The organism is Pseudarthrobacter raffinosi, from assembly GCF_023913735.1.
Classification (GTDB): Bacteria; Actinomycetota; Actinomycetes; order Actinomycetales; family Micrococcaceae; genus Arthrobacter; species Arthrobacter raffinosi.
Genome location: NZ_JAMXBH010000016.1, coordinates 57,672 through 106,526 on the forward strand (window position 1 = coordinate 57,672; position 48,855 = coordinate 106,526).

The window sequence follows — 48,855 nt, forward strand, 5'->3', positions numbered from 1 at the left end:
CGAGGCCGCGCTGGAACGGTTCGCGGCCACCGGAATCCGGCCGGGTTTCGACCACGATCTCTGGCCCCTGCTGCACCGAGACACCCTCTGGGCCTACTACTCCACCCTGGTGCGCTCGCAGCCGGCCGCCGTCCCCGACGCGTCCGAGTTCCTGGCCGCGCTGGAGGATGCGCTGCGGCCGCATGCCCACAGCGCCGCCAACTGGGAGGCCGCTGTGGAGAGCGTCCTTGCAGTGCACGTCGGGCCGCGGCACCGGCTGGACCTGCCGGGCCTCGCGTCTCCCCTGGTGGGCAGGTCCTTCGGATCGCGCGCTGAACTGGATGCCGCCGTCGTCGAGTACTTGCTGGATGACGCCCGCCGCTCAGCACTGGGCGAGCAGGATCCGGTAAAGATGGCCATCGGCGCGCTGCACCATGGGCGCGCGGTGCTGAAAACGGCAGTGGCCGACGGCGGCATCACCGATGAGTCCTGGGTGGCTGGCCTGCGTGGCTGGTTTGAGTCGTTTGTGGAGGGCCTGGCCAGCGGGCCGCCCGCGCTGCGCGCTGAACAGCTGGCTGCCCTGGCGCGCGCCGGCGTGGTCAGTTTTGTAGGGCCCGATCCCCGGTTCAGCGTGGACCGCCGGACAGGCCGCTTTACCGCCGTCTCTCCGTGGGTGAAAGGCCCGCCGGTGGCGGCGAAGACCATGGTGGAGGCCCTCGCGCCGGCGAACCGGGTGTCGGCGAACGCTTCACCGCTGCTGGAACAGCTCCTCGCGGACGGGATGGTGCGGCCCCGGCTGATGATGACGGCGGAAGGTGCGCCGGTGCAGGCCACCGGGCTCGACGTGGCGCCCCACCCGTACCGGCCGGTGGCGGCCAACGGCTCGGTGACTGAGGGTCTCTATGTGCTGGGCCTCCAACTTTCGGCCACCCAGTGGGGCACGGCCATCGCCGCGGAAGCGCTCCAGCCGGGCGGCCCCACGTACGCCAGCGGGCAAAGGACACTCCGCGACGCCGACGAAATCGCGCAGGCGATCCTGGGACACTGAGGCGAAATATTCGTCCTCACGTCCCCTGAGTTTTTGTCCACATAACGGCCCCTTCGCCCCCGGAAAAACGGATCATCTGGGCAAAAACTCGAGAGGAAGAAAGTGTCCCTCCCCAACTGCTTCAGCCGGGGAGGGGCGCCTCTCTGTTTAAAGCTGGCCCGCCGTCAGGCGCTCCAGATTAGTGCTAGCCGCGCAGGCACTGCTGGTACTGGATCCAGGCAACGCCGTAACGGATCCACCCCAGGACGTCGTACCACTTGGTGGGCGGTACCGGTGCCGTGCAGACCGGCGGAACCGGTCCGCTGGCAGCCACCTGGACTGCCGCCTTCACCACAGTGCCGGACTCGGCAGCCGTGAGCGCCAGGGTTCCGGATCCTGAAGCAGCGCCGGCAGGAACGGCGAGATTCACGGCGGCGGCGCCGGCAGAAACCGGCACCGTGCCAAGGTCCGTCACAGTCCCGGCGCTGTCGGTGAACACCGCAGCCAGCGACGTATTCACCGGGCTGCCCAGCGAGGTGAGGTCCAGTTTGGAAACCGCCAGGGTGATGGCGTCCCCGGCCTTGACCTCGGCTGCCGTGGTGTTCACCGCGGCCACCGTCCGCCGGGCGAAGTCCGGCGACACGGGGTTGTGACCCTGCAAGTACGTGATCCAGGCGTCCCGGTCCACCAGACCCGAATCCTTGGTGCCGGTTCCGTCCTTGAAGACTCGGAAGTCGTCGCCACCGGTGGCCAGGAAGCTGAACGTCCCGATCCGGTAGGACTTCGCCGGATCGATCAGCGCATCGGCCACCCGGATGGAGGTGATCCGGTCACCGGCGGCGCGGGTGGCGTCGTACGTGTAGTTGACGTTCCTGGACAGGCCCAGCTGCTGGTAGGCGCGGCTGGGGACCGTGCCGTCAGCGTTGGTCTGCCACTGCTGCTCCAGGAGTGCCTTGAACTGCGTACCGGTCACGGACGTGGTCCACAGGTTGTTCACAAACGGCAGGACCGAGTTGGCCTCCGAGTAGGTGATGGTGCCGTCCGGGGCGTAGTACAGCTCGTTGCGGAGGCCGCCGGGATTGACGACGCCGATTTCCGCGGCGCCCAGCTCAGCCGGCTGGAGCGACTCCAACAGTGAGTCGGCCACCAAGTTGCCCAGCGTGGATTCGCTCGCACGGTCATCGCGCTTGGCGGGGCCGCCGGCGGGGTCCGGGGTGAACGCTGTCGTGATATCTGCGGTCAGTGCACCCACCGGCTGGTTGCCGATCGCGGCGGCGTCGGCCAGGGCTTTCTTCACAATGGCATCTACCGCTGCCACCCGCGGGTAAGCGGCTACGAGGCCGGCGGCGGCATCTGTGGTCCGCCTGACGTTCCCGGCCTTCGAGGCGGTGACTTCCTTGGTGGCCGTATCCACCGTGAGCTGGATCTGGCCGATGTTCTCGCCGTAATTGCCGGTCTGGACAATCGGACGGGTCTTTCCGTAAGCCCCGGGGACCGGTGCGTTCCAGGCGTATTCCTTGTGCGTGTGGCCGGTGAAGATGGCGTCCACCTCGGGGGAGGTTTCGGTGACCAGCTTCGCGAACGGGCCGCCCGCTGCCACTTCCTGCTCGAGGGTGGCGCCGTCCGGCGTTCCTGAACCGGCGCCGTCGTGGTTTTCCGCGATGATCACGTCGGCGAGGTTCTCCGCCGTGATCCTGGCAGCCACGCGGTTGATGGCGTCCACAGGATCGCCGAATTCAAGATCGGCGATGCCGGCAGGCGTCACCAGGGACGGGACTTCCCGGGTGACGGTGCCGATGACGGCGACCTTCACGCCGTCCATGTCCAGCACGGTGAATTCCGGCAGGACCGGTTCCGTGGTTCCCTTCTTGTAAACGTTCGCCCCGAGCAGCGGGAACGTGGCGTTGGTGCCGCCCGCGATGACGCGGTCGCGCAGGTCCGCCCAGCCGCCGTCGAACTCGTGGTTGCCCACGGCGGAAGCGTCCAGCTCCAGCGCGTTCAGCACATCGATGGTGGGCTGGTCCTTGGCAACGGCCGAGGCGAACAGTGATGCCCCGATGTTGTCGCCGGCGGACAGGAAGGCCGTGGCCCCGGGTGCGGCGGCGCGCAGCTTCTCGATGGTGCCGGCGAACAGCACCGTGTTGGTGTCGATGCGGCCGTGGAAATCGTTGATGCCCAGGAAGTTCAGCTCAACGCTGGCCGGCGTGACCGGGCCGGCAGGCAGGTCAAGGCCCACCACCACAGGATCGTGATCGCTGGCGCGGTACTGATCCGGCGCATAGTAGTTGGTCACATTGTTGTTATACCGGCTGTACTCCAGCGCCACGGACTCTACGGAGTTGATGTTCCAGATGTCCGCGCCGGTGACCACCGCATCAGCGCCGGGGGAGGCCAGGATGTGGTCCAGCGAACCCGCCAGGCCGCCGAAAAGGTAGGAGTGCTTCGCGGAGCCGTCGGCGTTCGTCGCTTTGCCGTCCTGGTTGACGTAGCCGGCGTCCGTGAAGACATTCATCGGGTCTTCCTGGGCGTAGGAGTTGAAGTCGCCGATCAGGAAAACCTTGTCCGTGCCCTTGGTTGCCTGCAGCCCGGCGGCGAAGTCCAGGAGCGACTTGGCCTGGGCGGTGCGGGCGAGGTTGGACGCGCCCTGGCCCTTGTCCGTGTCATCCGGCGTTGCTGCCGAACCCTTGGACTTGAAGTGGTTGGCGATGGCGATGAATTTCTTGTCGTCCCCGGCGCCTACGGGCTTGAAGGCCTGCGCCAGCGGCTTGCGGGCGTTGGCGAAGGCGACAGTGTCGTTGTGGATGATGGACTCTTCCACAGGTTCGGCAACGGCCTTCTTGAAAATGAACGCGGTGCGGATCATGTCCTCGTCGGCCAGCGGGGGAGCGTTGGCGGGTGTCCGCACGTAGTCCCAGATGCCGGGGGTCGCGATGTTGAGGGCGTCCACCAGTTTGGCCAGGGCGTCGTCGCGGTCCTTGCCGAACTGGGCGGAGTTTTCAATTTCCATGAGGGACACCACGTCGGCGCCGGTCTTGGTGATCGCGGCGACGATCTTGTCCTGCTGGCGGAGGAAGTTCTCCGCGTTTGCCGCGCCGCGGGCATCGCAGCCGCCCTGGACCGTGATGGGGTTGCCGTTGCGGTCCTTGTAGAAGGAACAGCCCGTGAGGGTGTCGCCGGTGGTGGGGAAGTAGTTCAGCACGTTGAAGGAGGCGATCTTCAGGTTGCCGCCCACGCTGGCGGGAGCCTCGGTCCGGGTGGCGCCGAAGCTGGCCGGCTGGACCGTGCCCTTGTTGGCCTCGGTGAGATGGGTCAGCGGCTGGAACTTCCAGGCGTTGTTGGCGTAGCTGAGCACCACGTTGGTAGCGAACGTCACCGGCGAGCCCACCCGGACCGGGTCCGTGGCCGTCAGGTACGGCAGCACCTGGGCTTTGGTGGTGGCGTCCTTGAGGAAATTGGTGGTGGAGCCGTCGTCGAGCTTGATGCCGCGGGCAGCGTTGTCCGCCACGGCGGCCTGGTATTCGGCCGAGCCGTAACGCGCGACGGCGGTGGGCTGCACCAGCGTGGTGGTCCCGCCCGAGAGGCCGATTTCGCCGTATTGGTTCAGCGAGTAGTTGTCGGTGACGGTGACGGGCCCTTGCGGTGCCAGCAGCATGCCCTCGAGTGCCTCGCGGAAGGACTCGGCCGCCGGGAGCGTGAAGGCGGTGGCCTTCACCTCGGGGGCGGCGTCGGTGAGCTTGGTCAGCCCGGCGGCGTCCGCCACACTGACCTGGGTCATGCCGAAGAACTCGGAAACCGTGCCGGAGACTTCCACGAAGTCGCCGGTCTGCACGGAGCCTGCGGTGGCCGGGGAGTAGACAAAAACAGCGTCCGACGCCGTGTGGCCGGCCGGGGTGAGGTCGCCGCCGGTGCCGGGGGTCTGGACGTAGTAGCCGGCGAAACCGCCGGTGGGGAAGGCCGCGGTGACTTTGCCGCGCGTTGTTACGGCAGTGCCGGCCAGCGGACTGGCGGTGCCGGTGCCCTGGATTTCGGCAATGGTTTTGGTGCCGGGGACCGGGTCCGGTGTTGGGTCGGGGTCCGGCGTTGGGTCCGGGACGGGGTCCACGGTGCCGCCCGCCGCCGTCGGCGTGACGGCGGTGTTCAGCGTGAAGTCTGCCCGGTTGCTGTTGCTGTCCGTCCCGGCGCTGCGGTTCAGGCTCTTGACGTCGGTGTTGCCGGCGGGCGCTACGGCGGCCTGCGTTTCAAAGGTGTTGGAGGAACCGTAGCCGAGGAGGTCTGCCACGCCGGCCGGTTCAATAACGGATCCGGTGGCGAGCGGGGCGGCGGCGGCCTGCTTCGCCAGGATGATGGTGCCGGCGGAGCCGCTGAAATTCAGGGAGGTTGCCACAAGATCCGGAGTCGGCAGGTCCGCACCTTCAACCCCGCCGTTGTTGCTGCCGCCCTGGATGAGGTAGTGGCCCTTGGCAGGGATGGAACCGGTGAGGGCAGCCACGCTGGTGGGCGCCGCAGTTCCCGCGCCTGAACGGTACTGGACTGACCAGCCGTCAAGGGAGACCGCGGCGTCGGAGGTGTTGTAGAGCTCAACGAACTTGCTCTTGTACGCTGCGCCGGAACTGCCGCCGCTCAGGTAGGCCTCGTTGATGACAACGGGTGAAGTGCCGGCTGGTGCTGCGTCGACGGCGAAGGCGGGGACCGCTGCCAACGGAGCTGCGATGAGCCCCGCAGACACCGCTGTTCCCAGAGCTAATTTCCAAGGTGAATGGTGCATCCGCTCTACTTTCATAGGGGCGTCCCGGTAGGGGACCCGATGGAGTGTGTCCGGGTTGTACCGACGGACAGTGTCCGGACTCCACGTTTGATCAGGTGGTGTCCGGCACAGCAAAGCAGCGCAGCATGAACGCAAGGTTGATGGTGCGTGCACTTGGCGAAACGTCCGTGGGGCAAAACAATACCGGCCGGTAGCTTTAATGAAAGCTGCCGGCCGGTATTTCGTCGAAGGAATTTACTTATGCGATGATCTTGAACATTGCACCGGTGGGGTCGGCCAACGAGGCGAGGCGGCCGAACGGAGAGTCCTCCGGTCCGTCAATGACGGTGGCACCGAGCGAAACGGCCTTCTCAATCGAAGCGTCCGCATCTTCGACGTTGAAGTAGACCTGCCAATTGGACGGAACGTCGGCCGGCAGATACCCGGAGGCGTCCATGATGCCGGCCTTGGCGGAGTCCCCGGCGCCCAGGGTGGTGTACCGGAAGTCCGGTGTATCGCTCATAACATCCGTATCCCAGCCGAACACCTCCTCGTAGAACTTCACGGCGGCGTCGTAGTCCTTGGTGTGGAGCTCGTGCCAGGCGGCGGCGCCGGGCTCGGCAACGAGCTCATACCCCTTCATCTCGCGCGGCTGCCACACGCCGATTGCCGCTCCGGCGGAGTCGCCGAAGATGGCCATGTGGCCCTGTTCCGGAACATCCATGGGCGGCATGTAGACCTGGCCGCCGTTGGCCGCGACGGCGGACGCGGTGGCCTCGGCGTCGTCCGAGCGGAGGTATGTGGACCAGACGTCGGGCATGCCTGCCTGGTCCTCGTCCTTCTGCATGAGTCCGGCCACGGTCTTGCCGTTCTTCCGCGCGGTGGTGTAACCGCCGTATTTCTCCTCGTCTCCGGTCTCGTACTCCCAGCCGAAGAGTTCGCCATAGAACTGGCGGGCCTTGTCGATGTCTGACGTCATGAGGTCGATCCAGCAGGGTGCGCCGGCGGTGATCTCGGGTGAAGGCATGATGGGCTCTTGCTGTCGATGGGTGGCAAAAGGAACGACCCTATGTCCGGGCTCGGACAGTTTCAATGGTTTAGCTCCGGCGGACCCTGTGCCGGTTAAACGAATAAGCCCCGGTCCGCCATCATGTGGCGTACCGGGGTTCCATTCGCGGAAGGTAAGAGATTCGAACTCTTGGTACGGGGTTACCGCACACTAGTTTTCAAGACTAGCTCCTTCGGCCGCTCGGACAACCTTCCCTAACGAGTAGTGTTTCATAGGCAGTTGGCTGCAACAAAACAGAGTCTGCCGTGCGTCCGGTGCACACTGGTTCTGGGGCACGAATCAGCTAGAAAACGGGAGTTCTCCATGAAAGCCGTCTACATTGCAGAACCCGGTGGTCCGGAGGTTCTGGAAGTCCGCGAAGTGGACGCGCCGGTGCCCGGGCAGGGCGAGGTGTTGATCGACGTTGTCGCCGCCGGCCTGAACCGGGCGGACGTGCAACAGCGCAGGGGCTTCTACCCGCCCCCGCCCGGCGCGTCCGAGATCCCGGGGCTGGAAGTCTCGGGGCGGATCGCCGGTTTCGGTCCCGGCGTCACCAAGGCATTCTCCGTGGGGGACAAGGTGGTGGCGCTGCTGGCCGGCGGAGGCTACGCGGAGCAGGTAGCGGTGCCGGCGGAGCAGGTGTTGCGGATTCCCGACGGCGTTGATGTGGTCACCGCTGCGTCGCTGCCGGAAGTCGCAGCCACGGTCTACTCCAACCTGATCATGACGGCTCAGCTGCAGGCGGGCGAGACTGTCCTAATCCACGGCGCCACCGGCGGGATCGGCACCATGGCCATCCAGCTGGCCAAGGCCTTCGGCGCCAGGGTCGCCACCACCGCGGGAAGCGCGGAAAAGGTGGGGACCGCGAAGGCTTTCCTGGGCGCGGACATCGCCATCAACTACACCGAAGAGGACTTCCCCGAAAGCCTCCGGCGGCAGAACGGCGGCAAGGGCGCCGACGTGATCCTCGACGTTGTGGGTGCCAAGTACTTGGCGCAGAACGTTGATGCGCTCGCGGACTACGGCCGGCTCGTTGTCATCGGCCTGCAGGGCGGAGCCAAGGGTGAGCTGGATCTTGGCCAGCTCCTGCGGAAGCGCGCGGCAGTGGTTGCCACGGCACTGAGGCCGCGCCCGGTGGCGGAAAAGGGCGCCATCATGAACGCCGTGCGCGAATCCGTGTGGCCCCTCATCACGGACGGCCGGATCCGCCCGCTGGTGGCCAAGACCTTCCCACTGGACCAGGTTGCGGCCGCCCACCGGTACTTCGACAGCGGCGACCATGTGGGCAAGATCCTGCTGGTAATGTAGCCACGGTAGATACTGAGTATTGCTTTGCGCCGTGGACTGGCTTAGCCTCACTCTATACGCGGTATGCACGGGTCTTGGGGGGTCCGTGCATACCGACGCTGACGCCACCGCTAGGAGCACCATGTCCATCCGCCACAGCCTCCTTGCCCTGCTGCAGGACCAGCCGCGTTACGGCTACCAGCTCAGGGTTGAGTTCGAGAACCGCACCGGGTCCACCTGGTCCCTGAACATCGGGCAGGTGTACACCACGCTGGACAGGCTCGAACGCGACGGCCTGGTCAGCAATGACGGCAGTGACGGCGAAGGCCACGTGATCTACAGCATCACCGCCGCCGGCAAGGCGGAAGTGCGGAACTGGTTTGCCGCCCCCGTGGAGCGCAACAACCCGCCCCGGAACGAGCTTGCCATCAAACTGGCGCTCGCGGTCACGCTGCCAGGCGTGGATGTGCAGGCCATCATCCAGGCCCAGCGGGTGGCGTCCATCCGTGCGCTGCAGGACTACACCAAGGCCCGCCGCGACACGGCCGCCAACCAGCGGGCGGCGGATACCGCCTGGCTGCTGGTGCTGGATTCGCTGATCTTCCAGACGGAAGCGGAGGTCCGCTGGCTGGACCTTTGCGAGGCGCGGATGCTGCAGCAGGCGCAGACCGCGGGCCAGGCAACACCACGCAAATCGTCCAACGGGGTCACTGTGGAAGAGGCAGCCCCGCTCATCGCGGATAGCCGCCGGTGAGCGTCCAGGGGCCGCATCAGGTCCTGGAACTCGCCAAGGTCAGCAGGACGTTCGGTGAAGGCGCGACGGCGGTCGCCGCGTTGCGCGAGGTGGACCTCAGTATCAGAGCCGGAGAGTTCGTCGCGGTGATGGGTCCGTCAGGTTCCGGAAAATCCTCCCTCCTGGCACTGGCCGGGGGACTTGACCGGCCGACGTCGGGCGGTGTCTTTGTGGAATCGACACCACTGGGCGGGCTGGGACTGAACGAACTCGCCCGGTTGCGCCGCCGCGCCGTCGGCTATGTCTTCCAGGACTTCAACCTTGTCCCCACGCTGACGGCTGCCGAGAACGTGGCGCTGCCGCTGGAGCTGGACGGGACGGCCGCCAGGAAGGCGCAACGCCAGGCCATCGATGCGCTGCGGCAGGTGGGCATCCCGGAACTCGCGGACCGCTTTATGGACCAGATGTCCGGCGGACAGCAGCAGCGGGTGGCCATCGCACGGGCCATCGTGGGCAACCGCAGGCTGATCCTAACCGACGAACCAACGGGAGCCCTCGATTCCACCACCGGCCATGGCGTCATGGAGGTGCTCCGCGGACGTGCCGATGCCGGTGCGGCCGTGATGCTGGTGACCCATGAGGCCCGGCATGCCGCGTGGGCTGACCGGGTGGTGTTCCTCCGGGACGGCCGGATCGTGGACCAGGCAGCTGCCATGCACGATCCCGCCATGCTCCTGACGCAGGCCGGCCACTGACGTGGCACTCACCCTCGCACCGGCGCCTGGCGGGCGCCGGCAGGCTTTCCGCGTCGCCGTGCGGATGGCGCGGCGCGATATCCGCCGCCACAAGGGGCGTTCCCTTCTGATCATCCTGCTCATCATGCTCCCCGTGGCGGGAATGACCGGGGCGGCCACGTTGGTCCAGAGCATGCAGGAGACCGCGGCCGAACGCGTGCAGTACCAGCTCGGTACCACCCAGGCGCGGTTCCGGCCCATGCCCATGGCCAACGGGATCATGGTCCAGGACCCGGTCGAAGAGCTGCACATCACCACGAACAACTGGGACACTAACCCCGACTTCACGCCTACTGATCCGCAGGATGCGATTCCAGCCGGCTACGACGTGCTCACAGAATCCACGCTGGACCTCACCGCCGAGTCGGGTGCGGCGCACGTGCGTTTGGTGGGCCGGGCAGTGGACGCCATGGCCCCGGCATTTGCCGGAAAATACACGCTACTGGACGGCAGGGCCCCCGGGACCGATGCCGAGATGCTCGTATCGCCGGGGCTGCTGGAGCGGTTCGGGCTGGAACTGGGGGAGGAACTGGCGACGTCGGCCGGGACGTTTGTCGCGGTCGGAACGCTCCGCGATGCGGGCTATTCGGACAGCAACTCCATCGTCTACCTCAGGCCCGGCCAGGGCAGCGTTGGCGCCCCGGCGCCTGCCTCCGCCGGTCCGCCGCCGACCGCGTCGGCCATCAAGGCCACCATGTATTACCTGGTGGGTTCCGAGCCGGTGACCTGGAGCCGGGTCCTGGCGGCCAACGCCGTGGGTGTCACGGTGCTGTCCAGGTCTGTGGTGCTGAATCCGCCGTCCCAAGAGGAACGCGGGCCGGAGGGCGCAGGGACCTCATCGAGCGCGTCGCTGCCCCTCACCACCTACGCGGCCGGGGCGCTCCTGGGCGCCCTCGCATTGCTGGAGGTGGGCCTGCTGGCGGGAGCCGCGTTCGCCGTGGGCGCCAAGGGGCAGGTCCGGGAGTTGGCCCTGCTCGCCGCGACGGGGGCCGAAAGCCCCACTATCCGCTCGGTGGTGATGGCGGCTGGCCTGTGGCTCGGCGGCCTTGGCGTGGCGGCCGGCGCTGCTGTGGGACTCGTAGCCGCCGCCGTGGTGGTGATCGTGGCACGCCTGAACGGATCGGTCCGTTTTCCGGGCTTCCATCCGGACGCTTTGTTGACGGTCCTGGTGATGGTCATGGGCTACGTGGCGTGCCTGCTGGCTGCCTTGGCCCCTGCGCGGCAGGTGGCGCGCCAGGCCGTTCTGGGCGCGCTCAAATCGGGGCGGGCCCCGGCGTCGGCCGGCAAGGCGTCCACCGTGGTGGGTGCTGCCCTGCTGGGCGTTGCCGCCGCGGCCCTCGCCGCCGGCACGTGGCTTGCCGCCAACAGCGAAGACCCCGACGTGTTCATTTCCAGGACTCCGGTCATTGCCTGGTTCCTGCTGGGAGGCGCGGTACTGGGCGTCACATCGCTGGTGCTGCTGACCGGCAAGCTGGTGGCCCTCCTGGCCAAGCGTGCCGGACGGCTCCCCCTGGCTGCGCGAATGGCCGCCCGTGACTCGTCCCGCAACCGCAGCAGGACAGTTCCGGCGGTTGCCGCAGTCCTCGCGGCCGCCACCCTGGCCAGTGCCGGCATGGTGCTGGCCGCCAGCCAGCAGGCGAACGAGCAGCAAAACCACTACTGGTCCGCGTTGAAGAACCAGGCTGTCCTGCCGCTGTCCGTGTGGCAACCCCCACTGGCTGACGGAACAATGCCGGATCCGGCGCGGATTGACCCTGCTGCGGTGGCGTCCGCATTGGATGGGGCGGTGGACATCGTCGAATGGACCGCGGTAGTGCGAACTTCCGCTACCCGGAACTGCGAAATGCGGCCCGAACTGGCCGACGCGTCGCCGGCACAGACGCCGACGTCGAGCTGCCTGCAATATTCGCTGGCCACGCCGGAGGGTAACGCGTGCCCTGTGACCGCCGGCCAGCGCGTCCTTGATCCGGAGGATTGGCGTTGCCGGGGAGCGATGCGTCCCTACGAGACGCAGGGACGTATCAACTCCGTCATCGTCGGAAGTGCCGATGACGTGGAAAGGCTCTTCGGAACGGCTCCCACGGCGGAAGCCCGCGACGTGCTGGCGGCCGGAGGCATGGTGGTGACCAACCCGGTGTTCGTCCGCGACGGGCATGCGTCCCTGGTGGCGGAGGACGTTCGCAAACCGGCGCCCGGCGACCCCGCCACTGGCGCCTTCCTGGGGTACCAGGAGACGGGGCGGACGGATGTGGCTGCGGTAGTGCTGGAGCCGGAAGTCGACGTGCAGTATTACGGCGTTGTGTCCCCGGAGGGTGCCGCGGCCGCAGGGATGCGCCTGGATGACAGCGCGCTGCTGGTCCAGCTCACCGCCTACCCGGATGCCGCCCAGATGGACAAGGTGTCTGCCGCCCTCGCCGGCGTCTATGCGGGCCGCTACGGGTCAATGTACGTGGAGCCCGGAGCCGAGCGGGACGCCTCGCTGATCCTCTGGGCCATCGTGGGCCTGGGCGCGGTGATCACACTCAGCGCGGCAGGCATCACCACGGGCCTGTCCATGGCGGACTCGCGGAAAGACCATGTCACCCTTGCCGGGGTGGGTGCGGCCCCGCGCTTGCGAAAGGCGCTCGCGGGTTCGCAGGCGCTGATGACGGCGGGGCTCGGAACTGTGTTGGGAAGTGTTGCCGGGATAGTGCCGGCCGTGCTGCTGGTGACCGCAACCGGGATGGCGCGGACCGCCGTCGTTCCCTGGCTCCAGCTCGTGGCGCTGCTGATCGCGGTGCCGCTCACCGGTGCGGCCTTGGCTTGGCTGTTTACGCGGGCGGGGCTTCCGGTGTCCCGCCGGGAGGTGGGGACCTGAGCGGTACGGGGGGGAGCTGAGCAGGGGAGCGCCGTAATTAGGTCACACAGTTGGGTCTTTTTGATTGGGCCCAACAGGCCTACCGTGGGGCCTAGGACGCTGTCCGTCCCGGACGGCCGAAATACGGAGGGACCTCTTATGACAACGCATGTTGCCGATTGCAGTGTTACCCGTTGCTCGTTTAATGACCACGAAGGCTGTACGGCCCACGCCATCACGGTGGGCGGAAGCAAAGACCACGCCAGCTGCGCCACGTTCATCGACACGGGCATCCATGGCGGGCTGCCCAAGGTCTTGGCAGATGTCGGAGCATGCCAGCGCTCCGAGTGCATCCACAACGACCACCTGATGTGCAACGCCCCCGAAGTCCATGTTGGCCCGGGCGCTGACAACGCGGACTGCCTTACTTACGCACACGCGTAGCAACGGCTCCCGCTCGGGATTAGTCACGAAGGCCTCCGTCCAGGAAACCTTGAACGGGGGCTTTTGTGCGCTCGGCGACTCCCGCCTGCCGTTCACCGCAATGACACGCGGCGCGGGGACAATGCCGCGTCCTCGTTGGTGAGGCGTTGGTAGGGTGCCTTTGAGCAACTCACTGAAGCACCAATTCTCAAGGAGGAGACATGGCCAGCAGGCCTGACGAACCGGTACGTGCAGCGAAAGGAAGCGGCCCATTGACCGCCGATCCGAAGCTTCCGCCAACGGCAGTGGATGAGGCCGTCCGCGAGGCTGAGGACAAGAAATGGACCCCGGCCAAGATCGCCCTGTGGGCAGCCATCGCACTGCTCGGCGGCGTCGCCTGGTTCATGCTGGCCATCGTCCGGGGCGAAACCGTCAATGCGATCTGGTTCGTTTTTGCCTCGGTCTGTACCTACCTGATCGGTTACCGCTTCTACTCCAAGGTGATCGAACGCCTCATCACCAAGCCGGATGACCGCCGCGCCACGCCGGCGGAATACAAGGCTGACGGCAAGGACTATGTCCGCACGGACCGCAACGTGCTGTTCGGCCACCACTTCGCCGCCATCGCGGGTGCCGGCCCGCTGGTCGGACCCATCATCGCGGCCCAGATGGGCTACCTCCCCGGCACCATCTGGATCATCATCGGCGTTGTGCTCGCAGGTGCTGTCCAGGACTACCTGGTGATGTTCTTCTCCATGCGCCGCGGCGGCCGTTCCCTCGGCCAGATGGCCCGCGAAGAACTGGGCGTCATCGGCGGCACGGCAGCACTGATCGCCACGCTGCTCATCATGGTGATCATCGTGGCGATCCTCGCGCTCGTCGTCGTCAACGCCCTGGGCGAAAGCCCGTGGGGCGTGTTCTCGGTGGGCATGACCATCCCGATTGCGCTGTTTATGGGCGTCTACCTGCGCTACATCCGGCCGGGCAAGATCATGGAAGTCTCCCTGATCGGCTTTGTGCTCCTGATGGCCGCGATCATCGGCGGCGGCCTGGTGGCGGAGACCGAATGGGGCTCCGCGTTCTTCACCCTGGACAAGGTGACCATTGCCTGGGGCCTCATTGTCTATGGCTTCATTGCCGCCATCCTTCCGGTCTGGCTGCTCCTGGCCCCCCGCGATTACCTCTCCACGTTTATGAAGATCGGCGTGATCGTGATGCTGGCACTGGCCATCATCGTGGTCCGCCCGGAGATCACTGTCCCGGCCTTCAGCGAGTTCGCCAGCAGGGACAATGGACCTGTCTTCCCCGGTGCCCTGTTCCCGTTCCTGTTTGTCACCATTGCCTGCGGGGCCCTATCCGGCTTCCACGCCCTGATCTCCTCGGGCACTACCCCGAAACTCATCGAGAAGGAACGCCAGACCCGTTTCATCGGTTACGGCGGCATGCTGATGGAGTCGTTTGTGGCCATCATGGCGCTCGTCGCGGCCATCTCCATTGACCGCGGGCTGTACTTTGCCATGAACTCGCCGGCCGCCCTGACCGGCGGCACGGTGGAAACCGCGGCCGCCTGGGTCAACAGCCTTGGCCTCGCCGGAGTCAACGTCAACCCGGCCATGCTCGCGGAGACGGCAGCCAACGTCGGGGAGCAAAGCATTGTGTCCCGGACCGGCGGCGCGCCCACACTTGCCGTGGGACTCGCCCACATCATGCAGCAGTTCATCGGCGGGACGGCCCTGATGGCGTTCTGGTACCACTTCGCCATTATGTTCGAGGCGCTGTTTATCCTCACCGCGGTCGACGCCGGTACACGCGTTGCGCGCTTTATGCTGCAGGACTCCATCGGCAACTTCATCCCGAAGTTCAAGGAGCACTCGTGGCGGCCGGGAGCCTGGCTGTGCACCGCCGTTATGGTGGCCGCCTGGGGTGCCGTGCTGCTCATGGGCGTGACCGATCCGCTGGGTGGCATCAACACGCTGTTCCCGCTGTTCGGCATCGCCAACCAGCTGCTGGCCGCGATCGCGCTGTCTGTGTGCCTGGCCATCGTCGCCAAGCGGGGGAGTTTCAAGTACCTCTGGATCGTGGCCGTACCGCTGGCGTTCGCCGCCGTGGTGACTATCACCGCGAGCTACCAGAAGATCTTCTCGTCAACGCCTGCCGTCGGCTACTTCGCCAACAACGCAGCCTTCAGCAAGGCACTCGCGGACGGCAAGACCGAGTTCGGCACAGCCAAGAGCGTCGCGGCCATGGAAGCCGTGGTGCGCAACACCGCCATCCAGGGCTGGCTGTCCGTCATCTTTGTGGTGTTGAGCATCATCGTCATCGCCATGGCCTTGGTGGCCACCATCAAGGCCTTCCGCAACCATTCGGCTGGGTTGCCGAACGTTGACAACGAGGACGAGGCCCGGCCGTCGAAGGTCTTCGCACCCGCCGGGCTGATCCCCACACCCGCGGAACGTGAGCTGCAGGCCGAGTGGAACAAGCTGCCGGCCGAGCTGCGGTTCGAAAGGGCAGGTCACCACAAATGAGCCCCGGTCTGGCCGCGGTCGCAACAGGGTTCCGGGGTTTCGCCCGGTTCCTCGGCGGCGTGCTCGGTGCTGATGCGTACGCCAAGTACCTGGAGCACCACCACGCGGCCGGACACGGGGAGCCACCTCTGACGGAACGCGAGTTCTGGCGGGACCGGACGGACCGCCAGGACTCCAACCCGCAGGGCCGGTGCTGCTGACGCTGACGGCCGGCCAGCCTTCACCGGCTGGCCGGCTTCATCAACTGGACTGCCCGTCCTCGGCTCGTGAGAGTATGAACGCATGAGCGATCCGACAGACACTCAGCCTGATGACGTACCCGTTGAGGGCAGGACCCTCGACAACGGCGAACCGGCCATGCCGGCTGTGCCCATCCCGGCTGGAGCCGGCCCAGGCGCTGCAGGTCCGGCAACTACGGGCCCGGCGGCGTCGAGCACGTCACCCGGGAGCAAGGCCAAGGGCAGCAACCTGCAGGACCTCGTGGACGAGCCCGCGAAAGTCATGCGGATCGGCACTATGATCCGGCAGCTCCTGGCAGAGGTTAAGTCGGCACCGCTGGACGACGCCGCGCGCGAACGCCTGGCCGAGATCCACGAACGTTCCATCAAGGAGCTGGAGGACGGGCTGGCACCGGAGCTCGTTGAAGAACTGGAACGGATCAGCCTGCCCTTTCCGGAGAACACCACACCGTCCGACGCCGAGCTTCGGATCGCCCAGGCGCAGCTGGTGGGGTGGCTGGAAGGCCTCTTCCACGGCATCCAGACGGCCATCGCCGCCCAGCACGCCGCACGGGAGCAGGCCGCCGCGCAGCTGCACCTGAAGCAGCTTCCGCCGGGCACCATGATCGCCCCTGGCGTGGTTATCGGGGAGAACGGCGAGCCGCAGAGGGCCGCCGCCAGCCAGCATTCCGGTCCGGTGCAGTCAGGCCGGCCGGAGGACCCGGACCACGGTCCCGGCCAGTACCTCTAGGTTCCTGCGTGGGATTCTTAACTGCCGCCCGCCAAGGGCGCAAAGACGATGCTGAGCTGGGGAAGGGCCTTTGGCGCCGCGCCCACGATCGCTTCCACCGGGGCCTGGACCGCTATCACCAGGTCCTCGAAGGTGTCGAAGACGAGCAGCTTTATGCCGAACTGGTGGAAGTAGCCAACGAGCTGGCGGGGCTCATGGAGCGCGTCCGTGTTGTTTGCGTCGAAGCCCAGCGGCGGTCGCCCAGCGAAGGTCTGGACATTCCCGGGGACTTGGCAGGTGTACACCGGTCGTTGTCGAAGGCAGGCAATTCGCTGGCCACCACCGCCGAGGCTGCCGCCATGCTGCGGCTTGCCGTCGGTCCCATCCCGATGGGGGCGGCTTCGGTGCGCCGCCGCGCGGAATCGGTGTTTGAGCAGGTGGCCGACGCCGAACGACGCCTCGCCGAGGATGCCGCCGCGGGTGGCCAGCCCGAAAGCCTTTCCGGCTGAGCGGTATTTCCGGATGACCTCAGGCGGCGATCCTGGCCTGCTCTATGGCAACAGCGTCGATAACGGCCCACGATTCCTCGGTGCCGCAGTTCCGGCTGGCGAAACGCTCGGCGTCCTTCAGGGAATCGAAGCTTTCACTGCTGATCCGGCCGCAATCGGCGTCGAAGTACGTGACAAGAAATTCCTGTGCAAGTTGGTTCTCCATAAGTCCAGTCTGCAACCGGGGCTTGACATTAACCGTTCATCAGTCCCGCGTGTTGCCCAGGCGTAGCACCCGCTCCTGCGCGAGCATGGCCGAACGTTTGGCCTTATCGGCTGCCCGGGCCGCCTGCTTGGCCTCGGCGGCCGCCGTGCCCAGGTTTTTCCTGGCGCTGTCCAGCTGCTCCTCCGCGGCTTTGAGCCGGTCGCGGAGCTCACGTGTTTCGCGGGTCAGGCCCGCGACTTCGGCCTCCGTGCCCGCCAGCTGACTTTGCCGGTCCGCGGCCAGCCGGGCGGACTCCTCTTCGGCTGCCATGGCCTCGCCCAAGGCAGCGTTGGCTTTCTCCAGCGCCGAGGGGGACGCCGGCCGCGGAGTCTCCCGGACAGCCTTGAGGCGCGGCTGGTCCGCGGGTTTGCGGGTGCCAGGTTCCGCCATCGTCCGTTCTTCCTCTTCTTCTTCCGGCACAGTGGCCGGTGGCTGTTTGGGACGGCCCTGCGTGGTGGCGCGTGGCGCCGGCACTGCCCCAGGCACCGCTACGGCCCCATCGAGATCAACCGTGTCCACGCCGTCGGCGGACAGCGCCTGGACCAGCAGTCCGCTTTGGACGGCGGCAGTGGCACCTTCGTCGGCGGTCATCGCCTGCAGGGTGCGCTCGACGTCGGCGGCGATGGTGGCGCTGATGCTGCGCCCCTGGCGTTCAGCAACAGCGCGGGCGGTCTCGACGGCGGTCGCCAGCAGGGTGCGGCGCTCCCGCGCCAGTTCCCGGAGGGCGGCGGCGTCGAGGGATGTCTGGGCCGACCGCATCCGTTGGCCGAGCTCGGAAAGCTGCGCGAGCGCTCCTGGCTCATGGATGGCCAGCATGTTGACCGCCCAGGCCGCCGCTGACGGTTTTGGCAACGCCTTGACGGCAGCCGGGAGATCCTTCCCGGAACCGGCGGCTGCCTTGGCTGCGGCGGTCCGGGCAGCCACAAACTCCTCGAAAGGCAGGGCATACAGTTCGAACGCGATAGCCGTCAGCGCCTTGTCATCCATGCTCGCCATCATAGGGGGCGGGCTCCAGAGCCGAAGGGTATGTGTGCCGCCTAGACTGGCCGCATGAGAAGAGTGTGGGGGCTCCTTGTCCGGCCGGCCGTTCTGATGTTGGCAGTCTGCATCCCGGTTGCCGGCTGCTCGAACGTCTGTCCGGCCATTGGGTGGGTCAACTCCATCACGGTTGAACTGGCGGGGGACGTCTCGCGTGTGGATACCGTGCAGCTGTGCGCCGATGGCGCTTGTTCGGAGTTACGACCGGAGCCTGGGACGGCAGCACCGCGCATTGTCGTGACAACACCGCTGGATGCCAGGGCTCCGCACACCCCGGAAGCCCAGCCCACCATGGCCCCGTTCTACGCTGAAAGGATCGACGCCGATACCTGGCGGTTCACCGTCAGCATGAGCTCCCCTGAACACGTGACCGCTAAAGCGCTGTCTGCCACGGGCGAGGTCCTCGCCGAGAAGGAAGCCGACCTGGACTGGAAGCGGGTTGGCGGCTCGGCCCAGTGCGGCGGTCCCGGGGAAGCTTCGCCGGTCGAACTCACGGTCGGGCCGCGGCACTAGTCTCCGTTCAGATCGAAGTCCAGGTCCAGGTCCTCCGGAGACACGAGCGTCCGCCACGTCGACTTCACCCGTGCGGTGGGTAGTTCTGCGGCGATGGGCATCCGGTCAACGGCCACGAGCTGGTCCAGATCCAGGCCGGTGACGGCGGCGATATCGCGGACGGGGACCTGAAAGGTCCGGAACGGGCCCAGGGGCGGGGCATCGTCCACGGCGCCCGGGCGGGGCACAGCGGGCAGGTCGGCCAGCTGTGGTGTCTGGTCCACGATGTAGCCGGTGGCCGCAAGCTCTCCGTCCTGGAGGAATGCGGCGACCTTGAAGAACAGCAGCGGAATGTCCACGCCGCGGTACACCGGGTCATTGTCCCCGAAAATGGGTCCGGTGAACACGATCAGCCGCCGGCCGTGGTCGGCGGCATGCTCCAGCAGGTAGGACTCCAACCCGAGCCACAGGTCCAGGCTCTGGTTGAACTTCGCAGCCTGGGGCACGGCGTTCGTGTAGTGGAACGTGTCCTCATTCGCTTGGGCGGCCTCCTGCCGGGTATCACCCCAGACGGCTGAGGCGCGCCGGACCAGGTGTCCCCTATCAAGGTCGTTCCGGGCGTAGAGCTGCTCACCGGTCTGCTGGTCCTCGGCCAACCTTGGATCCAGCTGCCATTGGATCCCGGATCGGTCCAGATCCATCAGCTTCTCCCCGTCGATGCCGAGGGCCGTGACGGCGGCCAGGCGCTTGTCCAGCCGCATGAGCACCGAGAAATGGGTGTAGGGCAGCAGGATCGTTTTCGTGTCGGCCAGAATCGGTACAGGAACCTGTACACCCAGGAAGGCGACGTCGTACCCCGACCGGTTCGACAGATCACGTGCAGCAGCAGAACCCGGTACCAGCAATAGTTCGTCCATGGCCGGACATTAGCAGTGGAAGATGACGGCGGGATGAATTTCGGTGGACCACAGGGAAACTGCCGTCGGCGGCCCAGCTCAATGCGGCGGGCTGTCGAAGGGCTTAACCAGCGAAAAACCCCGTATCATCGTCGAAATCAACGACAATACGGGGTTTGTCCCGAGCTTCCTATCAGAATCGAACTGATGACCTTTTCATTACGAGTGAAACGCTCTACCGACTGAGCTAAGGAAGCACCGCACAATTCGCCCGGCGTAACCGGGCGGTTCATGCAAGAGTCAACTGTAATAGAGTCCCTGCGCCCGGGTCAAAATGGGGGCCCGAAACACCTCAGCAGAAGTCCTCAGCAGACGGTGTTGTCGGCGGGAACCGTTCCGTCCACAAGGTACTTGTCCACGGCGTCTTCGAGGCAGCTGTTGGCCCGGCCGTAGGCGGTGTGGCCCTCTCCCTGCCAGGTCAGCAGGGAGGCGTTGCCCAGCTGTTTGCGCAGGGATGCGGCCCACTCCACGGGCGTGGCAGGGTCGCCGGTGGTTCCGACAACCACGATCGGGGCTTCGCCGGTGTATTCCACCGGGGCGGGGGTCCGCAGGTTCTTGTACGGCCAGTCCACGCAGTTGGTGCCGCCGTAGGCGAAGAAGTAGCCCAGGGTGGGGGAGGCCTGCATAAGCCGCTGCTGTTCCGCGCGCATGGCGGCAGTATCGGACACCATGGGGTAGTCCAGGCAGTTGATGGCGCCGAAGGCGAAGGTGGAGTTGGACGTGTACTTCCCGTCGGCGCCGCGGTCAGCGCCGAGGTCCGCCAGACGGAGCATCAGGCTGGCGTCACCGTTCAGTGCAGCTTCGAGGGCCTGGGTCAGGGCGGGCCAGCTCTGGTCGTTGTACAGCGGAGTGATGAGGCCGCTGACGAACATCGTGGCGTTCACCAGGCGGCCGTCCTTAGCCTGCCAGGGGGTGTTCTGGACGGCGGTGATGAGGTCGCGGATCTGCTGGACCCCGCTGTCCACGTTCCCGCTGAGCGGGCACGAGGATTCCTGCTGGCAGCTGGCCACGTAGGCCCTGATGGCTTTTTCGAACGCCACGGCCTGGCCGCTGGTCAGCTCCTCGTTGCTGATGGACGGATCCAGGGCGCCATCCAGGACCATGCGGCCCACGTTGTCCGGGAACAGCGAGGCGTAGGTTGAACCAAGGAACGTGCCGTAGGAGTACCCGAGGTAATTGAGCTTCGAGTCATTGACCACGGCGCGCAGGATGTCCAAGTCCTTGGCCGCGCTGACCGTGTCGACGTGGCCCAGTACCGGACCCGTCTTGGCGGCGCACTGCGCGGCGATGGCCTTGTTGTCGGCCAACGCGGCGGCAAGCCCGGCGTCGGTCTCCAACGCGTAGACCTTTGCCCGGGACGCGTCCCGTTCGGCGTCCGTCAGGCACGTAACAGGGGCGGAGCGTTTGACGCCGCGCGGATCAAAGCCCACCAGGTCATAGTTGGCCCGGACAGACTGCGAGAAGTGCGTTCCGGCCGCATCCTTGACGAAGTCGTAGCCGGACCCGCCCGGACCGCCCGGGTTGACCAGCAGGCTGCCGGTTTTCTTGCCCGTGCTGGGAGCCCTCAGCGCAGCTATCTGGATCGTGTCGCCGTCCGGCTTCGCGTAGTCCATCGGCACGGTGACCTTGGCGCACTGGAAGCCGTTTTCGCAGGGCTCCCACACAACCTCCTGGGCGTAGAAGGTGTCCAAGCCGGCGGGCGCGGACGCCACGATAGCAGGGTCTGCCTTCGCCGTAGCCGGGGCCGCGTCCGGGGTGTCCCCGCCAAAGAGGCCGCACGAGGCCAGCGTCAGGGCCAGGATCAGGGCGCCGGCAGCCCGCAGCCCAATCACCAGGGATCGGGAGCGTGCGGGCAGGGGGCGTGCAGTCATCGAGCGGTCTCCTAGTAGTTGCTAGATCAGGCTGGCTGCCATGGACTCAATGGTCAACAGCGGTGCAACGTTGGTGGTGGTGATGCGTTGGCGGGCTTTGTTGATGGCGTCCAGGCGGGCGAGGGTGGTCTCCGGCGCAGACCGGGCGGCGAATTCCTCCAGCTCACCCCTGAGCTCAACGTTTACCAGCTCCACGGCGTTCCCGAGCTGGATGATCAGCACATCCCGGTAGAACGACAGGAGGTCCGTCAGCGTCCGGTCCAGCGAGTCCGTGATGGATCGCTTGGCCCGTCGTTTCTGGTCGTCTTCAAGCTGCCTGACCTGGCTGCGCATGGTCGGCGGGAGCGTCCCTGACTCCGGGGCACCCAGGGTGGCCAGCAGCGCAGCCTTCTCGGCGGCGTCGCGCTCTTCATTGGAACTGTTGGCTTCGGCGGTGGCGATCTTCACCAGCTTGTCCGCCATCATCACCGCTGCGGTCACGCCGCGCAGACCCAGGGGGAACCTCACCGTTTCCAACCGGCGTTCCCTCGCCTCGGGGTCCCGCGCCAGCCGGCGGGCGATCCCCACATGGCTTTGCGCCGCGCGGGCAGCGCGGTCGGCGAGTGCCGGGTCCACGCCGTCGCGCTTGACGAGCAAAGCGGCGACGTCGGCGGCCGGCGGCAGCCGCAGGGCCACGGCCCTGCAGCGCGAACGGATGGTCACCAGGACGTCTGCGGGCGACGGTGCGCACAGCATCCAGATGGTCCGCGGCGTGGGCTCCTCGATGGCCTTCAACAGCACATTGGTGGTCCGCTCGGCCATGCGGTCGGCGTCTTCCACCACAATGATCCGCCAGCGCCCGGACGACGGCCGGTTGCCCGCCTTGGATACCAGGTCGCGGGCTTCATCGATGGTGATGGTGACCTTCTCGGTCCGGACGTACGTCACGTCCGAATGGGTCTCGCCGAGGATGGTCAGGCAGGCTGGACACTCCCCGCAGCCGCGCCTGGCCACGTCGTCCTGATCGCAGTTGAGGGCGGCCGCGAAGGCCTTCGCGGCGTTGGAACGCCCGGATCCGGGCGGGCCCGTGAACAGCCAGGCATGGGTCAGTCCTTCGCCCCGCGAGGCAAGGCGGAGCTGTTCGACGACGGCGGGCTGGCCCTGAAGGTCGTCCCAGACAGTCATGCGGCGCCCCGGCCTGCAGACGCGAGCAAGGCATCAACGCGAGTGAGGATCCGCGCGGCCAGTTCGTTGACGGGCAGATCCGCCGGCAGGACCAGATACGTATCCGGCCGGCTGGAGGCCAGTTCGAGGAACGCCCCGCGGATTGTTGAATGGAACTCATCGGCCTCTGACTCAAGGCGGTCTTCGGCGGCATCGCCGGCTGTGCGGCGGCGGCGGCCGTCAGCTGGGTCCACGTCCAGCAACACCGTGAGGTCGGGCTGCAGCCCGGACGTCGCCCATTCGTTGAGGGTACGCACGGCGTCGGCACCCAGATCGCGTCCGGCCCCCTGGTACGCCACGGACGAATCAATGTAGCGGTCCGTCAGGACAACCTCGCCGCGTTCCAGTGCCGGGCGGATCACCTGGCTGGCATGGGCCGCGCGGGAGGCAGCAAAGATGAGTGCCTCGGTGTGGGCGTCGATGTGGCCATGGCCGTGGTCCAGGACCAGGGAACGCAGTTTTTCGCCAATGGGCGTCCCGCCGGGTTCGCGGGTCCGCAGGACCGTCAGGCCACGTGTTTCCAGAGCCTCGGCAAGACGGGCCGCCTGGGTGGACTTGCCGGCGCCGTCGCCGCCCTCGAAGGCGATGAAAAGTCCAGGGCTGTTGGTGGTCACTGGTCTAGACTACCGACTTCGGGAGCCGCCGCACGTCCAAGTACGCTTTCTCCATGAGTCTCTCGGAACAGTATGCTGCGTCCCTGTCGGCCGAAACCGTGGTGGTTGCCGCCGGCCGGCCGGCGCGTAAGCGGGACGAGCCCGTCAACCCGCCCATCGTGCTGTCCTCGACGTACTTCGGCACGGGAGCTCTGGGCGACGGGGACCGGGGCTACGGGCGCTATTCCAACCCCACCTGGGATCCCTTTGAGGAGGCCCTGGGCCTGCTTGAAGGATCTGAACTGCCCGGCCTGCTCTACGCGTCCGGACTCGCGGCCGTCAGCTCGGCACTGTCCCTGCTGCCCGCCGGCGGCGTCCTGGTGATGCCGTCGCACAGCTATGCGGGTTCGCTCGTGATGGCCACGGAGTTGGCGCAGAAGGGCTTCCTGGAACTGCGGACTGTGGACATCACGGACACTGACGCAGTCAAAGCACAGATCGCGCCGCAGGGGCCGGACGCGAAAGCGGCCAGGATGCTGTGGCTTGAGAGCCCCACCAACCCGATGCTGGGCATCGCCGATATCCGCGAGCTCACCGCGGCGGCCCACCGGGTGGGCGCCATTGTGGTGACGGACAATACGTTCTCCACGCCGTTGGTCCAGCAGCCACTGAGCTTGGGTTCCGACGTCGTTCTTCACTCGGTGACCAAATACCTGGCCGGACATTCCGACGTCGTCCTCGGCGCCTTGGTGACGTCCAACCCGGACATCCGGGCAGCGCTGCTGCACCACCGCATCATTCATGGCGGTATTGCCGGGCCGTTCGAGGCATGGCTGGCGCTGCGCGGGCTCCGGACCCTTGCGCTGCGTGTGGAACGGTCGCAGGCTTCTGCAGCGGTCCTGGCGGAACGCCTGAGCACACACCCCCTGATCGATAGCATCCGGTTCCCCGGCCTCCCCACGGATCCCGGCCATGAACGGGCCAAGACCCAGATGTCGGGCTTCGGTTCGATTGTGTGCGTGCAGATCGCGCCGGTTGCCGGCCTGAGCGGAGCAGACGACGCGGACAAACTGGTCCGCGCGCTGCAGCTGTGGCTGCCAGCCACCTCCCTGGGCGGGGTGGAATCGCTGATCGAACGGCGCCGCCGGCACGCCGCTGAGCCTCTGAGTGTCCCGGACAACCTGGTGCGGCTGAGCGTCGGCATTGAAAATATTGAGGACCTCTGGGCCGATTTGAAGCAGGCGCTCGACTCGCTGGGCCGCTAGGCTTGGACGGTGGACGGTGAACTGATAATTCGGCCTGTAGAGCTGGCAGTGTTTTTTATCCTTGCCCTGGTGGCATTCGGACTTGAAGTGTGGGCTCTGCTGGACTGCGTCAGGCACAAGTCCGCCGCCTTTGAAGCGACCGGAAAACGAACCAAGACCTTCTGGCTGGCACTGACCGGCGGCGCCACCCTGATCGGCGCCATCTCGCTCTTCAGCAGCGGCGGAATCTTCGGCACGCTTGGCCTCTTTGGGCTCGCCGCCGTGGTGGCAGCGTCCATTTACCTCGCAGACGTCCGGCCAGCGGTCAAGGACGCGGGCCGCGGCGGTAGCCGTAATACGGGGCCCTACGGCGGCTGGTGACCACCACTAGACCGACGGCGCCACAGCGTCCCAGGCCACCGTTAGTTCGCCCAGGCGCCACCGCGACGGGCCGTCCTGAACCGGCCACCCGCCGTCGGACAGTGCCCTGCACATGGCGTGCCAGCGCTGCCTGCTGCCGAATGACGCCAGCGGCGCCGACTCCAGCCAAGCCCGGTCCATGGCCTGCATCAGCCGGTGGACAGGCTCTCCCGGAACGTTGCGGTGGATCAGCGCCTTCGGCAGCCGCTCGGCAATTTCCGATGGCAGGTCAAAGCTGCCGAACCGCACGGACATGCTCAGTGACAACGGCCGCTCGGCGTCGAGGGCAACCCACGTCACCCGCCGCCCGATTTCATCGCAGGTACCGTCGATAAAGAGCCCGCCGGGGGCGAGCCGGCCCTGGACCAGCCGCCAGATCCCCGCCACATCGGCCTCTTCGTACTGCCGCAGGACGTTGAAGGCGCGGACCAGCACGGGGTGCCCGGGCAGCGGCAATTCGAAACCGCCCACCTGAAAGCTCAGCCCCGGCCGCTCGAGCGCCTTGGCGATCCGGACGCGCTCCGGCTCGATTTCGATTCCGCACACGCGGACATCCGGCCGCACTGCGCGGAGACGTTCAAAGAGTTCGACGGCGGTGGCCGGCGTTGCGCCGTAGCCCAGGTCAACCACGAGGGGGTCTTCGGCAGCGCGCAGGCGCCAGGCCTGGGGGCCGGTGAGCCAGCGGTCCACCCGCCGCATCCGGTTGGGATTGGTGGTGCCCCGTGTGACGTTTCCGACCGGCCTGCCGCTCCGGCCATGGGGAGCGCTCACGCGTTCAGCTTTTTGCACCACTGCCCAACCCTATCCTTGTAACGCAGGGCCCTTGTAACGCAAGGCGGGCGGCGCCGTGCCTCGGCTAGGATAAAAATCATGACTTACAAGCTGATTCTGCTGCGCCACGGCCACAGCGAATGGAACGCCAAGAACCTGTTCACCGGCTGGGTGGACGTTGACCTCAACGACCAGGGCCGCGAGGAAGCAGCACGCGGCGGCGAGCTCCTGGTTGAGAACGATCTTCTCCCGGATGTCCTCTACACCTCGCTCCTGAAGCGGGCCATCAACACGGCCAACATTTCCCTGGACAAGGCCGACCGCGGGTGGATCCCCGTCAAGCGGGACTGGCGCCTGAACGAACGCCACTACGGTGCCCTGCAGGGCAAGGACAAGGCACAGACCCTGGCCGAATACGGTGAGGAGCAGTTCATGGAGTGGCGCCGGTCCTACGACACCCCGCCGCCGCCCCTGGCCGACGACTCCGAGTTCTCCCAGGCCCGCGACCCCCGTTACGCGGACCTCGGCGACGCACTGCCTCGCACCGAGTGCCTCAAGGATGTCCTGGTCCGCCTGCTTCCCTATTGGGAGTCGGACATCAAGGAAGACCTCAAAACCGGCAAGACCGTCCTGGTCACCGCCCACGGCAACTCGCTGCGCGCCCTGGTCAAGCACCTGGACGGCATCAGCGACGACGCCATCGCCAGCCTGAACATCCCCACGGGCATCCCGCTGGTCTACGACCTGGACGAGGACTTCCAGCCGATCAAGCCGGGCGGCACCTACCTGGACCCGGACGCCGCTGCGGAAGCCATCCTGGCAGTGGCGAACCAGGGCAAGAAATAAAGCAGTAGTTAACGTTCGACGGCGGGCCGGTCACCTGAGGTGACCGGCCCGCCGTCGTATGTAGTTTAGGGAGCGGCTAGAAGCCCTGCCCCTGCCATTCGCCGGTGACGAGGTAGGTGACCTTGCGGGCCACGGACACGCCGTGGTCAGCGAACCGTTCGAAGTAGCGGCTGGCCAGGGCCACGTCAACGGTGGTGGCGGGGGACTCGGCCCAGTCTGGGGCGGCGATCGCCTTGAACACGCTCAGGTGGAGATCGTCGATGGTGTTGTTGGCCTTGTGGATGTCGCGGGCCACTTCGAGGTCCCGGGATTCCAGCAGGACAATAAGTTTGTCGGCGATGAGTTGGTCCTGCTCGGCCATTTTGTTGAACGTTTCCGTCATGGATGCAGGGATCACGGTGGACGGGAAACGCAGCCGGGCCAGCTGGGCAATGTGGCGGGCCAGGTCCCCCATCCGCTCCAGGGAAGCGCTCATGCGCAGGGAGCCCACGATCATCCGCAGATCGCTGGCCACCGGCCCCTGCAGGGCGAGGATGTCGATAGCGCGCTCATCCAGGCTGGTCTGCAAAAAGTCGATACGGGCGTCCGCGGCGATGACGTCCTCGGCCAGATCAACGTCGGCAACCCGGAAGGACGTCGAGGCCTTCGCCAATGCCTCGCTGACCAACCGCGAAATCTCCACCAGCTGCTCACCCACCTGGGTCAGCTCTTCCTGAAAAACCTTACGCACGTGGGCGTCCTTTCTTTGGAACTCCGCCCCTCGGGTGGCAGACGGAACTCATGTCGCCATTCGGCACTCCAACATATAACTTTGTCAGCGTGCGGTAAACGATTAGTCGGTTGTAGATGAACGTTAGCTGAACCGTCCCCGTAATGGGCCATGACGCACCGTCTCGACAGGAACCACGGCCTAAGCTGGAGTTGTGGATCCTATGCTCATCGGTGTCATCGCCGGCCTGGTCGGCCTGTCGCTCGGCACCTTTGGCGTGCTCGCCTTCAGGATCAGTGAAAAGCAGCGAAAGCTTGTTGACGTCGACGTGGACGAACTCGCTTTGCCGGCCGGCGCCGCGGAAGTGCTGGCCGTCGTCGGACGGGCTTTTGTGGTGGTTGACGCGGTGGACGGCGTGGTGCGCGCCAGCCCGGCAGCCTATGCATACGGACTGGTGCGCGGCCACACGGTGGTCCACAAAGAACTTCTGGACATGACGGCCGGTGTGCGGCGCGACGGCGTGATCCTGGAAAAACGGCTGGAGCTGCAGCGGGGTCCGCTGGGCCACGGCACCATCATCGTGCAGGTCCGGGCGGCCATGCTCGGCGAGGAATATATCGTGCTTCTGGCCGACGACCGCACCGAAATTACCCGCACGGAAGAGATCCGCAACGACTTCGTGGCCAACGTGTCCCACGAGCTGAAGACCCCGGTGGGCGCAATTTCCCTGCTGGCCGAGGCACTGGAGTCCTCGGCCGACGACGAACAAGCAGTCCGCCGGTTCGCCAAGCGCATGCACAAGGAGTCAAGCCGGCTGGCCGCCCTGGTCCAGGACATCATCGAGCTGTCCCGCCTCCAAGGTGCCAGCGTGTCCCAAGAGGGCAAGGCCGTGGACATCAACGCGGTCATCACTGAAGCGGTGGACCGTTCCCAGCTCCCCGCTGAAAGCAAGAACATCCGGATCGTGGTGGGGGAGCGGGTTAAGGCCACCGTCTTTGGTGACCGGGACCTGCTGGTTACCGCTCTGCGTAACCTGATCGACAACGCCATCCGCTACTCCCCGGAGAACACCAGGGTGGGCGTGGGCGTCCGGTCAAAGGACGGGCTGATCGCAGTGTCGGTCACGGATCAGGGCGAGGGGCTGACCCCGGAGGACCAGGAGCGCGTGTTTGAGCGCTTCTACCGGGTGGATGCGGCGCGTTCGCGCCACACTGGCGGAACGGGCCTGGGCCTTAGCATCGTCAAACACGTTGCCTCCAACCACGGCGGTGAAGTGACATTGTGGTCACGGCCCGGCCAGGGTTCCACTTTCACCCTGCGGCTGCCTGAGATGGAAAGCCAGGACGCACCGGATACCTCAGGTGTCAAAGAACCAGCCGTACCCGTGCGCAGAAAAGAACGCGGTGTACATGAGCAAGGAGCTAGCGCTTGAGCAGGATTTTGATTGTCGAAGACGAAGAATCGTTCAGTGATCCGTTGTCCTATCTACTGGGCAAGGAGGGGTTCGAGGTAGAAGTGGTGGACAACGGCCTCGACGCCATCACCGAATTCGACCGGAACGGGGCGGACCTGGTGCTGCTGGACCTGCAGCTCCCCGGCCTGTCGGGCACCGAGGTCTGCCGCCAGCTGCGGCAGCGCTCCAGCGTTCCGGTCATCATGCTGACGGCCAAGGACTCCGAGATTGACAAGGTGGTTGGCCTGGAGCTGGGCGCTGACGACTACGTCACCAAGCCCTACTCCTCCCGCGAGCTGGTGGCCCGCGTCCGGGCCGTACTCCGCCGGCAAGGTGAACCTGAGGAACTGATCTCGGCCACAGTCCAGGCCGGCCCTGTCCGGATGGACATCGAACGGCATGTGGTCAGCGTGGATGGCCAGCAGGTCCTCTTGCCGCTGAAGGAGTTCGAGCTGCTGGAAATGCTGCTGCGCAACTCCGGCCGCGTACTCACCCGCGGCCAGCTGATCGACCGGGTCTGGGGTTCGGACTACGTGGGGGACACCAAAACCCTGGACGTGCATGTCAAGCGGCTGCGCGGCAAGATCGAGCCCGACCCGTCCATACCGCGTTTCCTGGTAACCGTCCGCGGCCTGGGCTACAAGTTCGAGCCGTAGGCCTCTCCGCCGTATGGCACGCCGGGCATCAGGCGCACCAGACTTCAAGTGCACAAAAGGAGGGGCTCCCCGCGGGGGGAGCCCCTCCTTTTGTGCTTTGCTGCTGCTTAGTGGGCCGCACCAGTGCCGGTGGCCGACGGCGACGGGCTGGGTGTGGCGGATCCGGTCGGTTCGCTGCCGGCCGGCAGGTACTCCTTGTACTCCGCGAGGGAACCATCCAGGACAGGCACGCGGACAGTCTTGCTCACGTTGGTGCCGTCTTCGGTGATCTTCACATCGACGAGGGAGCCGGCGATGCCGCCGCTGGTGCTGAGGATGGCTTCATCCGTGGAGTCGTTGAGCAGGGTGTAGGAGTTGGCTTTCACCGGCACCTGCGTCTGTGAACCCTCGGCCCCGTTGACCGTGAGCTTGACGTCCTGTGAAGAGGAGTTGTAAACGGCGCCGAGCAGGCGGCCGGGCTTGTCTGCGCCGGCGGAGACAACCAGCATGTTTCGCAGCTGCAGCGGACCCAGGTCGGCGCGGATACCGTCCGACGCCGCGTACTGGTGAGAAGTCTGCTGGGGGTTGATGTAGCCACAGCCGGTCATCGTCGCCAGGGCGAGGGCCAGGGAACCTGCCGCCAGTGCCAGTTTGCCGCCCTGGGCCCGGTTCATCGCAGTGAAACGCACGTCACGTACTCCTCGAGAGTCTTGAAACATTATTCAGCCATAGCCTAGCGGCAAACCGGGCCAAACGAGGATTCCGCACGGTCATATTGCCCTTGGCAGCAGGCCGCACATGCACTATTATCTGCATTCGTCAAGGGGGTGAAGGGGGTCTATTCTGCCCATTTTCCGCGTATTTCCAGGGTTCCGGGGCCGGTTCGAGGCCAGTCATATGCCTGAATCGTGATAAACTGGTCTGCGGGAAAGGGGAATGTCCACATGGTATTTGAGGTCGGCGAGACAGTAGTTTACCCTCACCACGGTGCTGCAAAAATTGAAGAAATCAAGATGCGCACTGTCAAGGGCGAAGAGAAAATGTATCTCAAGCTCAAGGTGGCTCAGGGTGATCTGACCATTGAAGTTCCAGCAGAGAACGTTGACCTTGTTGGGGTCCGTGACGTAGTGGGCAAGGAAGGTCTGGAGCACGTATTTGATGTTCTCCGGGCTGAGTTCACTGAAGAACCCACCAACTGGTCGCGCAGATACAAGGCAAATCTGGAGAAGCTTGCTTCCGGTGACGTCATCAAGGTAGCAGAGGTTGTTCGCGACCTCTGGCGCCGTGATCACGATCGGGGCCTTTCCGCAGGTGAGAAGCGCATGCTGGCCAAGGCCCGTCAGATTCTGATTTCAGAACTTGCACTGGCTGAAAAGACTGATGAAGAGAAGGCTGCAAGCGTTCTCGACGAGGTCCTGGCTTCCTAAGAATTGAGCCCCGGGGGTACGCAAGTGCCTCCGGGGTTTCTTTTTGCCCTTTTTCGGTCCAGCCCTCAGCGGCAGGCGCGTCGCGCGGCTGGGATTAGGCACGCCGGGCAGGCGGGCACGTAGGCTGGACCGCATGAACAACGGACTTCCCCGCCCCGTCACCGCCGTCGTCATTGTGGCCGCAGGTTCCGGTGAGCGGCTGGGTTACGGCATGCCCAAGGCGCGCGTGCCGCTGGGGAGTGACGCCATACTTACGCATGCCCTCCGGGGCGTCGCTGCCGCCGACGTCGCACGGCAGATCTGTGTTGCCCTGCCGCCCGGCGATACGGTCATGCAGGAATTGTGCGCGGCCTTCGCCGAGGAACTCCGGGCGGGGCACGATGCCAACCAGGAGAACCCGCTTCCCGTGCTGACAACGGTCGACGGCGGTGCCACCCGTGCCGCTTCCGTCCGGTCGGCGTTGGCGGCCTTGCTGGACGGCACCGAAGCTGTGCTGGTCCACGACGCCGCCAGGGCGCTGACGCCCGAGTATGTCTTCCACCGTGTCGTCGATTCCCTGGCTGCCGGCGCCGTTGCAGTGATTCCTGCCGTACCGGTGGTGGATACGGTGAAGATGGTTACCCCCACGACCGGTGACGACAGCAGCATCGCTCCGGAACTCGTGACCGGGACCGCGCCGCGGGAGGAGCTCCGTTCGGTCCAGACGCCCCAAGGGTTCCGCCTGTCCACACTGATCCAGGCCCATCAGGCAGCGGCGGACTTTGACGAGAAACAGGCTGCCGCGGTCACCGACGACGCCATGCTGGTGGAACTCCTGGGAGTTCCCGTGCACGCCGTCCATGGCTCCACACAGTCATTGAAAATCACCACGCCGCTGGACCTGATCATTGCCGAGGGGCTGCTGGAAGGCCCGCTGGGCATCCGCTGGGTGGAGGGTTAGGCATGAGTGAAGCCAAGATGATCCTGCCGCGCACGGGTATCGGTCTGGATGTCCATGCGTACGCGTCCCCTGACCTTCCCCGTCCGCTCTGGCTGGGCGGGCTGTTCTGGGAAGGCGAGCGTGGACTGGCCGGGCATTCGGACGGGGACCCGGTGGCCCACGCCGCCGCTGACGCCCTGTTCTCGGCCGCCGGCATCGGGGACCTCGGCACGCATTTCGGCACCGACCGTCCGGAGTTCGCTGGAGCCTCCGGCGTCACGCTCCTGACCGAGGCGGCGAGGATTGTCCGTGCGGCTGGCTTTGAGATCGGCAACGTGGCAGTGCAGTTCGTGGCTACGCGGCCCAAATTCGGCCCGCGGCGGGAAGAGTCCCAACGCGTGCTGAGCGAGGCGGCAGGGGCGCCGGTCAGTGTCACGGCCACCACCAGCGACGGACTCGGTTTCACCGGCAGGGGCGAGGGGATTTCCGCCGTCGCCACCGCTTTGGTCTATCCGGTGATTCAACCCAGCGCTGTTCAGGCCGGATAACGCGCGGGGGCCGGCACACAGGCCTTTTCCGCTAATCTGGAGCGGTGACTCTCCGCTTCTATGACACCGCGTCCGCCGAAGTCCGTGACTTCGTTCCCCTCGTCCCCGGAAAAGCGAGCCTGTACTACTGCGGAGCAACCGTGCAGGGCATGCCGCACGTAGGCCACATCCGCTCGGCGATCGCCTTTGACCAGCTCACCCGCTGGCTCGAGTACCGGGGGCTGCGGGTCACCGCGGTCCGCAACGTCACGGACATCGACGACAAGATCCTCGCCAAGTCTGCCGAATCGTTCAGCCCGGACTTCGAAGCCGGACCGGACGCTGTCCGCGCGGAGGAATGGTGGGCCCTGGCCTACCGCTACGAGCAGGCGTTCCTGCAGGCCTACGACACGCTCGGCGTTTCCCGGCCCACTTATGAGCCACGGGCAACCGGCCATATCCCCGAAATGCATGAGCTGATCCAGCAGCTGATCGACCGGGGCCACGCCTACCCGGCGCCGGACGATTCCGGCGACGTCTACTTCGACGTGCGGTCCTGGGACAAGTACGGGTCACTGACGCGCCAGAACATTGACGACATGCAGGGCGCCCCGGACGCGGATCCCCGCGGCAAGAAGGACCCCCGCGACTTTGCGCTGTGGAAGGGCTCCAAAGAAGGAGAGCCGACGACGGCGAGCTGGGCCTCGCCCTGGGGCGCCGGACGTCCGGGCTGGCACCTGGAATGCTCCGCCATGGTCACCAAGTACCTCGGCACCGAATTTGATATCCATGGCGGCGGACTGGACCTGCGCTTCCCGCACCACGAAAACGAAATGGCGCAGTCCCAGGCCGCAGGGCACGGGTTCGCCAACTTCTGGATGCACAACGGCATGGTCACGTACCAGGGCGAGAAAATGTCCAAGTCCATCGGCAACACCATAAGCCCTTCGGAGATGCTGGACATCGCGTCGCCGCGGGTGGTCCGCTACTACCTCGGGCAGGCCCACTACCGCTCAGTGCTGGACTACCGCCCCACATCGCTCGACGAGGCCGCGGCCGCCGTCGAACGCATTGACGGCTTCATCAGCCGCGCCGTTCGGGCCCTCGCTGCCGGTGGGAACTACACCTTCGCCACCTATGGCAAGGTTCCCGAGGCGTTCGAGAACGCCATGGATGACGATCTCAACGTGCCGCAGGCCCTCGCCGTGGTCCACGAAACAGTCCGTGCCGGCAACACTGCCTTGACGGAGGGGAAGCTGGAGGACGCACAGCAGGCGCTGCACAGCGTGCATGACATGCTGCGGGTCCTGGGCCTGAATGCGGTGGCGTCCGGCCCGGCGTCGGACACCCGGGAATCGGCCGCCCTCGACGTCCTGGTGGAAGCCCAGCTTGCTGCCCGCACCCAGGCCCGGGCCGCCAAGGACTGGGCTGCCTCTGACGCCATCCGCGACACGCTGAAGGCGGCCGGCGTCGTCGTCGAAGATGGCCCAAACGGCGCTACCTGGAGCCTGCAACGGGACTGAACGGGCGATTTTACTTGATTCAGTAGACTGGTAAGCAGACTCAGTCAAACAATCAAGGGTGGAAAATCATGGCCAACAACGGTCGCCGGTCGGTCAAAGCAAAGAAGGGGCCAACCATCGGAACCGGTGGTCATGGCCGTAAGGCCCTGGAAGGCAAGGGTCCCACGCCCAAGGCGGAGGACCGCCCGTACCACAAGGCGCACAAGAGCAAGCAGCTTGCCGAACGTTCGGCCGCCAAGCGCGGCACGGGTGCCCGCAGCGCCGGCGCCTCCCGCACGGGTCCCAAGGGCCGCGCCACCGAGGAAGTCGTCACCGGCCGTAACTCCGTGGTGGAAGCCCTCCGCGCCGGGATCCCCGCGAAGGCCCTGCACATCGCCATCCGGATTGAAATGGATGACCGGGTCAAGGAGTCGCTGAAGATCGCCGCCGAACGCGGAATCCCGCTGCTCGAGACCGGCAAGCCCGAACTTGACCGCATGACGGATGACGCCATCCACCAGGGCCTGGTCCTGCAGATCCCGCCGTACGAGTACCAGGACGCTTATGACCTGGCCGAGGAAACCGTGGACCGCTGGAAGAAGGGCCACGTATCCAACGCCCCGCTGTTCGTTGCCCTGGACGGCATCACGGACCCCCGCAACCTTGGTGCCATCATCCGCTCCGTCTCGGCCTTCAGCGGCCACGGCGTCGTCGTCCCGGAACGCCGCTCCGTGGGCGTCACAGCCTCGGCCTGGAAGACCAGCGCCGGCGCTGCCGTGCGTGTTCCGGTGGCACGCGCCGCGAACCTGAACAGTGCCCTGAAGCAGTTCAAGAACATGGGCATCTTTGTCCTGGGGCTCGACGGCGACGGCGACGTTTCGTTGCCTGACCTCACCCTGGCCGCCGAGCCCGTCTGCATTGTGGTCGGTTCCGAGGGCAAGGGCCTGAGCCGCCTGGTCCGCGAAAACTGCGACCAGATCGTCTCCATCCCGATTAACTCCGCCATGGAATCGCTCAACGCCTCCATGGCCGTTGGCATCTCCCTGTACGAAATCTCGAGGCAGCGCGCCGTCAAGTAGTCCTCGGTGCGGGAGGCGGCACGGCAGCGGGGTCGCCGCCGCGACCGCTTTGCCGTCGCTTAGACACCTCCCGTTGCCTCATTCGGCCGCGGGCGGCCTTCTTCGGCTCTGGTCGGCGATGCGCTCCCTGGCAAAACGGCCGCAACGGCTGTATCGTCGTCCTGCCAAACGCTCTCTCACCTTTGGTGGGTTTAACAGAAACGCTCTCCCACCGGTCAACTTGAACTGGTGAGAGAGCGTTTCTGTTTAAGGCGCGAAAACTGCGAGAGCGTTGGACTGCGGTGGGTCCGGGTGACGTCATAAAAGCGCCGGTGCAGCTCAACAGCCGTTGGCCGCTACCATGGACGTGATGGTCATGCCGCTTTTCGATACCGCTTCCACCAGGGATGCCTCTTCGGCATATCCGCTAGGTGTCAGCGTCCCGCGCCCGGGATCGGGAGCGGATTACGGCGTGCAGTCCAGCGCCAACGTCGCCGTGTACGCCCCGGCCGTGGAGAACCTTGAGATTGCCTACAAGGCCCCGGGCAGCGAGTGGCATCTGCAGACCCTGCCCAATGTCACGCACGGCGTGCACCATGGAATTGTTGAGGATTTCCCGTACGGATCGCTGTACGGTTTCCGTGCCACGTCCAAGGCGGACCCGTTGCCGCTGGCGGTCCCCATCGTGGACCTGGACGACGACGGCGGGCAGCCTCTTTTGCTCGATCCTTACGGCCGGGCGGTGGACCAGCGGGAGGGTTTCCTGACGAGCGTCCGGATGGCCGGCGATTTTGACTGGGGCACCGACGAACGTCCCCGGACGCAGTGGCGGAACACCATCATCTACGAGGCTCATGTCCGCGGCCAGAGCATGCTGCATCCCGATGTCCCCGAGGAGCTGCGTGGCACCTACGCCGGAATGGCTCATCCGGCCATCATCGAGCATTTCAAGAGCCTGGGCATTACCGCTGTCCAGCTGCTCCCGGTGCACTTCCACCTCGATGAGCTGCACCTGCAGAACCTCGGCCTGACCAACTACTGGGGCTACAACACGGCCGCGTTTTTCGCACCGCAGGCAGCCTATGCGACGCAGGCGGCGCGGGATGCCGGACCGCACGCCGTCCAGGACGAGTTCAAGGGAATGGTCAAGCTGCTCCACGCGGCAGGGCTGGAAGTGATTCTCGACGTCGTCTACAACCACACTGCCGAGGGCGGCCCGGACGGCCAGGCCATTAGCTTCCGCGGACTCGGTGAGGACACGTACTACAGAACGGATGGCCACGGGAAGTACATCGACACTACGGGCTGCGGCAACAGCCTGAATTTCGGCCAGCCCAGGGTGGTCCAGTTGGTGCTGGATTCCCTCCGGTATTGGGTGGACGAATTCCACATCGACGGCTTCCGTTTCGACCTGGCCGTGACGCTCTGCCGGAACGCGGACAACGAGTTTGATCCCCGCCACCCGTTCCTGGTGGCTGTGGCCGCCGATCCCGTGTTGTCTGACGTAAAACTGATCGCCGAGCCCTGGGACGTCGGCTATGGCGGCTGGCAGACGGGACGGTTCCCGGGCGGCTGGGTTGACTGGAACGACCACTTCAGGGACGGCGTCCGCTCCTTCTGGCTTGCCGACCGGGCGGCCATCGAAGCCGGCGGGCAGGGCGGGTCCGTGGCGCGGCTGGCTGATGCCCTGTCCGGGTCTGCCGGGCTCTTTGAAGCGTCGGGCCGTTCCAGGCTGGCGTCGGTCAACCTCATCACGGCACACGACGGCTTCACGCTCAACGACCTTGTGTCCTACGACCGAAAACACAACGAGGCGAACGGCGAGCAGAACCGGGACGGGCACGGGGACAACCGCAGCTACAACCACGGTTTCGAAGGCCGGAGCGAGGACGAGAGCATCCTGGCGCAGCGGTCGCAGTCCCGACGGAACCTCATGGCGTCCCTGTTGATTTCGCTCGGTGTGCCCATGATCACCGCCGGCGACGAGCTGGCACGCACGCAGCAGGGAAACAACAACGCCTATTGCCAGGACAACCCACTGGCATGGCTCGACTGGACGCGTACGCCGGAATCCGCAGAGATGCTCCGCAGCACAAAGCGCTACGTCCGGCTGCGCAAGGAGTTCCTGGCAAGCCAACCCCATGATTTTCCCTCTCGGGATGAGCAGTCCTATATCTACTGGTTTGATCACGCCGGACAACCCATGTCCATGGATCAGTGGAATGATCCCCGGCACCGGGTCATGCAGCTCCTGCTTGGCTCGGACGACGGCACGCTGGCGGGCCTCGTAGTGGTCAACGGCAGCGGCTCCGACGTGAACATCACCCTTCCGGAACTCAAGAACGACGACGGAACGCCCCGCAGGATGTTCGAACTCCGGCTGACAACGTCGCCGCTTCACGAGCTTCGACAGGGCAGCCGCGTGGCGTCCGGCGAGACGGACAGCATCGAGGCGAACTCGATTAACATCTACCGCACGTAACTGCGGAGGGGACCAAAATTGCGCAACCGCTCCATTGCCCTGCTGCTGACCGGGCTGCTGGCCATAGCGGCGTTCGCTTTCGGCGGCCCCGGGCTCCTTGAGACTCTAACGGGAAGTACGACGCCGGCAGCCAGTTCCAGCGCGGCCCCGGTCCCGGGCGCTCCCGTCCAGGGTCCTGCGGAGGTTCCGGCCCCGGCGGTAGTCCCCGCCAACCCGTCCGGGTTGCCCGCGATCAAGGAATCCCAGCTGCCGGCCGAAGCGCGGACTACCCTCGCTGCCATCCGTGCCGGCGGCCCCTACGGCTACAGCCAGGACAACAAGACGTTCGGCAACTTCGAGCGCATTCTCCCGCGGCAGGGCTCAGGCTATTACCGCGAGTACACCGTGCCCACCCCGGGTGAATCCGACCGGGGAGCCCGCCGCATCGTCACCGGCGCCGAGGGCGAAAAATACTACACGCAGGACCACTACGACTCGTTCAAATTCATCGCAGAAGGCGGCTGAACACCCTCATGAAAATTTACTCCGCCGACACCTGGACCATCGAAGAACTTCAGGAACAGGTTGCCGACGACGGCCGCCGCAGCCTGGTGGTCCCCGCCGCCGACAGCAAGAAGGCTGTCCTGGAAACCTTCGGCGGAGTGCTCGCCTTTCCTGAACATTACGGCGTGAACATGGACGCCCTGAACGACTCCCTGCACGATTTCGCGGACAGCATCGGCGAGAACGGTAGCGCGCCGGTCACAATCCTTTGGCAGGTGGCCGCGGCGTTCCGGGGGGACAGGTCCTTCGGGATCATCTGCGAGGTCCTCCAGGATGCCGAAAGCTACGCCGGCCGTGACCTCGCGGTCACGGCCGTCCTCCTGTAACTAACGTCGACAACCGCCGCGCAGTTGCCACAAAACGAACGCCGGATATCTGGAAACGGATCAGGCGTTGACGATCAGCCCCAGCTCCGCCTTGGAAGCCAATGCCTCGTGCCGTGGCAGGACGCGGACGGTGTAGCCAAAGGGACCGGAGCGGTCGATGACCAGCGAGCCGCTGAACAGGTGGCGCCCCTCGCCCAGGTCCTCTTTCGAGTTCAACTCCATCAGGGTGACGTCCGCCAGGGTGTCGCTTTCCTCGGCACGGCCATAAGCCACCTCCACGGACACGTCCTCCGGTGAGAGGGTGTGCAGCGCGATGTAGGCGTTCACCTGCAGGGTGTCCCCGATCTGCGGGTCCTCGGAAACGCCCACGGAGTCCACATGTTCGACGTGCAGCAGAGGCCACGCCGAACGTACCTTGGCAGTCCATGCCGCCAGCACACGGGCCTGGGCGTAGGAGTTGGCAACGGCCCTGCGTCCGGCCTCGGCGGCGGGCCGGTAGAGCACGTTGACGTAGTCGTGCAGCATGCGCTCCGCGGAAACGGCCGGTCCCAGATGGGACAACGTGTGCTTGATCATTGACACCCAGTGCGTCGGGACTTTCTCGGTGCCCGTGGTGGACGGTCCGGCAGCACCGGCGCTGTCAGACACCGTGTTCCCGTAGAAGCGTGGCGCCACCTGGGTTTCCAGGAGTTCATACAGTGCCGCGGCCTCGATGTCGTCCCGCTCTTCGGGGGACGCGTCATTGTTGGCGGTGGGGATCGCCCAGCCGTTCTCGCCGTCGTACATTTCATCCCACCAGCCGTCCATCACAGAAAGGTTCAGCGAACCGTTGATGGCGGCCTTCATGCCCGACGTACCGCAGGCCTCCAGGGGGCGGAGCGGGTTGTTGAGCCACACGTCGCAGCCCGGGAACAGCGTCCTGGCCATTGCGATGTCGTAGTTCGGCAGGAAGGCGATGCGGTGGCGGACCTCGGGGTCGTCCGTGAAGCGGACCAGGTCCTGGATCATCTTCTTCCCGGCATCATCTGCCGGGTGGGACTTGCCGGCGATCACCAGTTGGATCGGGTGTTCCGGATGCAGCAGCAGCGCCTTGAGCCGGTCCGGCTCGCGAAGCATCAGCGTCAGGCGCTTGTAGGTGGGGACGCGCCGGGCGAAGCCGATGGTCAGCACGTCGGGGTCCAGAACGTTGTCGGTCCAGCCCAGCTCGGCGTCGGCGGCGCCGCGCTTCTTCCACGCAGCCCGGAGCCGGCGGCGTACGTCCTCCACCAACGCTGTGCGCATTTCACGGCGCAGCGCCCAGACGTCGGCATCGCTGACGTTGTAGGCAAGGTCCCAGCGGCCCAGGGCTTCGGCCTCGGTGCCGAACTGTTCCCTCGCGAGCTGGGAGATGCGCCCGTCGACCCACGTGGGCACGTGCACGCCGTTGGTGACGGACGTGATGGGCACCTCGGAGTGGTCGAACCCGGGCCACAGGGCCGAGAACATCCCGCGGGATACCTCGCCGTGGAGCTTGGCGACGCCGTTGGCCCGCTGTGCCAGCCGGAGTCCCATCACCGCCATGTTGAAGACTGACGGGTTGCCGTCGGCGTAGTTTTCCCGGCCCAGTTCCAGGATCCGGTCCACGGGTACCGCGGGCGCAAGCCCGGCCTGGAAGAAGTGGTGGATCTGGGAAATCTCGAAACGGTCGATGCCGGCCGGAACGGGAGTGTGGGTGGTGAAGACCGTGGACGCCCGGCCGGCGGCGAGGGCTTCGTCGAAGCTGAGGGCGGCGTCGCCGGCCATCAGTTCCTGGATGCGCTCAATCCCCAGGAAGCCGGCATGGCCCTCGTTGGTGTGGAACACCTCGGGCGCGGCGGTTCCGGTGAGCTGCTGGTACGCGCGCAGCGCCTTGACTCCGCCCATGCCCAGCAGGAGCTCCTGCTGCAGCCGGTGGTCTCCGCCGCCGCCGTAGAGGCGGTCGGTGATGCCGCGCGCGGCGTCGTCGTTGCCGGGAACGTTGGAGTCCAGCAGCAAGAGGGGAACGCGTCCGACGTCGGCACGCCAGATGTGTGCCAGCAGCCGGCGCCCGTTGGGGAGCGGGAGTGAGATCTGCAAAGGCCGGCCGTTGCCGTCGGCGGACGGTTCACGAAGCAGAGTGAGGGGGAGGCCGTCAGGGTCGAGTACCGGGTACGTTTCCTGCTGCCAGGCGTCGCGGGAGAGTGACTGCTTGAAGTAACCAGCCTGGTACAGCAGGCCAACGCCGATCAGGGGCACACCCAGGTCCGAGGCGGCCTTGAGGTGGTCGCCGGCCAGGATGCCCAGGCCGCCGGAGTACTGCGGCAGGACTTCGGTGATGCCAAATTCTGGGGAGAAGTACGCGATGGCGGCCGGGGCATCCTCGCCCAGGCTCTGGTACCAGCGGGGCTGCTCAAGGTACCGGTCAAGGTCCTCGGCGGCGGCGCGGACCTGGTTCACTACCGAGGGGTCGGCGGCGAGGCGCTGGAACTCTTCGCGGCTGACCCGGCCCAGGAAACTGACGGGATCCTGGCCGGATTCCTCCCAGATGCGGCGGTTCAGGCCAGCGAAAAGTTCACGGGTGGGCCGGTGCCAGGACCAGCGGAGGTTGGTGGCCAACAGGGCCAGCGGCCTGATGGGTTCCGGGAGGACTGTTCTGACGGTAAATCTGCGGATTGCCTTCACCTGCGCCACACTAACCGACAACATCAACGTCTGGAACTGCTTTGGCTTTCTTTTAGGTAAATGACAGTTGGCGTGGCGGATAAGTCGAATCGCCGCGACAAAAAGCAGCGCAGGCTTAGCAATCTGGACCATTTCTCGCTAACGTCGAGCCTGTGACGACTAACTCAGTAACCCCTGCCGCCTCAAAGAAAAAGCCGAAAGGCCAAATCACCGACGGGCTAAGAATTGGCCGTTTTCCGATCACTGCAGTGCAGCCTGTGGTGGAGAGTGGGAAGTATCCTGCCAAGGCCCTGCCGGGGGAGGGAATTGTGGTGGGCGCCACGGCCTTCCGGGAGGGGCATGACCAACTGGGTGTCAGCGCGGTCCTCCTGGATCCCCGCGGGAAGGAACGCCAGCGCGTCAGGCTGGCGCCGCCCAGGGGGGAACGCGGCCTCGGTACCGACCGCTGGGAGGGCATCCTCACGCCGTCGGCCGTTGGAAACTGGACGTTTTTCATCGAGGCCTGGCACGACCGCTACGGAACCTGGCACCACAACGCCGAAGTCAAGGTGGCGGCAGGCATCGACGTTGAGCTGATGCTCGCCGAAGGATCGGCGCTGCTCTCGGAGGCGGCCGCCGACGCCTCCCGCAATGCGTCGGACCGGCGTACCCTGCGCATGGCGTCTTCCATTCTGGGCAACGGGTCCCTCACCGATGAGGAGCGTCTGGCAGCCGGCTTCGGCGCGGACGTCGCCGCCGTGGTGGACCGCCAGCCGATCCGCGAACTGATCACCGTTTCCGAGCAGTTCCCGCTGCTGGTGGAGCGCGATCTCGCAGGCCGTGGAGCCTGGTACGAATTCTTCCCCCGGTCCGAAGGCGCCGTCAGGGACGCCACCACCGGGGCATGGACGTCCGGGAATTTCAGGACCGCGGCGAAGCGGCTGGACGCGGTGGCGGAAATGGGCTTCGACGTTCTCTATATGCCGCCGATCCACCCCATCGGTATCCAGCACCGAAAGGGCCCCAACAACACCCTGATTGCCGGCCCGCATGATCCCGGCTCGCCCTGGGCCATCGGCGCCAAGGAGGGCGGCCACGACGCCATCCACCCGGAACTGGGCACGTTCGAGGACTTCGACGCCTTTGTTGCCCGCGCCAACGAACTGGGCCTGGAAGTCGCCCTGGACCTGGCGCTGCAGGCCGCGCCGGACCACCCCTGGGTGCAGTCCAACCCGGAATGGTTCACTACCCGGGTTGACGGGAGCATCGCGTACGCGGAAAACCCGCCCAAGAAATACCAGGACATTTTCCCGCTCAATTTCGACAATGATCCGGAAGGGCTTGCGAAGGAAATCCTGCGGGTCGTGTTGCTGTGGGTCAGCCATGGCGTGAAGATCTTCCGGGTGGATAATCCGCACACCAAACCGGTGTGGTTCTGGGAATGGCTCATTGGCCAGGTCAACAAGAAGACCCCTGGCGTAGTGTTCCTCGCGGAAGCGTTCACGCGCCCTGCCATGATGCACGCCCTGGGCCGGGCGGGCTTCCAGCAGTCCTACACCTACTTCACGTGGCGGAACACCAAAAAGGAAATCGAAACCTACTTCACGGAGGTCAGCCACGAGTCGCCGGCGTACTTCCGGCCCAACTTTTTTGTCAACACGCCGGACATCCTCACGGAATACCTGCAGTTCGGCGGTCCGGCGGCGTTCAAGATCCGCGCCGCATTGGCCGCCACCGCCAGCCCCCTGTGGGGCGTTTATGCCGGCTACGAACTTTATGAGCATGTTGCCCGCCCCGGCGCGGAAGAGTACATCGACAACGAGAAATTCGAATACAAAGCCCGTGACTGGGACGCTGCCGCTGCCTCAGGCCGGACCCTGGCGCCGTACTTGACCAGGCTCAACGCAATCAGGCACAACCACCCGGCGCTGCTGGACCTGCAGAATCTCACGGTCCACCACAGCACCGACGACGCCACGGTGGTGTACTCCAAGCACAAGACCCTGCCGGACGGCACCAAGGACACCATCATTGTGGTGGTCAACGTTGATCCGCACGCCATCAGGGAGAGCACTATTTCACTGGATCTGGCTGCGCTGGAACTGGACCCCGAGGATCTGTCGCCCAACGGCGGGTTCCGGGTGGATGACCTCATTTCCGGTGAATCCTGGGAATGGGGCGAATACAACTACGTCCGCCTGGACGCGCACGTTGAACCCGCCCACATCCTGAGCGTGAGGAGATTGCATCAGTGAGCTTTAACCCGCAGAGTTCCAGCCAGCATTTCACCCCCAAGAGCACCTTTGAGCTGAACGCCCCTGGCCTGGCCCACGATCCGCTCTGGTATCGGAAAGCTGTGTTCTATGAGGTGCTGGTGCGGGCCTTCGCGGATGCGAACGGCGACGGTTCGGGCGACTTCTCCGGCCTGATCGACCGGCTGGACTACCTACAGTGGCTTGGCGTGGACTGCCTGTGGCTGCCGCCGTTCTTCCAGTCGCCGCTGCGTGACGGCGGCTATGACATTTCGGACTACAACTCCGTCCTGGATGAGTTCGGGACCATCAGCGACTTCAAGCGGCTCGTGGCCGAGTCCCATGCCCGCGGCGTCCGGGTCATCATTGACCTGCCGCTGAACCACACCTCGGACCAGCACCCCTGGTTCCAGGAATCGCGCAAGGACCCGGACGGTCCCTTTGGCGACTTTTACGTGTGGAGCGACACTGACGAGAAGTACCAGGACGCCCGCATCATCTTCGTGGACACGGAGGAGTCCAACTGGACCTTCGACCCCATCCGCCGGCAGTTCTTCTGGCACCGCTTCTTCAGCCACCAGCCTGACCTGAACTTTGAGAACCCCAAGGTCATCGAAGCGCTCTTTGACGTGGTCCGTTTCTGGCTGGACCAGGGCATCGACGGTTTCCGGGCGGACGCCATCCCGTACCTCTTCGAGGAAGAGGGGACCAATTGCGAAAACCTGCCGGCCACCCATGACTTCCTGCGCAAGCTGCGGGCCATGGTGGATGAAGGCTACCCGGGCCGCGTCATCATCGCCGAGGCCAACCAGCCGCCCAACGAGGTGGTGGAGTACTTCGGAACAGCGGAAGAGCCCGAATGCCATATGGCCTTCCATTTCCCCATCATGCCGCGCCTCTACTACGCCCTGCGGGACCAGAAGGCCGCTCCGATCATCGAGACCATGCATGACACCCCGGAGATCCCCGAAGGGGCGCAGTGGGGAACGTTCCTGCGCAACCACGATGAACTGACGCTGGAGATGGTCACGGCCGACGAGCGTGCGGCGATGCTGGGCTGGTATGCCCCGGACCCCCGGATGCGCGCCAACATCGGGATCCGGCGCCGGCTTGCACCGTTGCTGGATAATTCCCGGGCCGAGATCGAACTGATCAATGCCCTGCTGCTGTCACTGCCTGGCAGCCCGTTCCTGTACTACGGGGACGAGATCGGCATGGGGGACAATATCTGGCTCGATGACCGCGATGCTGTGCGCACCCCCATGCAGTGGAACCCGGACCGGAACGCAGGATTCTCCAACGCTGATCCCGGCAAGCTCTACCTGCCGGTCATCCAGTCGCTGGTGTACAGCTACGGCATGGCCAATGTGGAAGCCGAGGCCGCCCACTCCGGTTCCCTGCTCCGCTGGACCCGGCAGATCCTCAGCGTCCGCAAGAACCACCCTGCCTTCGGGCTGGGCGCGTTCAAACATGTCGAAGCCGACCACGACGCCGTGGTGGCGTATCTTCGCGAACTGTCGGATGACAACACTGCAGGGCTGCCCGGCGAAACCATTCTGTGCGCCTTCAACCTTTCGCAGCACCCCGTCGCGGCAAAACTGCGGATTCCGCAGTTTGCCGGCCGCGGGCTGCGCGATGTGTTCGGGGGTCAGCCGTTCCCCGGGATCGACGACGACGGATCACTGACGCTGACCCTGGGAAGCCATGATTTCTTCTGGCTACGGGTCCGCTCGGCGACGTCCAATCCAGCCTCCCCGTACACGCAGGCACTGCCCATCCTGTCCATCGAGAACTGACATGGCCCAGCCCACCCTCACAGCCCCACTAAGCGCCGTCCTCCGCGAATGGCTTCCGCGCCAGCGGTGGTTCCCCGTGAAGACAGCCGATTTTTCGCTGGAACAGGCAGGCAGCCTGAGCCTTGAAGATGCCGCCGGGCAGGCCCGGCTGGAGATCTTCCTGCTGGCTGTTTCCTCCCGGACGGCCGACGGCGGTCTCCGGACTGACGTGGTCCAGGTCCCGCTGAGTTACCGGGCAAGTCCGCTTGCCGGAGCGGAGCGGGCACTGGTAGGCCAGGCCCCCGGGGCCGGCATGGCCTGGATCTACGACGCCGTTCACGATCCATCCTTTGTGTCCTCCTGGCTGGAGCTGATCCGGTCCGAAGCGGGCTCGAACACGGGCTCGGCGACGGGCCACCGCACCCGGTCGGAGCACCGACTGCCTACCGCCCACGGAATGGTCAAAGTCCTGTCCGGCGAGCAGTCCAACAGCTCTGTCATTGTTGACGACGGCGAGTCCGCGGCGATCGTGAAATTCTTCCGTGTCCTCTCCGAAGGGATCAACCCTGAGGTCGAGGTAGGGGCGGCACTGACGGCCCAGGGCACCTTCGAGGTTCCGGCCACGCTGGGGTGGGTCCGCGGGGAATGGCAAGCGCCGGCGTCATCGGGGCTCCCGGCACAGGAGCCATCGCAGGGCGAGCTTGCCGTAGCCCACGAATTCCTCGCCGGCGGCCGCGATGCCTGGCGCCTTGCCGTGGATGCCGCGCGCACCGGTGCTGATTTCACCGCCGAGGCGCATGCCCTGGGCGCTGCCACAGCCACAGTCCACCGGCGGCTGGCGGAAGCACTCGGCACAGCGGTTGAACCGGCCCCGGGTCAGCTCATTGCGCCAGGAGTAGCCAAGCGGGTCCGGCAGGCATGGGCGGAAGCCAGTGCCGCCGTCGGGCCTTACGACGACGCGCTAGGGGCTCTGCTTGGCGAGCTCGACGGCGTGCCCGCAGGGCCGCTGCAGCGGATCCACGGCGATCTCCACCTCGGCCAGATCCTGCAGGTCCCCGGCCACGGCGGCCAGCCCGGCCGGTGGGCCATCCTTGATTTTGAAGGTGAGCCACTGCGGCCCATCGCCGAACGCAACTTCCCCGATGTTCCGCTCCGGGACGTGGTGGGAATGCTGCGTTCCTTCGACTATGCGGCAGGCGCGGCGGAACGCGAATATCAGGGTGCGCGCGTTCCGGCGTCCTGGGTCGATGATTGCGCGGACGCGTTCCTTGCCGGCTATGCCGCAGTCACACCCGGCACCATCGACCGGACTTCACCGCTCTTTGTGGCATTGTGGCTGGACAAGGCCCTTTATGAAGTCGTATATGAATTGCGGAACAGACCTGACTGGCTGGCCATTCCAACGAATGCGTCCAGGCGGCTCCTCAGCGTTAAAGGCTCCGGCGATCAGGCCGGAGCAGCATCGGAAGGTATGAAAATGACAGGCTCAGCACGTACAGACCGGCCCCGGGTGCCTCTTCACGTGGACCCGGACACGTTGGCCCGCGTGGCGAACGGCGAACACCACGCGCCGCACTCAGTGCTCGGCGCCCACCTTGACGACCACGGCCATGTGACGGTCCGAACGCTTAAGCACCTCGCGGAGGCAGTGAGCGTGGTGACTGCCGTGGGCTCAGTGCCCATGACCCACGAAAACAACGGGGTATGGGTGGCAGTCCTCGAACCGCTGCAGGCCGGCCACGTCCCCGACTACCGGCTGGAAGTCACCTACGCCGGTGCCGCGCCCCTGACGGTGGATGAGCCGTACCGTTACCTGCCCACCGTGGGTGAAGTGGACCTGCACCTGATCGGCGAGGGCAGGCACGAGAAGCTCTGGGAAGTCCTGGGCGCGCACGTCCAGCACTACAAGTCCTCCCTCGGCGATGTTGACGGCGTCTCCTTTGCCGTCTGGGCACCGAACGCGCAGGCGGTCCGCGTCAAAGGTGACTTCAACGCCTGGGACGGCCGCGAAAATTCGCTCCGCTCGCTGGGATCCTCGGGCGTGTGGGAAGTCTTCCTTCCCGGCGTTTTAGCAGGGGCGTGCTACAAATTCGAGATCAAGTCCAAGAGCGGGCACTGGGTCGAAAAGGCGGACCCCTTGGCCTTCGGCACCGAAGTCCCGCCGCTGACGGCGTCCCGGGTGGTGGAACCGTCCTACGTTTTCAAGGACGCCGAATGGATGGCGGCACGCACCCAGCGTGACCCGCACAATTCGGCGATGAGCGCCTACGAGGTCCACCTCGGATCCTGGCGCCTTGGCCTGGGCTACCGCGAGCTCGCCAAAGAGTTGGTGGACTACGTCAAGTGGCTGGGCTTCACGCACGTTGAGTTCATGCCCGTGGCCGAACATCCCTTCGGCGGCTCCTGGGGCTACCAGGTGACGTCCTACTTTGCGCCGACGTCGCGCTTTGGCCATCCGGACGAATTCCGGTACCTGGTGGATTCCCTGCACCAGGCCGGAATCGGCGTGCTGCTGGACTGGGTTCCGGCGCACTTCCCCAAGGATGCCTGGGCGCTGGCTCAGTTCGACGGCGAACCCCTGTACGAGCACGCCGACCCGAACCTGGGCGAGCACCCCGACTGGGGAACGCTGATCTTCGACTTCGGCCGCACCGAGGTACGGAACTTCCTGGTGTCCAACGCGCTGTACTGGCTTGATGAGTTCCACATCGACGGACTCCGGGTTGATGCGGTGGCCTCGATGCTGTACCTGGACTATTCGCGCGAAGACGGGCAGTGGTCGCCCAACCGCTTTGGCGGACGCGAGAACCTGGAAGCCATTTCCTTCCTCCAGGAAGTCAACGCCACCGTCTACAAGACCCACCCGGGCGCGGTGATGATCGCCGAAGAGTCCACGGCTTTCCCCGGTGTCACCGCCCCCACAAGCCACGGCGGCCTGGGCTTCGGGCTCAAGTGGAACATGGGCTGGATGCACGACTCCCTCAAGTACGCCTCCGAGGACCCGATCAACCGGAAGTGGCACCACGGTACGTTGACGTTCTCGATGGTCTACGCGTTCACCGAGAACTTCCTTCTCCCCATCAGCCACGACGAAGTAGTGCACGGCAAGGGCTCCATGCTCCGGAAGATGCCGGGGGACCGCTGGCAGCAGCTGGCCAACCTGCGCGCCTTCTTTGCCTACCAGTGGGCGCACCCGGGCAAGCAGCTCATTTTTATGGGCACCGAATTCGGCCAGGAGGCTGAATGGTCCGAGCAGCATGGACTGGACTGGTACCTGGCCGACATTCCGGCGCACCGCGGATTGCAGCTCCTCACCAAGGACCTCAACGAGCTCTACAGCTCGACGCCGGCCCTCTACGCTCGGGACAACGAGCCCGGTGGTTTCCAGTGGATCAACGGTGGGGACGCCGACCGCAATGTCCTGACGTTTGTCCGCTGGGACAAGGACGGCAATCCGTTGGTGTGCGCCGTTAACTTCTCCGGCGGGCCGCATGTGGGCTATGTCCTCGGCGTTCCCGCTGCCGGGGCCTGGACCGAAGTGCTCAACACTGATGCTGCGGCCTACGGCGGTTCAGGTGTTTTGAATGGCGGCGAGCTGATTGCCCTGGACGAAGGGCTTGATGGCCAGCCGGCATCGTTGACCGTGACGCTGCCGCCTTTGGGTGCGGCGTACTTCAAACCCGTTCCCTTGGCGGCCGGCGGACCGAAAAGTGTGAACCCGCTCTCTTAAGTGCGCGGCGAAAAGCCCGGAATTCCTTGAGATTCCGGGCTTTTTGCCGCCCTCAGGGTGGGGGTGCGGGGGGCTGTTCGGGGCTTGGTTGGCCATCCCGGCAAAGTGGTGGTAGAGTTTATTTCCGCGCTGCTCCACGGAGTCAGACCGAAAAAACCGACACGAAAGCCTCAGGCTGAGAACGTCGCGGATGCCGGTTTGACAAGAGTGAGACCAGCGGGTAAGTTTGAAAAGTTGCTCCGGAGCGATCTACGGCCGATTGATTGGTTGTGGTGGTGCCGGGTGTGTCTGTTGTTTGAGAACTCAATAGTGTGCCAAGTTTGTTGAT

At 65.7% G+C, this 48,855-nt stretch carries 40 protein-coding genes and 2 tRNA genes (1 of these 42 cut by a window edge); 27 read left to right on the forward strand and 15 right to left on the reverse strand.

What is annotated here, in order from left to right:
- Nucleotides 1–1,027 carry the 3' portion of an FAD/NAD(P)-binding protein gene (locus NG698_RS15290; protein ID WP_252610820.1) on the forward strand. It extends 1,010 nt beyond the left edge of the window, so only the last 1,027 of its 2,037 coding nucleotides appear in the window; its start codon lies beyond the left edge, outside the window; it ends in the stop codon at nucleotides 1,025–1,027.
- A 184-nt stretch (nucleotides 1,028–1,211) separates the two neighbouring features.
- Here the strand turns inward: NG698_RS15290 and NG698_RS15295 are convergent, their stop codons facing one another.
- The 3 genes from NG698_RS15295 to NG698_RS15305 form a co-directional block, all read right to left on the reverse strand.
- On the reverse strand, nucleotides 1,212–5,771 hold the full coding sequence (locus tag NG698_RS15295) for an ExeM/NucH family extracellular endonuclease (RefSeq protein ID WP_252610822.1): 4,560 nt from the start codon (nucleotides 5,769–5,771) through the stop codon (nucleotides 1,212–1,214).
- Nucleotides 5,772–6,009: 238 nt separating this feature from the next.
- Nucleotides 6,010–6,777, reverse strand: coding sequence for a VOC family protein (locus tag NG698_RS15300; RefSeq protein WP_252610831.1), 768 nt, complete (start codon nucleotides 6,775–6,777; stop codon nucleotides 6,010–6,012).
- Nucleotides 6,778–6,925: 148 nt separating this feature from the next.
- Nucleotides 6,926–7,013 (reverse strand) — tRNA-Ser (locus NG698_RS15305).
- Nucleotides 7,014–7,122: 109 nt separating this feature from the next.
- Here NG698_RS15305 and NG698_RS15310 point away from each other — a divergent pair.
- The 9 genes from NG698_RS15310 to NG698_RS15350 all read left to right on the forward strand — a co-directional run bounded on the left by NG698_RS15310 (nucleotide 7,123) and on the right by NG698_RS15350 (nucleotide 16,853).
- Nucleotides 7,123–8,106, forward strand: coding sequence for an NAD(P)H-quinone oxidoreductase (locus NG698_RS15310; RefSeq protein WP_141139438.1), 984 nt, complete (start codon nucleotides 7,123–7,125; stop codon nucleotides 8,104–8,106).
- A 121-nt stretch (nucleotides 8,107–8,227) separates the two neighbouring features.
- Nucleotides 8,228–8,839: a PadR family transcriptional regulator gene (locus NG698_RS15315; RefSeq protein WP_252599828.1), complete on the forward strand. Its 612-nt coding sequence runs from the start codon at nucleotides 8,228–8,230 to the stop codon at nucleotides 8,837–8,839.
- Nucleotides 8,836–9,573, forward strand: a complete 738-nt coding sequence (locus NG698_RS15320; protein ID WP_252610833.1) for an ABC transporter ATP-binding protein — start codon at nucleotides 8,836–8,838, stop codon at nucleotides 9,571–9,573. The genes NG698_RS15315 and NG698_RS15320 overlap by 4 nt, the downstream gene beginning before the upstream one ends.
- Nucleotide 9,574: 1 nt before the next feature.
- Entirely contained in the window at nucleotides 9,575–12,469 is a 2,895-nt protein-coding gene (locus NG698_RS15325) for an FtsX-like permease family protein (protein WP_252599734.1), read from the forward strand.
- Between the two features lie 138 nt (nucleotides 12,470–12,607).
- Nucleotides 12,608–12,892: a DUF1540 domain-containing protein gene (locus tag NG698_RS15330; protein WP_252599732.1), complete on the forward strand. Its 285-nt coding sequence runs from the start codon at nucleotides 12,608–12,610 to the stop codon at nucleotides 12,890–12,892.
- 200 nt (nucleotides 12,893–13,092) lie between these two features.
- Nucleotides 13,093–15,396, forward strand: a complete 2,304-nt coding sequence (locus NG698_RS15335; protein ID WP_252610835.1) for a carbon starvation CstA family protein — start codon at nucleotides 13,093–13,095, stop codon at nucleotides 15,394–15,396.
- Complete coding sequence (locus NG698_RS15340; RefSeq protein ID WP_252599729.1) at nucleotides 15,393–15,596, forward strand: YbdD/YjiX family protein; 204 nt, start codon at nucleotides 15,393–15,395, stop codon at nucleotides 15,594–15,596. Before NG698_RS15335 ends, NG698_RS15340 begins: the two co-directional genes overlap by 4 nt.
- 82 nt (nucleotides 15,597–15,678) lie before the next feature.
- On the forward strand, nucleotides 15,679–16,365 hold the full coding sequence (locus NG698_RS15345; protein WP_252610837.1) for a bacterial proteasome activator family protein: 687 nt from the start codon (nucleotides 15,679–15,681) through the stop codon (nucleotides 16,363–16,365).
- 8 nt (nucleotides 16,366–16,373) lie between these two features.
- Nucleotides 16,374–16,853, forward strand: coding sequence for a hypothetical protein (locus NG698_RS15350; protein ID WP_252610839.1), 480 nt, complete (start codon nucleotides 16,374–16,376; stop codon nucleotides 16,851–16,853).
- Nucleotides 16,854–16,872: 19 nt separating this feature from the next.
- On the opposite strand, the gene NG698_RS15355 is transcribed toward NG698_RS15350, so the two are convergent.
- Complete coding sequence (locus tag NG698_RS15355; protein ID WP_252610841.1) at nucleotides 16,873–17,058, reverse strand: hypothetical protein; 186 nt, start codon at nucleotides 17,056–17,058, stop codon at nucleotides 16,873–16,875.
- A gap of 39 nt (nucleotides 17,059–17,097) precedes the next feature.
- Nucleotides 17,098–18,084, reverse strand: a complete 987-nt coding sequence (locus tag NG698_RS15360; RefSeq protein ID WP_252610843.1) for a hypothetical protein — start codon at nucleotides 18,082–18,084, stop codon at nucleotides 17,098–17,100.
- Nucleotides 18,085–18,147: 63 nt separating this feature from the next.
- Here NG698_RS15360 and NG698_RS15365 point away from each other — a divergent pair, with 63 nt between their 5' ends.
- Nucleotides 18,148–18,648, forward strand: coding sequence for a hypothetical protein (locus NG698_RS15365; RefSeq protein ID WP_252610845.1), 501 nt, complete (start codon nucleotides 18,148–18,150; stop codon nucleotides 18,646–18,648).
- Here the strand turns inward: NG698_RS15365 and NG698_RS15370 are convergent.
- The 5 genes from NG698_RS15370 to tmk form a co-directional block, all read right to left on the reverse strand.
- Entirely contained in the window at nucleotides 18,645–19,544 is a 900-nt protein-coding gene (locus NG698_RS15370) for a DNA/RNA non-specific endonuclease (protein ID WP_252610847.1), read from the reverse strand. The genes NG698_RS15365 and NG698_RS15370 overlap by 4 nt on opposite strands.
- A 163-nt stretch (nucleotides 19,545–19,707) precedes the next feature.
- Nucleotides 19,708–19,780, reverse strand: a tRNA-Thr gene (locus tag NG698_RS15375).
- 108 nt (nucleotides 19,781–19,888) lie between these two features.
- The gene (locus tag NG698_RS15380) at nucleotides 19,889–21,454 is read right to left on the reverse strand and encodes an alpha/beta hydrolase (protein ID WP_252610849.1); all 1,566 of its coding nucleotides are present in this window, start codon (nucleotides 21,452–21,454) and stop codon (nucleotides 19,889–19,891) included.
- Nucleotides 21,455–21,475: 21 nt separating this feature from the next.
- Nucleotides 21,476–22,618: a DNA polymerase III subunit delta' gene (locus tag NG698_RS15385; protein ID WP_252610851.1), complete on the reverse strand. Its 1,143-nt coding sequence runs from the start codon at nucleotides 22,616–22,618 to the stop codon at nucleotides 21,476–21,478.
- Nucleotides 22,615–23,271: a dTMP kinase gene (tmk, locus tag NG698_RS15390; protein ID WP_141139516.1), complete on the reverse strand. Its 657-nt coding sequence runs from the start codon at nucleotides 23,269–23,271 to the stop codon at nucleotides 22,615–22,617. The genes NG698_RS15385 and tmk overlap by 4 nt, the downstream gene beginning before the upstream one ends.
- 53 nt (nucleotides 23,272–23,324) lie before the next feature.
- Here tmk and NG698_RS15395 point away from each other — a divergent pair, with 53 nt between their 5' ends.
- Both NG698_RS15395 and NG698_RS15400 read left to right on the forward strand, forming a co-directional pair.
- Nucleotides 23,325–24,515 carry a trans-sulfuration enzyme family protein gene (locus NG698_RS15395; RefSeq protein ID WP_252610853.1) on the forward strand — a complete coding sequence of 397 codons (1,191 nt, stop codon included), beginning with the start codon at nucleotides 23,325–23,327 and terminating at the stop codon, nucleotides 24,513–24,515.
- A 9-nt stretch (nucleotides 24,516–24,524) separates the two neighbouring features.
- The gene (locus tag NG698_RS15400; protein ID WP_056342490.1) at nucleotides 24,525–24,875 is read left to right on the forward strand and encodes a DUF2516 family protein; all 351 of its coding nucleotides are present in this window, start codon (nucleotides 24,525–24,527) and stop codon (nucleotides 24,873–24,875) included.
- 6 nt (nucleotides 24,876–24,881) lie between these two features.
- Here the strand turns inward: NG698_RS15400 and NG698_RS15405 are convergent, their stop codons facing one another.
- On the reverse strand, nucleotides 24,882–25,706 hold the full coding sequence (locus NG698_RS15405; protein WP_252610855.1) for a class I SAM-dependent methyltransferase: 825 nt from the start codon (nucleotides 25,704–25,706) through the stop codon (nucleotides 24,882–24,884).
- 78 nt (nucleotides 25,707–25,784) lie between these two features.
- Between NG698_RS15405 and NG698_RS15410 the strand changes: the two genes are divergently transcribed.
- Nucleotides 25,785–26,531, forward strand: a complete 747-nt coding sequence (locus NG698_RS15410; protein WP_252599713.1) for a phosphoglyceromutase — start codon at nucleotides 25,785–25,787, stop codon at nucleotides 26,529–26,531.
- 76 nt (nucleotides 26,532–26,607) lie between these two features.
- Here the strand turns inward: NG698_RS15410 and phoU are convergent, their stop codons facing one another.
- The gene (phoU, locus tag NG698_RS15415) at nucleotides 26,608–27,261 is read right to left on the reverse strand and encodes a phosphate signaling complex protein PhoU (RefSeq protein WP_252599712.1); all 654 of its coding nucleotides are present in this window, start codon (nucleotides 27,259–27,261) and stop codon (nucleotides 26,608–26,610) included.
- A 202-nt stretch (nucleotides 27,262–27,463) separates the two neighbouring features.
- Here phoU and NG698_RS15420 point away from each other — a divergent pair, with 202 nt between their 5' ends.
- A complete protein-coding gene (locus NG698_RS15420; protein ID WP_252610869.1) occupies nucleotides 27,464–28,672 on the forward strand; it encodes a sensor histidine kinase in 1,209 nt (402 codons plus the stop codon).
- Nucleotides 28,669–29,349: a response regulator gene (locus tag NG698_RS15425; RefSeq protein ID WP_056342479.1), complete on the forward strand. Its 681-nt coding sequence runs from the start codon at nucleotides 28,669–28,671 to the stop codon at nucleotides 29,347–29,349. The genes NG698_RS15420 and NG698_RS15425 overlap by 4 nt, the downstream gene beginning before the upstream one ends.
- A gap of 107 nt (nucleotides 29,350–29,456) precedes the next feature.
- Here NG698_RS15425 and NG698_RS15430 read toward each other — a convergent pair whose 3' ends face one another.
- Nucleotides 29,457–30,002 (reverse strand): hypothetical protein, encoded by a 546-nt coding sequence (locus tag NG698_RS15430; protein ID WP_252599826.1) that lies wholly within the window; start codon nucleotides 30,000–30,002, stop codon nucleotides 29,457–29,459.
- Between the two features lie 270 nt (nucleotides 30,003–30,272).
- On the opposite strand from NG698_RS15430, the gene NG698_RS15435 reads away from it, so the two are divergent.
- The 8 genes from NG698_RS15435 (at nucleotide 30,273) to NG698_RS15470 (ending at nucleotide 38,112) form a co-directional block, all read left to right on the forward strand.
- Nucleotides 30,273–30,755, forward strand: a complete 483-nt coding sequence (locus NG698_RS15435; RefSeq protein ID WP_026266570.1) for a CarD family transcriptional regulator — start codon at nucleotides 30,273–30,275, stop codon at nucleotides 30,753–30,755.
- 133 nt (nucleotides 30,756–30,888) lie between these two features.
- Nucleotides 30,889–31,695, forward strand: coding sequence for a 2-C-methyl-D-erythritol 4-phosphate cytidylyltransferase (gene ispD / locus NG698_RS15440; RefSeq protein WP_252599711.1), 807 nt, complete (start codon nucleotides 30,889–30,891; stop codon nucleotides 31,693–31,695).
- Nucleotides 31,696–31,697: 2 nt separating this feature from the next.
- The gene (gene ispF / locus NG698_RS15445; RefSeq protein ID WP_252599710.1) at nucleotides 31,698–32,222 is read left to right on the forward strand and encodes a 2-C-methyl-D-erythritol 2,4-cyclodiphosphate synthase; all 525 of its coding nucleotides are present in this window, start codon (nucleotides 31,698–31,700) and stop codon (nucleotides 32,220–32,222) included.
- 44 nt (nucleotides 32,223–32,266) lie between these two features.
- The gene (gene cysS, locus NG698_RS15450) at nucleotides 32,267–33,724 is read left to right on the forward strand and encodes a cysteine--tRNA ligase (protein WP_252610859.1); all 1,458 of its coding nucleotides are present in this window, start codon (nucleotides 32,267–32,269) and stop codon (nucleotides 33,722–33,724) included.
- Nucleotides 33,725–33,792: 68 nt separating this feature from the next.
- Nucleotides 33,793–34,782, forward strand: a complete 990-nt coding sequence (gene rlmB / locus NG698_RS15455) for a 23S rRNA (guanosine(2251)-2'-O)-methyltransferase RlmB (RefSeq protein WP_252599708.1) — start codon at nucleotides 33,793–33,795, stop codon at nucleotides 34,780–34,782.
- 349 nt (nucleotides 34,783–35,131) lie between these two features.
- Entirely contained in the window at nucleotides 35,132–37,243 is a 2,112-nt protein-coding gene (gene glgX, locus NG698_RS15460; protein WP_252610861.1) for a glycogen debranching protein GlgX, read from the forward strand.
- A gap of 18 nt (nucleotides 37,244–37,261) precedes the next feature.
- Complete coding sequence (locus NG698_RS15465; RefSeq protein WP_252599706.1) at nucleotides 37,262–37,747, forward strand: guanyl-specific ribonuclease; 486 nt, start codon at nucleotides 37,262–37,264, stop codon at nucleotides 37,745–37,747.
- 8 nt (nucleotides 37,748–37,755) lie between these two features.
- Nucleotides 37,756–38,112, forward strand: coding sequence for a barstar family protein (locus NG698_RS15470; protein WP_252599705.1), 357 nt, complete (start codon nucleotides 37,756–37,758; stop codon nucleotides 38,110–38,112).
- Nucleotides 38,113–38,172: 60 nt separating this feature from the next.
- Here NG698_RS15470 and glgP read toward each other — a convergent pair whose 3' ends face one another.
- Entirely contained in the window at nucleotides 38,173–40,791 is a 2,619-nt protein-coding gene (gene glgP / locus NG698_RS15475; protein ID WP_252599704.1) for an alpha-glucan family phosphorylase, read from the reverse strand.
- Nucleotides 40,792–40,943: 152 nt separating this feature from the next.
- Between glgP and NG698_RS15480 the strand changes: the two genes are divergently transcribed.
- From NG698_RS15480 to NG698_RS15490, 3 genes are read left to right on the forward strand one after another with little or no spacing between them, the layout of a single operon-like run.
- Complete coding sequence (locus NG698_RS15480; RefSeq protein ID WP_308293042.1) at nucleotides 40,944–43,025, forward strand: alpha-1,4-glucan--maltose-1-phosphate maltosyltransferase; 2,082 nt, start codon at nucleotides 40,944–40,946, stop codon at nucleotides 43,023–43,025.
- A complete protein-coding gene (treS, locus tag NG698_RS15485; protein WP_252567160.1) occupies nucleotides 43,022–44,818 on the forward strand; it encodes a maltose alpha-D-glucosyltransferase in 1,797 nt (598 codons plus the stop codon). The genes NG698_RS15480 and treS overlap by 4 nt, the downstream gene beginning before the upstream one ends.
- Before the next feature lies 1 nt (nucleotide 44,819).
- Nucleotides 44,820–48,527, forward strand: a complete 3,708-nt coding sequence (locus tag NG698_RS15490; protein WP_252610863.1) for a 1,4-alpha-glucan branching enzyme — start codon at nucleotides 44,820–44,822, stop codon at nucleotides 48,525–48,527.
- 142 nt (nucleotides 48,528–48,669) lie between these two features.
- Here NG698_RS15490 and NG698_RS15495 read toward each other — a convergent pair.
- Nucleotides 48,670–48,855, reverse strand: a 186-nt coding sequence (locus NG698_RS15495) for a hypothetical protein (protein ID WP_252610865.1), incomplete at its 5' end; no start/stop codon positions are given.

What these genes read in the sequence shown, in the direction of transcription:
- ispF (WP_252599710.1), top strand. Translation starts at nt 31,698, where the DNA reads ATGAGTGAAGCCAAGATGATCCTGCCGCGCACGGGTATCGGTCTGGAT.
- NG698_RS15395 (WP_252610853.1), top strand. Translation starts at nt 23,325, where the DNA reads ATGAGTCTCTCGGAACAGTATGCTGCGTCCCTGTCGGCCGAAACCGTG.
- NG698_RS15410 (WP_252599713.1), top strand. Translation starts at nt 25,785, where the DNA reads ATGACTTACAAGCTGATTCTGCTGCGCCACGGCCACAGCGAATGGAAC.
- ispD (WP_252599711.1), top strand. Translation starts at nt 30,889, where the DNA reads ATGAACAACGGACTTCCCCGCCCCGTCACCGCCGTCGTCATTGTGGCC.
- NG698_RS15300 (WP_252610831.1), bottom strand. Translation starts at nt 6,777, where the DNA reads ATGCCTTCACCCGAGATCACCGCCGGCGCACCCTGCTGGATCGACCTC.
- NG698_RS15470 (WP_252599705.1), top strand. Translation starts at nt 37,756, where the DNA reads ATGAAAATTTACTCCGCCGACACCTGGACCATCGAAGAACTTCAGGAA.
- NG698_RS15490 (WP_252610863.1), top strand. Translation starts at nt 44,820, where the DNA reads ATGGCCCAGCCCACCCTCACAGCCCCACTAAGCGCCGTCCTCCGCGAA.
- NG698_RS15295 (WP_252610822.1), bottom strand. Translation starts at nt 5,771, where the DNA reads ATGCACCATTCACCTTGGAAATTAGCTCTGGGAACAGCGGTGTCTGCG.
- NG698_RS15380 (WP_252610849.1), bottom strand. Translation starts at nt 21,454, where the DNA reads ATGACTGCACGCCCCCTGCCCGCACGCTCCCGATCCCTGGTGATTGGG.
- NG698_RS15340 (WP_252599729.1), top strand. Translation starts at nt 15,393, where the DNA reads ATGAGCCCCGGTCTGGCCGCGGTCGCAACAGGGTTCCGGGGTTTCGCC.
- NG698_RS15345 (WP_252610837.1), top strand. Translation starts at nt 15,679, where the DNA reads ATGAGCGATCCGACAGACACTCAGCCTGATGACGTACCCGTTGAGGGC.
- NG698_RS15310 (WP_141139438.1), top strand. Translation starts at nt 7,123, where the DNA reads ATGAAAGCCGTCTACATTGCAGAACCCGGTGGTCCGGAGGTTCTGGAA.
- NG698_RS15315 (WP_252599828.1), top strand. Translation starts at nt 8,228, where the DNA reads ATGTCCATCCGCCACAGCCTCCTTGCCCTGCTGCAGGACCAGCCGCGT.
- NG698_RS15355 (WP_252610841.1), bottom strand. Translation starts at nt 17,058, where the DNA reads ATGGAGAACCAACTTGCACAGGAATTTCTTGTCACGTACTTCGACGCC.
- NG698_RS15420 (WP_252610869.1), top strand. Translation starts at nt 27,464, where the DNA reads ATGCTCATCGGTGTCATCGCCGGCCTGGTCGGCCTGTCGCTCGGCACC.
- NG698_RS15330 (WP_252599732.1), top strand. Translation starts at nt 12,608, where the DNA reads ATGACAACGCATGTTGCCGATTGCAGTGTTACCCGTTGCTCGTTTAAT.
- NG698_RS15370 (WP_252610847.1), bottom strand. Translation starts at nt 19,544, where the DNA reads ATGGACGAACTATTGCTGGTACCGGGTTCTGCTGCTGCACGTGATCTG.
- NG698_RS15430 (WP_252599826.1), bottom strand. Translation starts at nt 30,002, where the DNA reads ATGAACCGGGCCCAGGGCGGCAAACTGGCACTGGCGGCAGGTTCCCTG.
- NG698_RS15435 (WP_026266570.1), top strand. Translation starts at nt 30,273, where the DNA reads ATGGTATTTGAGGTCGGCGAGACAGTAGTTTACCCTCACCACGGTGCT.
- rlmB (WP_252599708.1), top strand. Translation starts at nt 33,793, where the DNA reads ATGGCCAACAACGGTCGCCGGTCGGTCAAAGCAAAGAAGGGGCCAACC.
- NG698_RS15335 (WP_252610835.1), top strand. Translation starts at nt 13,093, where the DNA reads ATGGCCAGCAGGCCTGACGAACCGGTACGTGCAGCGAAAGGAAGCGGC.
- NG698_RS15385 (WP_252610851.1), bottom strand. Translation starts at nt 22,618, where the DNA reads ATGACTGTCTGGGACGACCTTCAGGGCCAGCCCGCCGTCGTCGAACAG.
- glgX (WP_252610861.1), top strand. Translation starts at nt 35,132, where the DNA reads ATGGTCATGCCGCTTTTCGATACCGCTTCCACCAGGGATGCCTCTTCG.
- NG698_RS15360 (WP_252610843.1), bottom strand. Translation starts at nt 18,084, where the DNA reads ATGGATGACAAGGCGCTGACGGCTATCGCGTTCGAACTGTATGCCCTG.
- NG698_RS15365 (WP_252610845.1), top strand. Translation starts at nt 18,148, where the DNA reads ATGAGAAGAGTGTGGGGGCTCCTTGTCCGGCCGGCCGTTCTGATGTTG.